This is a genomic window from Paenibacillus sp. Dod16 (assembly GCF_049893405.1).
Taxonomy (GTDB): domain Bacteria; phylum Bacillota; class Bacilli; order Paenibacillales; family Paenibacillaceae; genus Paenibacillus_AQ.
This window is the reverse complement of record NZ_JBNDYG010000037.1, coordinates 57672-114990: the sequence shown is the minus strand read 5'-3', so window position 1 is coordinate 114990 and position 57319 is coordinate 57672. Positions and strand designations below refer to the sequence as shown.

Genomic DNA, 57319 nt, shown 5'->3' with positions numbered 1-57319 from the left:
AAGTCGAGTGGCATTCTCCAAAGCATGTCACGAAAAGGGAATTGTTACGACAATGCCGTCATAGAGAATTTCTTCGGCATTCTCAAGTCGGAGTTTCTGTACTACAAAGAGTTTGAAAGTGTGGAACATTTTAAGGAAGAACTGAAAAAGTATGTTGAATACTACAATACCAAACGGTTAAAGGCAAAATTAAAAATGAGTCCGGTACAGTACCGAACTCATTTTGAGAAAGCTGCCTAATGAAATAACCGTGTCTAACTTTTGGGGGTCACTTCACCTGTTTTTTTTAAGATATCAGGAGTATAAACTCCGAAGCTTAGGCTTTCCTGATATCGCAAGAAAAACATCCCTAACCGCAGTCTGTCTTCTAAAGTAAGTACGTCGATAGACGTTTTTCTGATGATATCCCTGCTATTTACGAAACTGCTGGATCAGAAACAGAATCAACGAGCCCACCACGCTGATGACGAGGCAGGTTACAATCGGGAAATAAATTTTGACATGGGGTTTATCCACCACGATGTCACCTGGCAGCCGGCCGACAAATCGTCCAATGACAGGCCACAGCAGCCCGATCACAATTAGAGCGCCACCTATCCATAATAGAGCCCGAGTTACAGGATGCAAGGGTACGGTCACCTCATTCTTCAAATCAAACACGTAAGCACGCAGGTTTCCTTGTATCATAGCGGATTTGGGGTGCCGCCTGCAAGGTCGGGTTCTTCCTGTCAATCAAGCGATCATCCTTTCACCGCCCCAGCCGTCATTCCGTCGATAAAATACTTCTGGAAGGCCATGAACAAAATAAAGATCGGGATGATCGAGAAAAAGGAGCCGACAATCAATAAATCATAGTTATTCCCGTAAGGGGTCAAGAGCGTCTTCAATCCGATCGGAAGGGTATACTTGCTATCGTCGCTGAGCACCATGAACGGCCATAGAAAGTTGTTCCAGCTGTTCATCCCGTTCAGAATCGCCATAGCAGCGAAGGATGGCTTCATCACAGGCAGGATCAGCCGCATATAGATTCCGTATTCCGTCGCGCCGTCCACCCGTCCTGCCGCAATCATTTCTTTTGGAACCCCTCTTAAATACTGCCTGAAGAAAAAAATCGTGGCCGCGCTTGCGATCCCCGGCAGGACTATCGCCGAGTATGAATTCATTAGGCCCAGGTTGTACGTCAGGGAGTATAGCGGAAGAAGAAGAATTTCAAAAGGAACCATCATAATCAGAAGCACGCAGATAAACAAGAAGTTCTTGCCGATGAAATCGTAGGCTGCAAACCCGTAGGCAACGGTTGCACTGACCAGCAGGGTTAACGTAACCTGCACCACCGTAAGGAGCAAGGAGTTAAAAAACCACATGAAGTAGGAGTGATCGCCCGTAAAAAGGTAGGTGAAATTGTCCAGGCTCATCACCGACAGATCAAATTTCAGATTCAGTCCATACCGGATCAAATCCTCGCCGGGTTTAAACGAGGCAATGGTGACGGCATAGAAAGGGACCAGGATTAGAAAGCACAGTATGGAGAACAAAATGAAGAGGATTATTTTGACCAGCGTTTCTCTTCTCATCCTCAATCCTCCTTCTTGAACATGCCGGAGAGCTTCAGCTGCGTCAGGTTAATGAGCATGGTGATTGCCAGCAGCACAATCCCTACAGCGGCCGCATAACCCAGATTGTTCTTCTCAATGCCTTGTCGGTACAGATAACCGACGATCGTGAGACCGATATTTTTCGGGGAGTTGTTGCCGTTCCAGAGCATCATGCTCTCGATAAACATGGCAAGCCCCGCATAAATGCTGATCGTTAACACATAAATCGTGGTCGGCTTCAACAAAGGCATCGTGATTTTGGTAAACTTCTGAAAGGCCGAAGCCCCATCGATGGATGCCGCCTCGTAATATTCGCCCGTGATGTTTTTAAGCCCAGATAAAAAATAGAGCATATTCACTCCCGTCCACCGCCATGTGGCAAGAGCCACCAGAGCAATAAAACCGGTAACCTGTCCCTTCAGAAACTTCACCGGGTCGATCCCGAACCACCCCAGTATACTGTTAATGAGCGATCCTTCCATCTCGCCGAACATCAGCCGAAAAATGGTGCCTGCTACAACAACCGACGTCAGTGCCGGGAAGAAAAAGGATGACTTAAAAAACTCTCTTCCCCACATAAACTTATTGTTGATCAGCACAGCAAACAGCATGGGGAACGGAATCAGGATAAGGAGCGTCAGGATCATGTATATCGCGCTGTTCGTCACCGCCTTCAGAAAGACGCCGTCCCCCATCAGCTTCCCGTAGTTAGCCAAGCCGATCCAATCCGCCTCCTGCCCGAGCTGCGTCTTCTGAAAGCTCATGCTAAACGAGCTGCCCAGCGGAAACACCCAGAATATGAGGAATACCAGAATAAAGGGCAGGACAAACACGTAAGGAGCAACCTTTTGCGAGTACAGAAATTTTTTAATCATGATTCTACTCCTTTAATGAGAGCAGCTCACCGACGAATCCATGAGCAGCTCTTCGTTTTAGTACCGTATGAGCGAGTGTCATTTCAATTCCTGTTCAATTTGCTTTTGGGCATCATTCAGTGCTTCGGTAATGTCCTTGCCATCCTCAAAAATCTCGTTGAAGGTCGTGGTGCACAGGACGTTGTTGATGGTAGGCGATGCGGAGGTCGATTTGATTAACCGGATTTCATCCCGGATCTCATTCAACACATCAAACGGGTTATTGACAAAATATTTCACGAACTGATTCTCGGCATTGTGCGTAACATCCTTCATGTCCCAAACGTCCATATTAACCGGATCGAATCCAAGCGTGTTCCAGATCTCTTTATTGGCATCCAGGGACAGCTTGGCGAATGCCAGAAAGTCTTTCGCCAGCTGTACGTCTTTTGCGGTCTTGGTAACGACCGTGCCGGTGCCGCCGCCGCCAACCGATCTTGGCATTCCTTCTTCAATGACCGGAATCGGCGCGATGGCTATTTTCCCGGACAAGTCGGACATGTAGTTGGTGTATCTGGACATTTGCCACAGCGGCATAAAGGCCGTAGCGTAATTTCCTGCATTAAACTCCCCATAGGCTTCCTCGGTATCGGGCTGGCCGCCGGCAATGGTCGCTATGACATTGTTATCCTGCAAGTCCTTGAGCAGCGTCATGGCCTTCACCATCGCTTCCGAGTTCACGATCGGATTGCCGGAATCGTCCGTCAGATCCGCGCCTTGCTGCGCCAATAGCATGGAAGCTTGCCAGGCTGCGCTTGTATCGGCTGTTCCCATGTACTTGCCCGTTTTTTCATACACCTGGATACCCGCCTGCTTGAAATCCTCCCAAGTTACGATATCCTCAAAGTTGACCCCGGCCTCCTCCAAAATCTCGGTATTATAGAAGGCTACGGATGCGCCAACATGGGTCGGGATGCCGTAGTTAACATCTTCCTTGCTGTATAAGTCAATTCGGGATTTGACGATGGTATCCCGGTATGGATCAATCACGTCATTGAGCGGTTCCAGCTGCGGCGTACCGGACAGGAAATCTGGAAACTTCCCAAGCTCGATATCCGCAATGTCGGGTGCCCCTGTCCCCGATTGAACCGCAATAGACAATTTGTTATGCATGTCGTCATACGGCATGACCGTCACGTTCAGCTTGATTTGGCGTTCGGGATTCTCAGCGTTCCATTTACCCAGCATTTTCTCGAAATGCTGTCCATGCAGCTCAACAAACGTCCAATAAGACAACTCCGTAGCGCTTTCCCCTGCCCCGCCATCCAGAACCGAGGTTTCGCCGCCGGCATTGTTCGATTTACCGCACCCCCACAGAAACAGCGTCAAACATAACACCATGAATACAACCATCCATTTTTTCATCATCCTACTGGACCTCCCTTAATGTTCGTTCATACAAACCTACACTTCAAAAATCGTACTTCTGCTCTCCTCCAGAAATAAAGCGCTTTCATAATGTGTGTAATTTGATATGAGTAGTTGGGAGATGGGGCAGCCCATGATTCAACTGCCCCGTGAATTTCCTTAAGCTTTTTTCAAGCGAATAACGTTCCATGATGCTTTGCCCAGCCTTGCGGTAACCATGCCATTATCAAGCTTAGCTCCACCCTGATGATGAGGCTTGACTCTTTCCTCGGATGCGGTATTCACCGCTTTCAGATCCTCATGCTCCATCACGATATGCTCCAACAGCCGGTAGCCTTCAAAGCTGCGCACATCACATTCGAGCTCCAATGCTTCCTCCAGATGACGATTCACGGCAAAGATCGTAATTTCTTCATCCTCTTCGTTATGAACAACCGCGCTGTCCAAATACGGAACATCGGTAAAATCCTTGGAATCATACTTCGGTGACTCGACGATTGGCAGCAGCGATACGCCCCGGCCAAATTTGGAAGCATGCAGATACGGATAAAAGATCGTCTGCTTCCAAGAACGGCCGCCGTTCTCGGTCATAATCGGCGCGATTACGTTGACGAGCTGTGCCAGGCAAGCCATCTTCACCCGGTCTGCGTGGCGCAGGAAGGTGATCAGCATGCTGCCGACAAGAATGGCATCCTCGAAATTATACACATCCTCCAGCTGCGGCGGAGCAATGCTCCATGGATCAATCTGCCTGTCGGCGTCATTGGAATGGTACCAGACATTCCACTCGTCGAAGCTGAGATACATTGTCTTTTTGCTGCGTTTCTTAGCCTTGATGTAATCGCAGGTGGATTTGACCGTGTGAATAAAGTGATCCATATCCAGGGAAAGGGCCAGATAGTTGGCGGTATCGTTATCGCGGTTACCGTAATATTGATGCAGCGATATGTAATCAACCGCCTCGTACGTATGATCCAGCGTCACGGCTTCCCATTCAGGGAATGTAGGCATCCCCGTGCTCGAGCTTCCGCATGAAACCAGTTCAATGGTCGGGTCGACAAGCCGCATGGCTTTTGCCGTCTCCAGCGCAAGCCGGCCGTATTCCGTCGAGGTCTTATGTCCGATCTGCCAAGGTCCATCCATCTCGTTGCCAAGACACCAGGTCTTGATCTTGTGCGGCTGTTCATAACCATGACTGCGTCTTAGATCACTCCAATATGTGCCTCCGGGATGGTTGGTGTATTCCAGCAGATTTCTGGCGGCATCGATCCCCCGAGTACCCAGGTTCACGGCCATCATGACATCCGAACCCACTTCCTTGGCCCAGGATATAAACTCGTTCGTGCCGACATCGTTCGGCTCCAGCGTTCTCCAGGCCAGCTCCAGCCGCTTTGGCCGTTCGGCAACAGGACCTACGCCATCTTCCCAGTTATAGCCCGATACAAAATTCCCGCCGGGATATCTTATAATCGGGACATCCAGTTCCTTGATCAGTTCCTTTACGTCGTTACGAAAACCTCCTGCATCCGCGGTTTCATGGCCGGGTTCGTAAATCCCACCATATACAGCGCGGCCTAGATGTTCAATGAACGAACCATAAATACGGTTATCAACTTGCGCGATCCGAAACGACTTATCCACGATCATACGTGCTTTCAATTTCTCAGCTGCCAAGTCCTTCACCTTCCGTTAATATAATTATGAAACAATTCAAATAATATTGAATGAATTCGTTTTCAAGTATAAAATATCATATGAGAGGTCAGCTGTAAATATAGAAATATAAAATGATTTATATAAATTAGAAATGAATTGCTTTTATCCCTAAAAGATCGTTTAATCCTGCTCAAAATCACCATTTTCCCGTGTATTTCGAGTTATTATTTTCATAATAATCTCAAATAAAATGAGTTTTAACTATTCAAATTGTTATTTTTCAATCAAATTCACGAAGAATTAGATGACGTCTTTATTTAGCGCTCATATTGATTTATAATTATTTGAAATAAAAGTCTTTACCTATTTACCATCGTTATATAATCCTTTAATCGGAAGAAGGTTTGAGATAAGATGATCTACATTAAAGATTTAATGAGCGGGCTTGACATCTTTAAAGCGCTCAGCTCGGAAATTCGCATTCAAATTTTGGAACTGCTGGCCAAGAACCAAAGCTTGAACCTGAACGATCTTGCGAACAGGCTGAATCTCAGCAATGGCGCTATTACTATGCATATCAAGAAATTGGAAGATAGCGGCCTGATCGAAATCAATACGACTGGGGGGAAGCATGGCATTCAGAAAATCTGCTACCTGAATAAAGATACCCTCATGGTTGATCTTCGCAGCAAGGACATTGATAACTTGTACGAGGTGGAGATTCAGGTCGGCCATTACAGCGATTATCAAGCTATCCCGACCTGCGGGCTTGCGACCAAGGACAGCATTATCGGAGATTTTGACGATCCGCGTTATTTCGCCGATCCGGAGCGGATCAACTCAGAGATCATCTGGCTTACCGAAGGTTTCCTAGAATACCGGATTCCGAATCATTTGAAGTCCAACCAATCGTTCCGCGAGATCCAATTCTCTCTAGAGCTTGGCTCCGAGGCGCCGGGGTATTGCGACAATTATCCATCGGACATTTTCTTTTACGTTAACGGGATCGAGATTGGCAGCTGGACAAGTCCGGGGGATTTCGGGGACAAACGCGGGACCTTCAACCCTGAATGGTGGCCGCCGCATTTGAACCAATACGGCATGTTGAAGCTGATCCGGATTAACAAGGAAGGCAGCTTTATCGATGGATGCCGCATTTCGGATGTCGGTCTGAACCAGATTCAGCTTGATTACAAGAGCGAGCTCACCTTCAGGATCGCCGTTAACGAGCGATCTGTTAATAAACGCGGTTTAACGATTTACGGCAAGCATTTCGGCAACTACAGCCAGGACCTGTTGGCCCGTGTGCTGTATGATGTGAAGGAAGGCTAGTGAGTCGAATGAATAGGGTAAACAAGATTCACTATAGTAGGTTAACATCTGCATAGGTTCGATACGTTTATCAACTGAAGTATAGAAAACAGCAGGAGCAGGGACACCCTGCTCCTGCTGTTTGTGCGGACATGCTGAAAGCAGGCGCGGGCTTGAACGATCAGAATATCGAATATCTGCTCGCGCTCCCCCCTTTCCCACTACTTCCAAAACAACAAGTCATAAGCAGCATTAAAAAACGCCCTCACCGCGCATTTTCGCGACAAGAGCGTTTATTTCTACAATCACAGAAAATAATTCGTTATCGATTGATCGCTTGCCAATATCCCTTCGCTGTCCAGCTTTTTCTTCAAATACTGCTTATCCGATGAAATGAAAACGCTCATAATGAGATCGACGACAAACAGAAACGTGATATGGTTGGACATAAAAGCGCTGTTATTGACCGAGATTTTATCCGGAGCAATAATATCAACCACCGCATTTTCTGTAATCGCCGATGAGTCATAACAGGTGACTGCCACGGTCTTGGCCTGATTGACCTGCGCGATGTTGACGGCATCGATAATCTCCCGGGTCGAACCTGAACGCGAGAAGGCGATTACGACATCCTCGGGACCGCATTGGGAGGCCGCGATTTTCATTTCCCTGCTGTCATTGATTGCATCGGCATGAACGCCGATAATCGCGAGCCGGTTCTTCAATGCCATGGCCGCGAGGAACGAATCGAACAAGCCGATGAGGAGGATTCGGCGCGCCCCCTTCAGCAGCTTGACCACTTGATGAAGCTGATCTTCCGTAATGAGCGCCGAAGTGTTAACGATCAGTTCGTTATAGTCGAGAGCCAGCGCATCAATGACGTTAATCTCGCGTCTCTCTTTCTTCTTGGCCTGCATATCCCGGTAAAACGCATCCTGCGCGAACGCGATTTTAAAATCGTTGAACCCTTTGAAGCCCACCTTTTTGCAAAAACGGTTGATGCTTGTCTCGGACACGCCGATTTCATTCGCGATAGCCGTAATGGTGTTACGGGTGATGAATTCCGGATTGTGTATAACAAAATTGGCGATCTGATTTTCACCGTATGTTAGTTTTTGAGTTTGCGATACAATTTTTGCGATAACCGCCGGAACCTGTGAAGACATGGTACCTCCTCCTGACTGCCAATGGAAAAAATGCGAATCCGGTAACTTCGCCAGTACACCCCATTATATCATATCAAGGGAAGTAATGATAAAATCAGGCCAACATCATCTTCCAATATTTCACCCGCCGGCTAAGCTCACCTGCATCCATCGCCCTCGTCTCTACAAGAAACGCGTAATCGAGCGCATTCGGCAAGCAGGGTAGGCCCAGTATCGTTTTGCAGAATGCATGCGCCGCGATTTCACTGCATTTCACAATGCTTGATCTCTTTGTATACCAGCTTCCCAGCTTGAACATATCAATCGGCTCCAGCGTCTCATTCGTGAACTGCCCCGCCCGGTATTCCGTATAATGAAAAAATTCATGCGCTAAATGAAGGTCGATCAGCCGCTCCAGCTCCTGTTCCCGATCCTCGCATCCATTCCCCATCACCGTCCGGTACGCCTGCCGCATATCGCGGAGCGACGAGGCATAGATGATAATCGCCGGTGGGCTCTTCGCGAAATCAATCTGCGCGCGGAAGCTGACGTTGTGGAAAGTGCCGGACCGATTCGTAACTTGATACTGTAAGCCTTCCATCTGACACAGCTCCCGGATGGACTTGCCCTTGTTCTTATAGGCAGCCGCCGTCTCTCTGCCCCGTTTCAGCGACATGCTTACATAGTACGCCATTCGATCCTTCGGTATTTTGTGGAACAGGGGGTCCTGCTCCAACTCCGCGCACGCCAGCAACTCATCAGACCCTTCCTCTTCCGTCAATCGGCGGATAACCTCGGCCGGCATACCTTCCCCTCCTTACTGATAGACAACAACGATCAGTTCTTCTTCCTGTGTCAGCATCTCCGTTTCGATCTCGAGAATAGACATCAACTGCTCCTTTGTCTGCATTCCGGTCAAATCAAGCATCTTCTCCCGATAGAAGACGAATACCTTCGGTATCGTCGCGTTTGCATCGGAGTAGATCGTATTGTCATCCAAAAAATCTTGTAACCGGTCCCCGAACTGAGTCTTGGTCACCTTCGCGAAGCGGACGTTCCCCTTTTTGAAACGGACGACGCCTTCCCGATCCAGCACGCTCACATAGGTCGTCTTCTTCTTGATCAGTCCAAAAAATGATTTCTTCGTCTCCTCGCAGGCGAATAGACTCCATCGGCCGCACTTGGACGCCAGCTTCATGCTGGCCGCCGGCTGATCGACCGAGTTGGCGGCGATGGCGGCCATCTCTTCGACAGACAGCGCTTGTTGACCCAGATCTTTGGAGCGAAGCTCTGTCGAGCCGGTAGCGACTGCCCGCAAAATGTTTTTCTGACTATCGATCTCGATCGTTACCTCGACCGTATCCTCACTGGCGCCGGATTTGACGATGCGCTCGACGATCTCGGACCGAATGCGCTTGATATCCTCTTCCGTCGGATTCACGACGGTTCTCTCCAGCTGCTCCTTCACCATCGCAAGGGCGACGCCTATGGTCGATACATAAGGCGCGTTATTCGCGATCCGGAAGCGGAAGCGCTCCCGCTCCGCCATTGCCGGAACGATCACGGCCCCGCTGCCTCCGCCGCCGATCAACGTCACGAACGAGCGATCCAGCTCATAGTCTTCGATCATCTCATTGACGGTCTTCATCGTCTTATCAATCGCGATATTCATAACCTGTCTGGCGGCCTCCTCGACGCTTTGGCCTACATGGGCGGCAAGAGCCTCCCATGCCCGCACGGCCGCTTCCTTGTTCCCCCGCGCGTAATCGCCCTCCGGAATATAGCCGAGAATGTTGGCCGCGCCGGCCAGTGTGTAGGAGAATTCCTTGCCGGTCTCACTCTCCAAAATGATATATTCGGCCGGATCCCCTTCCCGCGGGCTGACGAACTTGACTTTCGGATTAACGATCTGCTCCGCCCCGGCGAACGCCTCGTATTCCTTGCCCGCAATATGGGCGCTTCGCGGGCCGACATCGATGATATTCCCGTTCGCCACCTTAATCATGCTTCCTCCGGCAATGCCAAGCGTCCGTACATCCAAGGACTGCAAATAAGTCCGGTGGCCACCTACCTGGGCATTCTTGATCATGACCTTCCCGTTTTTGATGACGGAAATATCGACGCTTGTGCCGCCGACCTCGAAAAAGATGCCATCCGACACCTTTTCATACATCAGCACACCGGCAACACCGGCGGCAAGTCCCGACAGCATCGTCAATATCGGACGTTTGCGCACCTCGTCGATACTCATAACGCCGCCGTCGCAGCGCATAATCATGAGCTGGGATTGAATATTCGCATTTTTGACGGATTTCTCCGTCATGTTCGCCGTTTCCATCATTTTCGGAATGAGAGATGCATTCACGACCGCCGTTCTTGTCCGTGTCTTGAGTCCATACAATTGGGAAATTTCATGCCCTCCGGTAGCATACATACCTTTGCGGCTCGCTATCTCAACGACACGAAGCTCATTGGCCGGATCATCAACGCTGTACGCTTCGGAGGCGACGATCACTTCCGCCCCCTGTCGCACAAGCTCGTCAATCGCCGCTTCGATAGCCTCATCCCGCAAATTTTTGGAATCGAGGTACGTATGGTACGTCTTCAAATATTTGCCCGGCGCCAGCTCGATATCTCCGGGATTCGACTCCGAGCGCGCGCTCATGCCGTCAAGGCCGGAACCCATGCCAATAATGCCGACACGGGCCACATCCCCCTCCAGCAAAGCGTTCGTCGCTTGCGTCGTCCCGTGGGCGATAAAGGTCACATCGTCCGGAGCAATGCCCTCGCTCCCCAAAATCCGCTTCAATATTTGTACAATCCCTTTCGCCACACCATCTTCGTCATGATGTGTCGTCAGAATTTTCATCTTCCCGATAACCTCGTACGTCTCATTGTCAATGACGGCCGCATCCGTAAAGGTGCCTCCGACATCAATCCCAACCCTTACTTTTCTTCTCTCCATCGTTCTCCTCCTGCGACAACGGGCAGACACTCGTAAGTCTCCGCCCGGATTCTATCTGCTTCTAAAAGACCATGAATGAACCCAACACCATCGAAATTAGCACCGCAACCATCATCCAAGGAAGCGTCTTTTTCAAAATATCGTTAATGTCGCTCTTCGTAAAATCCGCGACCCACACATTATGCGAGTTCGTCGGGTCGGATACGGCCTGCACATTGCTGACGACGCGCAGCGCCAGCATCGCCGCGACCGGGGTCATGCCCGCCGAGACGAACAGAGCGGCAATGCCGCTGCCCAGGCCCCATACGTTCAGCGGCCCGCGATAGATGGCGAGCGGAGACAGCAACGTGAAGAACAGAATATACATCAACGGGTTGGTCGGCAGCACAGCTTCAATCAACGGGCTGATCAGCGCCGATACCTGCGGCGCCATAACGGAATTCAACAGAATGCCGATGCCGATCATGAGCGCCATCGCGCCGGCAACGTCCTGAATCCCTTCCACCAGCGCACTGGACAGGACATGAATCGGCCGCTTCGGCCAGGTCAGCAGTATCGCGCCGATGACCACCGCCGGGACAATATCGAGCTTGAATGCAAAGACGAGAATGACCGGCACAAGCGGACTAATGAGGGCAAAGGCAGGCACTTTTTTCCCTTCTCCTCCGGAAGCCGTCGGCATCGCCCACGCTTTGCGGCCTTTGCCGTCCCGCTGGATGTAGAATATAATCATCGCCAACGACACAAGAATGAGCGGCAGCGCGGCGACCAGCGTATAATCCGCAATCGTCTGAACCGAGAGGCCCAGCACATCGACATAAACGGCCCAGTTGGAGACGTTGAACAGCGCGCCGACGCCGACGGCGGAAATAACAACGATGGATGCGACAAACTGGGAGATGCCCGCCGTCAGCATAATCGGAATGACGATCGTACCGACCAGGATGACCATGCCCAGTCCGCCGGCCGCCGAGAAGATAATGGATGCGGTTGCGAAAAACAGGACCGCAATCAGCATCGGCTTGTCACCTGCAAGCTCGGCCGCCTTTCGAATAATCGACTTGGTAATGCCGACTTTATTCAAAATTTGTCCGAACCAGGCCCCGAACACCAAGCCCGCAATGGCGCCCGATAACCTCATCGAACCGGATGACAGAATCGTCTTGGCAATCGTGGTCGCCTCGGGATCATTCGACATCCACGGCACGCCGCCAATGACGGCAAAAAGAATCGCCATCAAGGGCAGGGCCAGAATGGTCGGAAGTTTCCGGGTCATCATTAACCCGACAAACACAAGAAAGACAAGTAAAATGCCGATGGCTTGAACCCACATGAAAGATGTCACGTTGTATTCTCCTCTCGAATCAAGTTCTCAATAAGCTTATCTTCATCTATATTTCTAAATAAGCGCCCTGTGCTTTCAGCACGGACTGCACTTCCTTGATGTCCACATCCCGGACGCAAATGCCTTTCTTCGCGGCCAACGCAGATGCTACCCCGCCGGCATGGCCGATCGCCCCCGTCGTCGGCGTCGTCCGCATCGCTGCCTGCGCTTCGAAGGTGGCCGAAATGCATCTGCCGATGACGATCAGGTTCTGCACAGAATCCGTGATCATACAGGAGTAAGGAATGCTGTACATACCGCCCCATTCCAGCTTCTGATGCTTCGTACCTTCGCCGTCCGGACTATGGATATCAATCGGGTAGCCAGAATGCGCGATCGTATCTTCGAACAGCCGCTGTTCCAGCAAATCATCGGCCGTCAGCGTGTACACGCCCTTAATCTGGCGGGATCCCCGAACGCCAATATTCGGGCCGGTCGATTCCACGACCGCATGCTCAAAGCCCGGAATATACTTGCGCATGAACAGCTCTAGCTCGCGGCACTGCTTCCGCCCTTCCATCTCCGCCTTGCTCAGACTGAATGCATCCGTCGGATCATGACCGAGGATCCGGGTTGTATTCAGGATGACCTCGCCCGGGTTATTCGTCTCGAAAAATAGCACATTCTCCCGCGGAATGGAGATCTCGCCCCTTTCCTTCGCCAGGTTGAACAGACTGTCGAACCCGCCTACCGACAAGCGAGGCGCCTTCTCGATGATGGATGTGTCGCCCTGATACAATGGAAAGTCTTCCGGATGGGCGTGAATATATTGTTTTACATTCGGAATGTTGACGTTATACATCTTCATCTTCAACGTCATCGGCTGCATGGCCCCATCGGATTCCCTGCCCTTGGTGAACTCGGCCCCTGCCCCGACGGATAAATCGCCGTCTCCCGTCCCGTCGATGAACACGGACGCCTCGATATCGCTCAAACCTGCTTTATTGCATACTGTTATGCTGACGATTCGTCCGCCCTCGGTCTTCACGCCAGCCAGCATCGTATGATACAGAATCTCCCCTCCGTTCTCGGTGACCATCAGCTCCAGCTCATGCTTCATTGCTTCGGCATCGAACGGGGTAACCGAATACGTAAAGCCAACCGTATCGAAAATATGCCCCGGCGACTTGCCCTGCCTCTTCAGCCGTTCAATTAGCTGATCTGTAAACCCTTGAATGGCAAGCTTCTCTCCCGCATGGAATGTCATCATCGGCCCTACCCCATTCGCGGTAAGTGTCCCGCCAAGAAACCCATGGGACTCTACGATCAGCGTCTTCACCCCTAAACTGGATGCCGCAACAGCTGCCATTGCTCCCGATATGCCGCCGCCCATGACCACCACATCATACTTCAGCCTGTTTCCCATATCATCCTCGCTCCTTCTGATTTAGTGATGTATGATTTGCTACTTTATCCATAGCCTATCAAACAAAAAGTTAAATGTAAATGCTTACAAGAAAATTATTTTCTATATATCCGTAAATTATGTTTATAATTTTCTAAGCGTTCTAAATCTATCTCTTACAGCATATATGTACAAAAAAATCACCGAAGCTTGCTCCGGCGATCTGCTCCGCGCGTCCAAAATATTATACTGAATTTCAAAACACAAAAAAGGGACTTTCAATGATCATTGAAAGTCCCTTTCTTCTTTGACAAAATTAAATCTCTACTATAAGAATGCGAATAGCAAAACAGAATCGAGCACTGTGGAATCTTTAGTCCACATCCTACTGCCCAACTCTCCCTATTGCCTTACTCCAACCTTGGCCTCGTTCAATGCCCTCAAAATGGTATGGCGGTCGCGCAGCGTGTGCGCCTCCTGAAGACTCTCCCGGAACAGCTCGTCATCAATGCCAAGCTCCTGCAGGGTTGACGGACCTCCGGCTTGCCGCAGCAGCTCGGCGATCTCCTCCTTCGAAGGGACCTTACGCAGCCACTCCCGAACCTGCTCTCTATATGTCGCCCAGTGTGTAGGCTCGGCATGAGGATACATGCCCTTATCGGCCGCGTCGTGATAAAGGCTCGATATTTCGCTGCAGGCCACCCCCACTTTGGCACCATGCAGCAGGGCCCGGTTGCCGCGGCGCAAGTACTCCATCTCCCAATAATGCGACAGATGATGTTCCGCCCCGGAGGCAGGGTGGGACTGACCGAACAGCAGCATCGCGATACCCGACTCGATCAAAGCCGTCATCAGAATGCGGATCCCTTCCTCCGTGCGCTGGCCAATCGCCTCCACATGCTGAATGCAAGCCTCAAGCGCCTTCTCCGTAATGGCCGCCACCTGTTCATCATAGGGCTCGCCGGCCGTGGTCGAAGAGAATTTCCAATCCAGCAGCGATGTATATTTGCCTAGCATATCGCCAAAGCCTGCCGCTACCAGCGGCTGCGGTGCCTTCACAAGAATGTCCGGATCGGCGAATATCGCGATCGGAGCCGTGGCCGCAAAGGTTTGCTTGACTCCCCGGATCACGATCGGCGCTCCCGCCGAAGTAAAGCCGTCGACCGAAGGTGCCGTAGGCACCGAGATGAAGGGTTTGCCGCTCCGATGACTCACAAAGCGCGTAATGTCATGAATGGTCCCGGACCCCACAGCGATCAGGCATCCTGTCCCTTCAGGCTCCACATCGATAAACAGCTGCATCAAGGAGCGTTCATCCGCGACAACGTCGCCTTGCTCATCTGGCTGAATCAGACACAGCCGGGGCTTCTGACCATCGGCTTCCAGGCTCTGCACCAGCTTTTTACCCGCCGCTTCATACGTATTCGCATCTGCAACAACGATTGGTGAACTGAGGCCCTGCCGTTTAAGATACGAAGGCACGTCTTGCACAGCGCCGGGCTCAAGCACCATGGTTTCTAGCCCGCGGAACGTCGGCTGCTGCTCCCTAATCCGGTTCATTAAACCTTTTGATTCGTTCAAGTAATCCGTCACGTTCGTTCCTCTCCTTCATCCCATCCTGCCGTATTTATTCAGGCTTCTAGTCTGACAAGGCCTATTCAGCCGTTTGCTTAATTCGTTTCAGCCGCTTCATCACGTCGTTTTCGCCCCGGCCAAAATAGTCATGCAGCTTGCTGTATTCCTGATACAGCTGCTCATACACTTCCACATGCTCCGGAATCGGCTTGAAGGTCTCTTCCTTCACCCGTGCCATCTTCTCGGCGGCATCGATAATCGAATCATACCCGCCCTGCGCCTCGCCCGCAGCGACTGCAGCGAACATCGCGGCGCCAAGCGCCGGCGTCTGTTTGGAATCAGCCACCATAATTTCGCGATTCGTAACATCCGCATAAATCTGCATCAAGAGACGGTTCTTTTGAGGCAGTCCGCCGCAAGCATACAGGACGTCCACCGCGACACCGTTCTCGTGAAAAGCGTCCACGATTTTGCGCGTACCGAATGCGGTCGCCTCAAGCAAGGCGCGGTAGATTTCCTGCGGCTTCGTCAACAGGGTCATCCCTAACATCAGCCCGGTCAGATCCGTATCCACCAGCACGGAACGGTTGCCGTTCCACCAATCCAGTGCAAGCAATCCGGTTTGACCCGGCTTATAGGCAGCCGCTTCTCGCTCAAGCCATTGATGCACGCCGATTCCTTCCTCGGACGCAGCTTCTTTTACATACGCGGGAAGCGCTTCCTCGACGTACCATTCAAAAATATCGCCTACTGCCGATTGCCCGGCTTCATAACCGTATAATCCGGGAATGATGCCATCCTCGACGACACCGCACATCCCTTCAACCTGCTTCTCTTCGGTACCGAGCAGCATATGGCAGATCGATGTGCCCATCGCCATTACCAGCTTGCCCGGTGTGACGACACCGACTGCAGGCACCGCGGCATGAGCGTCAACGTTGCCGACGGCCACGGCAATCCCTGGAGTTAAGCCCATCATCTCCGCCATCTTCTCAGTAAGACCGCCTGCGCTGCTGCCGAGGGGACGGACCTCTCCGCGCAGCTTCGTATCGGTCAGATCCTCCAGCCGGGGATCCAGCGCCTTAAAATATTCCTTGCTTGGATATCCGTCTTGTTTATGCCATATCGCTTTGTAACCAGCCGTACAGCTGTTGCGGACAATCTGGCCGGTCATTTGGGAAATGACCCAATCGGTCGCTTCCAGGAATCGGTCCGCACGTTCATAGATCGCCGGTGCCTCATCAAGAATTTGCCAGACCTTGGCAATCATCCATTCGGAAGAAATCTTCCCGCCATAGCGGGGCAAGAAGGCTTCTCCGCGCTCAGCGGCAATCGCGTTGATCTTGTCTGCTTCAGGCTGGGCGGCATGATGCTTCCACAGCTTAACCCAGCTGTGCGGCTGGTCGGCCAGCTCCGGTTGGAAGCAGAGCGGCTCCCCAAGCTCGTCAACGGGCAGCATGGTGCAAGCCGTAAAATCAATGCCGATTCCGATCACATCCGCCGGATCAATGCCGGATTGCTGAATAACGGCAGGCACGGATACCTTCAGAACCTCCAGATAATCCCCCGGATGCTGCAGCGCCCAATCGTGCTCCAGCTTCTTACCGGAACCTGGCAAAAATTCATCGATGACATGATGCCGGTAAGGCGTAACATGATCCGCTACTTCCTGCCCGTCAGCCAAATTCACCAACACCGCTCGCCCGGACTGTGTTCCGTAATCAACACCAATGGTGTATTTATTCCCCATCTTATTTCCTCCTACAGATGAAATCATGAATGATGAATACAAGTTACTTTTGACCGTAATAGGCATTAACTCCATGCTTCCGCAAAAAATGGCGATCCAGCAGCGTCTGATCCATCGGTTCGGTTTCCGGATTAATTTGCTGCATCCGGGCTGCAATTTTAGCGCATTCCTCTAACACTACCGCGTTATGCACCGCATTATGCGGATCCTTGCCCCACACGAATGGCGCATGCGAATGGACAAGCACCCCGGGCACCATGTTCGGATCCAGGTCCGCGAATCGCTCGACAATAACGTTGCCCGTCTCCAACTCATAGGCTCCCTCAATTTCTTCGCGGGTCATGGGCCGCGTAACCGGAATCTCTCCGTAAAAATAGTCGGCGTGCGTCGTTCCGTAGGCAGGAAGCGCACGTCCGGCTTGAGCCCAACTCGTTCCCCACGGAGAGTGGGTATGCACAATTCCGCCAATCTCTTTAAAGTTCTGATATAGGACCAGATGAGTCGGGGTATCGGAGGAGGGGCGCATATCCCCTTCAACGACATTTCCCTTCAAATCCAGAACGACCATGTCGGCCGCTTTCAAATCCTCATAAGGCACACCGCTTGGCTTAATGACAAACAGTCCACGTTCACGGTCGATGCCGCTGACATTTCCCCATGTAAAGGTAACGAGTCCGTGCTTCGGAAGCTCCAGATTCGCCTCCAGCACCTGCTGCTTTAAATCCTCCAACATGAACAACCGCTCCTCTCTATATTTGAAAAATATAGTTGTACGTACAAGTTGGCAAACAAGAGTCCGAAACTCGGACCTTGCACTCCCTTATCTCTACCGTTTCTTCACCGATTCTCTCTCCACCAGCTCCGGCTGAAACACCGTATCCTCTATAACGGTATGAAACTCAATCATACTAATTAATTGTCTGGCCGCCATGATTCCCATCTCTGTCTTCGGGTGGGTCATCGTCGTCAGCTTCACGCCGGAAGCAACGGCAAGCGTCGAATCATCGAAGCCGACCATGGACACATCCTGCGGAATATGCAGCCCGCATTGCCCGGCAGCCTCCGCTAAAGATACAGCCAGCTCGTCGTTATAACATACAAACCCCGTCGGTCGCTGCTCCTCCGGCTGCTTCAGCAACTGGATGGCCTGATCATACGGAAGACTTCCCTTCTGTTCCGTTGTATACGTAACCACCCGCTCCGGTGAAACGGGAATTCCAGCCTCGCGATGTGCACGTAAGAAGCCTTTCAGCCGGTTCACGCCTTGAAGATCATCCCGCTTGAAGAATCCGGCTATCGCCTGGTGTCCGTTCTCGATCAAATGACGTGTGGCCTTGTAACCGCCAAGCTCATCATCAAGCTTCAGACAAGGACATTCCAGCTCCCGATACTTCTCATTGATCATCAAAAACGGAATTCCCTTCTCCTGCAGGGACAGGAAATACGTCAAATTCGGGTTGCCCTCCGCACTCTTGGTCGGCTCGATAATGAGCCCGCTGAGCGGCTGACTGGTCATGAGCTGAAGACTCTCCATCTCCTTCACCTTGTTGTTATCGGTACTGGAGAGCAACAGGCGATATCCCTTGCTGCGCAGCTCCGCCTCCGCTCCCCGAACGATATGCGGGAAGATATAATCCGAGATGTAGGTTGTAATGATGCCGATCGTCTTAACCTGCTCACTCTCCCGCCGGTCGGGATTTCTGGCGAACGTCCCTTTTCCCTGAATCCGTTCCAGCCAGCCCTCCTTCTCCAGCTCGCCGAAGGTTTGGCGGACCGTCTGGCGGCTTACGCCGAACTGGTCGGCGATTTCATGCTCCGAAGGAACCTGTTTGCCTGCTTGAAGCCTTCCGGATTCAAACCAGGAGAGCAGTTCGTTTTTTAATACAATATATTTGGGTATCCGTCTATTATTCATCATTCACCTCTAGCCTCACGCACTCATTATGTTAGGATCACCTGCAATCCTAAGTTATCTCGCTATTGTAACACAGGCCAAGGGAATGCCGACAGAACCAGTTACCGCAGACGGTATGCGGCTTCACTCCAACGCAGCTCGTTCTTGAAGCGAGGTATCGTTGTATCCTTATCAATAATGACCGCTTCAATGCCGACCATCTCCGCCCAATCGCTCAAATGCTCTGCCGTCATGGCATAAGATAGAACGGTATGGTGCGCTCCGCCAGCCAAAATCCACGCTTCCGCAGACTCGCGAAGGGATGGCTGCGGTTTCCACAGCACACGGGCAACCGGCAGCTTCGGCATCGGCTGTTCAACCTTGACGCCATCCACCACATTCACCAGCAGTCTGAAACGGTGTCCGAGATCAACCAGGGAAGCATTCACAGCTGGGCCGTCCTGGCCGTTAAACACGAGACGTGCCGGATCTCCCTTGCCCCCGATCCCGAGCGGATGAACCTCCAGCGTCGGTTTATCCAATGCGATGGTCGGACATACCTCCAGCATGTGCGATCCAAGAATCATATGATTCCCCGGCTCGAAGTGATAGGTGTAGTCCTCCATGAAGGAAGTGCTTTTATTGCCGGCAAGCACCTTCAATACACGGGTCAAGGCAGCTGTTTTCCAATCCCCTTCCCCGCCGAAGCCGTAACCCGACTCCATCAGACGCTGTACGGCGAGTCCCGGAAGCTGCTTCATTCCATGCAGATCCTCAAAGGTCGTCGTGAATGCGCCAAAGCCGCCTTCCTCGAGGAAACGACGAAGCGCAATCTCGATCCGGGCTTGGTACGCAATGGAATCGCGTACAGGGCCATCGCTAAGCCCTTCCTTGGTTATCGAATACAAGTCGGCATATTCATTCAAGAGGGCTTTTACCTCATCATCGCCGACTTCATTCATGGACTGCACAAGATCGCCGATGCCATAACCGTTCACGGACCAGCCAAGCTTGATTTGCGCTTCTACTTTATCTCCTTCGGTTACCGCCACCTGGCGCATATTATCGCCGAAGCGGGCCACCTTCAGCCTGCGGCTTTCGGCATAGGCCGCGGCGGTCCGCATCCAGCCGGCGATGCTGTCGCGAACCTCCCCGTCTTCCCAATGGCCCACAACCACCTTGCGGGCAATGCCGAGACGGGCACCGATATGACCATACTCGCGATCACCGTGCGCGGATTGGTTCAAATTCATAAAATCCATATCAATCGTTTCCCAAGGGATATCCCGGTTGAATTGGGTATGGAAATGAAGAAGCGGCTTCTGCAATTGGGATAGCCCCGCAATCCACATTTTGGCCGGGGAGAAGGTGTGCATCCAGGTCATAATGCCTGCGCAGGACTCATCGTTGTTAGCCTCAAGAATCAAGTTGTATATTTCATCGGGTGTCGTTACGATCGGCTTGAACACAATGGGGTAGGAAAATACAGGATCTTTATCAAACTCCGTTGCCACGATGCGGGAATGCTCAGCTACCTGCTCCAGCGTTTCGGGACCATACAAGTGCTGGCTTCCGGTGACGAACCAAAAAGAATGCGGTTTCAATTTCATAATAATAACGCCTCCTGTATGAATGCTTGCTCACTAACTTGTACATACCTATATACAATAATTATCAATCTAATTATAAATGTACGTACAAGTTGAATCACTCACATTCTAACCCCGCATCTCAAAAATAGCAAGATCTAAATAAAAAAAAGAGCTGCCCCTGCAGGTGGAAAAAACGAACCCTTACAGAGACAACCTTCTATTTATTCAAATGATGATGATAATTTACCTCCAAACGCCAATGAACTTGAATGAACACTCTTCCTTAGACCGTCAAATAATGCTCGAACTGCTCCATATCGATAGTATCCTGTACCCCTTCGGCAACAATTGTGCCTTTATCCATGACATAGATATAGTCGGCTACGCTTCGGACAAACTCGATGCTCTGCTCCACCAGAATGACCGACGTTTCCCCTTTAGCTTTGATCCCCCTGATCACGTCTTGAATTTCCTCCACGATGGAAGGCTGGATTCCCTCGGTCGGCTCGTCGAGCAGCAGCACCTTGGGTCTGGAGGCGAGCGCCCTCGCAAAGGCTAGCTGCTGCTGCTGACCACCGCTTAAATCACCGCCTTGACGGTGGTACATTTGGGGCAGGACTGGGAACAGGGCTAACACATCCTCCGGGAATGCCTTCCTCCTCGGCACGATTGGCTCAAGTCCGAGCAGCAGATTTTCCTTCACGGTAAGCTGCGGAAAAATCTCGCGCCCTTGCGGAACATACCCGATGCCGCCTCTCGCTCTTTTTACGGAATCCCAGCCGGTAACCTCCTGCTCGCCAAGAGTCATCCGTCCCTGCCGGATTTTCAGCTGCCCGATCAGGGTCCGCATGAGCGTGGTTTTGCCGACGCCGTTGCGCCCTACCAGACACACGACCTTCGCCGGGTCGACAACCATAGATACGCCGCGGAGGACGGGGCTCTCCCCGTAGCCCGATTCAATGCCCTGCAGCTTGAGCATTCGCCTCCCTCCTTTTTCCCAGATAAACCTCGGCTACCAGCGGATCGCGTTGAATCTCCTGCATGGAGCCTTCCTTCAGCAGTTTCCCTTCATGCATCACGGTAACCTTAGCAGCAAAAGAGCGCACAAACTCCATGTCATGCTCAACGACAACGACGGAGCATTCCATGGCGATGCGCTGGAGGAGCGCGCCGGTCTTCATCGTCTCCTCGTCCGTCATCCCCGCTACCGGCTCATCGAGCAGCAGAAGCCGCGGCTTCTGAAGCAGCAGCATGCCGATCTCCAGCCATTGCTTCTCTCCATGCGACAGAGAGCCTGCCCGAACGTGTATCCGATCGGGCAGCCCGATCAACTCCAGAACCTTCTTCATTTCGAACGTGGTGCATCGATTTCTCCTGGCCTTCAGCGCACGGAACACGCTTCGATCGGGATCGACTGTCAGCTCCAGGTTTTCTTTGACGCTCAGGTTAGGAAATACCGACGGCGCTTGAAATTTTCGCCCCACGCCGAGACGGGCGATTTCATACTCCCGCTTTCTGGTGATTTCCAGTCCGTCCCCCAGCAGCACCTTTCCTGCGGCAGGCTTTGTTTTCCCGCAGATCACGTCCAGCATCGTGGTTTTTCCCGCGCCGTTCGGGCCGATCAGAAAATGCAGCTCATGCTGACGCAGTGCCAGATTCATGCCGTTTACCGCCACAAACCCGCCAAAAGTGACCGTAATGTTCTCCGCGGACAACACGATGGGGGAAATACCGATATCCCTGACTTCTCCATGGACAGCTAGCGGCAAATCAACTCTCTTCGCGTACGGCTGCATGCACAGTCCCTCCTCTTCGAGATAATGACGAAACCACCTTGCTCCACAATCCGGTCAATCCTTTTGGCATCAACACAACAACGATGACAAATAATGCACCCAATACAAGCAGCCATCCTTCCGGATAAGCCTCGCTGATCCCGGTCTTGGCTGCGTTCAGCAGCACGGCGCCAATAATAGCGCCGATCAGCGTTCCCCTGCCGCCGAGAGCGACCCAGAGCACCATTTCAATGGATGGAACGATGCCCATCATTGACGGCGAAATAATGCCGACCTGAAGGACAAACAGCATGCCTGCAAGCCCGGCCAGACCGCCCGATACGGCAAAGGCAAAGGTCTTGTAACGGGAAGGGTCAAAACCCAGAAACCGCACCCGGTTCTCCCCATCTCTTGAGGCTTCCAGTACCTGGCCCACCCTGCTGTTCACAATTCTTCGGCACAGAATATAGGCTCCTGCCAAAGCGGCAAGCGTAATAAAATACAACCCGATTTTCGTTGACGGCGCATTCAGATTAAAACCCAAAATGGAATTGTATCCCGTAAGCCCGTTCGTGCCCCCTGTCCACTCCTGCTTGCCTACAAACAGCGTAACCACAATCATAACCAGAGCCTGCGTCAGAATCGTAAAATATACGCCGACGATCCGGTTGCGAAACGTAAAGAATCCAAGTATCAACGCAAGCAGGGCCGGAAGCAGCATCCCGAGTAGCAAGGCCGCGGGGAACGATCGGAACGGCTCCCAGAACCATGGGAGCGCCGTCACCCCACTCCATCCCATGAAATCAGGCAGGGAAGCGCCGCTGGCATCCAGCTTCAAATACATGGCCATGGCATAAGCGCCTAATCCAAAGAACACGCCGTGCCCAAGGCTTAAAATGCCGCCATAGCCCCAGATCAGATCAAGCCCGACCGCCAGGATCGCCAAAGCCAGAAATTTCGTTAACAAACCGAGGCGAAAAGGGGTCGTGAACAAAGGTGCCATACACATCAGGAGCAGTACCACGCTCCACATCATCCGTTTCGATCGGCTGCCGGGGTTTCCTGTCAACCATTTCAGCACCATACCATCCCCTCCTCTCTAATCCAGGCTGCGTGTTCGTAGTGCAACGAGCCCGCGTGGCTTCCACTGCAGGAATGCCACGATGCAGGCGAATACCAGCACTTTGCCGATGGATGCCGAAGTATAGGTCTCAAACAGCGTATTGAACACGCCAATGCCCAGCGCCCCGGCAACCGTGCCGATCAATTTCCCAACGCCGCCAAGGACCACCACCATGAAAGCATCGACAATATAGTAGGTTCCGATCGAAGGACCGATCGGGCCAAGCAATGTTAACGCGCAGCCGGCAATGCCGGCAATGCCCGAGCCGATCGCAAACGTCAGGCCGTCCACGCGTCGGGTTGAAATACCGAGACACCCGGCCATGCTTCGATTTTGCATCACCGCCCGCATTCTTCGGCCTTGGACCGTTCTATAAATATAGAGATACATGGCTGTCAGCACGACGGCCACCAATACGATGATGAACAGCCGCTTGTATGGAAGGACGATGCTTGAAGTGATCGCCAGCCCGCCGTTTAGCCAGGACGGGCTGGTAACAGCCACATTCGGCGCGCCGAAGATGAATCTTGCGATTTGCTGGAGCATCATCCCGACGCCCCATGTAGCGAGCAGACTATCCAGCGGCCTGCCGTACAGATGGCGGATGAGCACCATTTCAAGCAGCCATCCGACGGCGGCTGCAACCAAGAACGATACAAGCAAAGCTGCGATGAAATAGGTGTCGAACCAGGATTTCGGCATATACGCGGTAAACAAACCTTGCGTGACGTACGTTGAGTAAGCACCGATCATGATCAGCTCGCCATGGGCCATATTAATGACATTCATCAAGCCGAACGTCACCGCTAAGCCAAGAGCAATCAATAATAGGATCGAGCTGACGCTGAGTCCGTTAAACACTTGCAGGATCGTCATTTCCATCCGGGTGAACCTCCTTTCACGAAATAGCCTGAAGGCCATCCATGCATGAGATGAAGCTTTATTCTCCGCTTAATCCCTTCGCCCAATCATAGGTTTTCAGATAGGGATCCGGTTTAACGGGTTCTCCCGAATTCCAGAGCTCCTTAAATTGTCCGTCAGCCTGCACCTCGCCGATGCGCACCGTTTTATGAATGTGCTGATTCTCCCCATCAATGGTTACTTTCCCTTCCGGAGCGGCGAACTCAATGCCTTTTGCCGCTTCCTTCACCTTGGCCACCTCCGTTGTTCCTGCCTTCTCTACCGCGGCCTTCCATAAGTACACCGCCGTGTATCCCGCTTCGATCGGGTCAGCCGTCACGCGGTCAGCGCCGTATTTTGCTTTGTATTTGTCGACAAAAGCCTTGTTCTCCGGAGTATCGGTAGATTGATAATAGTTCCAGGCTGCCAGATGACCCTCCAGTATATCTGCGCCGATGCCTCGGATCTCCTCCTCCGCCACGCTGACGGACAGCGTGGTCATATCCTTGGAGGTAATGCCCGCATCCTTCAGCTGCTTGAAGAAGGCCACATTGCTGTCGCCGTTCAGCGTGTTATAGACGATATCGGGCTTCGCCTCCTTGATCTTGGCTATAATCGTGCTGAAATCGGTATGACCCAGCGGCGTGTATTCCTCCCCAGCCAGTTCGCCGCCCTCTGCCGTCAACTGTGCCTTGATGATCTTGTTGGCCGTTCTCGGAAACACGTAATCGGAGCCGAGGAGGAACATTTTTTTGCCGCGGTTCTCCAGCAACCAGGACACTGAGGGTACGATCTGCTGATTGGTTGTTGCGCCCGTATAAAAAATGTTAGGTGAGGATTCCAGCCCTTCATATTGGACCGGATAGAATAAAAGGCCGTTGTTCTGTTCGAAAACAGGGAGCATGGCTTTCCGGCTGGCAGAGGTCCAGCCTCCGAATACGGCGGCAACCTTATCCTGCTGCAGCAATTTGCCCGCTTTCTCCGCGAAGGTCGGCCAATCCGAGGCACCGTCCTCGATTACGGGTTCGATCTGCTTGCCAAGCACGCCGCCAGCTGCATTGATTTCTTCGATGGCAAGCATCTCTGCATCCTTAACGGATACCTCGCTTATGGCCATCGTTCCGCTGAGTGAGTGAAGAATGCCAACCTTAATTGAATCGCCAGCGGCTTCTACCGCCGGACTCCCGTTATCCGCTCCGGCGGTTGGAGCGGCTTCCTTTTCCGTCACGCAGCCTGACATCAAGATTGCACATAAAACAAATGAGGCCCAGCCTTTAACGATCACGCTTTGTTTCTTCATTCGCTCCCAACTCCCTTTTTTACGTTTCCGAACATTCTATCTGCAAACTGACTTCTCTGTTCGTTATCCCACATTATAGTTGCCTTATATTTCCTATGTCAATAATCATGACATTATTTTATTTATTTTTTCGAAAATAACTAAGAATTCTTTTTTTTTCGCACTTTAAGTGATGTTATATTACATTAACGATAGATAAACCATGCAATTCACTCTTAATTTTTATTTATATGTTATATTTACTTACACATTAAAAAAGACAACCCTTGATTTCTCAAAAGGTTGTCAACACCGTTACGCCATTTATCTGATCATTTTCCTGTTCGAAATTGAAATCGGTACCCGATCCGGGTAATCCGTAATAATCCCATCCACGTTAATTTGAAGCACATAAGGAATCTGCAGCATATCCCGAATGGTCCATACCATCGTTTTCAGCCCGGATTGATGTATCTTTTGAACCAGCCCTTTGGATACCAGCCTCATCGATACATTCACATACTCCGCATAGGTCTTCATATCTTCCAGCTGCTGCTTGGATAAGTCGCCCGCACTGGTGATAACAACGCCCAGCGGGATATCGGGCATCAGCTGCCGGAATCGAAGGAGAGAGTCCTTATCTGCTGACTGCACGATGATCAGGTCCTTATACCTCTCACCACCATCAGCGCCGATGATATACCTTTTCAACTCGTCTGCAACCCTTTGCTCGATACCCGGATACCGGGAGGGAGATTTCAATTCGATCAACAGCCCGATACGCCCCGCGAAATGCTCAAGCACCTCCGCCAAAGCGGGAATGACTTCTCCTTTAAACGCCGAATCGTACCATGAACCTGCATCCAGCATACGCAGCTCCTCAAAGGTTAAATCGCCTACTTCTCCCTGCCCATCGGTGGTTCGCTCAACCGTGGAATCATGAATTACAACGACCTGTCCATCCTTGCTCAATTGGACATCCAATTCCAGCATATCCGCTCCCATATCAAATGCTTTAACAAAAGAAGCCATCGTATTTTCCGGGGCATAACCCGACGCCCCCCGATGGGCAATATTAACCCAGGACTGATCGCGCTCATTCTCCGACCTCATCCATACTTCCCGTTCCCCAGTTTGATGATAAGGATAATACGGGACATCAGCGTTATTTTGAGAACCGGCCACTGCGAGCACAGCTGTTAGAATAACAATCATTCTTTTCATCGGGTTATCAATCTCCTAGTCGTACCTTGTTCACTTCATAGCTAGCCTTGCTGAAGAGCATTTCAGGGCAGCCTGCCCATCCCCATTGATGCTAGTTCTTCCCTTTCTGCTCCAAGTTCAGTCAGATATATATGAAGTCGGCTCGATGTTCACCAGGTGTTAATTATGGTTCATTTTGTATTTAGCTCTTGTAATATGAACATAAATGGAGTAATTTGTACTTATATGAACATTATGAATTCATTATAATAGAATGATGAGGAGATGAACGAACATGGAAAGACGTTATGCATCACACCCTAATGAAGTGAAACAATATGACACAGAAAGACTCCGCAAGGAATTCCATATCCCCGTCCTGTTTACGCCTGACAAGCTGGAGCTTGTCCTGACGCACGAAGATCGTATGATTATCGGTGGCGCCGCTCCCGTTCAAGAACAAGTCAAATTGGAAACCGACCTTAAAGAGCTGGGTGTTTCCTCTTTCCTGGAACGCCGTGAGCTTGGCATTATCAATATTGGCGGACATGGTACCGTACTGGTGGACGGTGCGGAGCATGAACTGAACAACAAAGAATGCTTGTACGTTGGCATGGGCACGGAAGAGGTTATTTTTAAAAGCACGGATCCATCCAACCCAGCCAAATTCTATTTGAATTCTGCGCCAGCGCACCAAACATTCCCGACAGCCAAGGCCACTCTGGAGGAAGCCGATTCCAGCGCTTTGGGCGATATCAAAAATTCCAATGATCGCGTGATCTATCGTTTCATCCATCAAAAAGGCATTGAGAGCGCCCAGCTTGTCATGGGTATGACCCTGCTGAAAGAAGGAAACATGTGGAACACGATGCCTGCCCATACCCACCCAAGACGGATGGAGGCTTATCTCTATTTTGATTTACCGGAAGAAGCGGTTGTCATCCATCTGATGGGTGAACCCAATGAAACGCGGCACATCGTCATGCGCAATGAGCAGGCCGTGATTTCGCCAAGCTGGTCGATCCACAGCGGGGTAGGCACAAGCAACTATACCTTCATCTGGGGCATGGCCGGAGATAATAAACGTTATGATGATATGGACCCGGTGTCCATAAAAGATTTAAAATAGAGGGGAATATCCATTAACCCACGGAAGAGTTGAGATTCATATGAACCCGTTACGACGCTATGAAAAAATAATGGAGTACCTTCTAACCCATAAAGAAGTGACTGTCGCCGACCTAAGCCAGCAGCTTCAAGTAACCGGAAAAACCATACGCGAGGATCTGACCAAGCTGGAGGAACAGGGTCTAATCGTTCGTGTGCATGGCGGAGCTGTCCTTGCGCACAGCGATCAATTCGGCATCCTGCCGTCCAAAGAACCGCTTGCCAAGCATCCGACTGAAAAGACCGAAATCGCGCTGAAAGCGCTGAAGCATATCAATACCGATGACATCATCGCCTTAGACGGAGGCAGCACCACGCTGGAGATTGCCCGCAGGCTGGAGGATGTGCCTCTGACGGTCATTACGAACGATGTGTATATCATCAGCGAATTGGCGACCAAGAATCATATCCGATTGGTCGTTCCGGGGGGCTACCGGGTCCGAAATATGCTCGCAGGCCCTGAAGGCGTATCGTATGTATCACAGCTGAACATTCAAAAAGCCTTCATATCCGCCACGGGCGTCCATCTTGATCATGGATTGTCCATATATACCGGGGACTTGATCCCTTTCAAACGGGCATTAATCGAAACTTCGCTGGAGGTATATGCCGTTGTCGATCATCACAAATTTGGTCAAACGGCATTAAGGACATTTTCATCCCTGCAGGAGATCAACGGCATCATTACCGATGCGGGACTGCCACCCGAGACGATCAAACAATATGAAGGTGCCGGCGTTACCATGCTGTAAGCGCCGCATCAAAACTCAAAACCGGCCTAACTTCATAATTACTAAATAGAGAGCATATGAGAGGGGATACTGGAGCATGAACAGGTTTGACTTATCAGGCAAAACCGCAATCGTCACCGGCTCCGCCAGAGGACTAGGGCAAGGCATAGCGATAGCTCTAGCCGAAGCCGGCGCGGATATCGTTGCCGTGTCCATGAATACAAGCGCCGAAACGATAGAAGCCATCACTTCACTCGGCAGAAAAGCTTCCGAAATTCAGGTCGATCTAAGCGACCAGAGCAAACTCCAGCAAACTTTTGACCAAGCGCTGGAGCTGACGGGGCATGTGGACATTCTCGTAAACAATGCCGGCATTATCCGCCGGACGCCCGCCAAGGATCATGGTACTCAAGATTGGCTTGACGTGATTGACTTGAATCTGAATACCGTATTTTTGCTGTCCCAACTTGCCGGAAGACATATGATTGAACGCGGCAGCGGCAAAATCATTAACATTTGCTCCATGCTGTCCTACCAAGGCGGAATCAACGTGCCCGGATATACGGCAAGCAAGCATGGTGTTGCCGGCCTTACGAAAGCTTTGGCCAATGAATGGGCAGCCAGCGGCATCCAAGTGAACGGAATTGCTCCCGGTTATATCGAAACCGATAATACGGCAGCCATCCGTCAGGATGAGGAACGACGGACTTCCATTACGGAACGTATTCCTGCCGGACGCTGGGGGAAACCCGAGGATATTGGCGGACCCGCCGTATTCCTCGCTTCCGCCGCTTCGGATTATATGAACGGACATGTGCTTTGTGTTGATGGCGGATGGATGGCCCGTTAAGAAGCATAAAGCGCTGTATCAAGAGCATGTCAACGTTAACATCAATTCTATCTAGCAAAAATAGGCTGTGCTTTTCCGCTGCTGCTGCAGGCGGAGATAGCACAGCCTATTTCATTCTCCTCTCCAATCCGATTAGAGACCCTAAGTTCTTACCGTGTACCGACATTTCACGAATATACGAACCATCCTTTGGGACATCCTAACTTTACGAAATGGGCCTCGAAGGACCGTGAATAAAGAAAGGATGGTTTCTGGAATCATGCGCGGAACAAAATCGATACGTTGGATCAGTCTTGCCTGTTTATTCACACTGATCGGTTCAATTGTACTTACCGGATGCACGCCTAACAGCAATGACCGGGTGCCGACCCCCAACATGGGCGTAAATCCTTACCGGGTGAACACGGGCTTCCTGCTTCGGAATGCCGTGGAGCGCGGGACCCTGCGAATTGCAACGGAACGGGATTATCCCCCTTTCAGTTACCATGGAACGGGCGGAAGACTTACAGGTTTTGATGTGGAAATCGCTGAAGAGGTTGCCCGTCATATGGAGCTAAGAGCAGAATTCGTTGAAACCGAGTGGGAGAATCTGCTGCCAGGATTGACGGAAGGCAAATACGACGCCGTCTTCAACCAGATTGAAGACAAGCCGGACCGGCGGGCCCTCTATGATTTTTCCGTCGCTTATCTATCCTCAACCCCGGTTCTGCTTGTGCGTTCCTCGGGTGAAGATCAGATTCGCACCTTCTCGGACATCAAGGATAAGCGTGTCGGCCTGAACCCAACCGGAATTTATAAGGATATGGCCAAGAAGCATGGAGCGGAAATTGTCCCGATCAAATATATATCAGACGCAGCTAACAAGCTCGCAAACGGAGAGCTGGATGCCGTCATTTCGGACCAGTTATCCGTAACCAACCTGAAGCAGCAGTTCCCGAATCTGCCGGTCGCTGCCGCCGAATCCGCCGATCAGGTGTCCGAGATTTCCGCAGCCTTTGTAAAAGGGAATCCGGATCTCGTGGCCGCCGTTGATAATGCACTGGCTACCATGCAGCAGGACGGAACGTATTTGACCATTTGGAACAAATACTTTGGAGACGCACCGATGAGTTATAAAGGAATCCATGATCGAAAAGTTAAATAAACTTTAAAAATTCGTGACAAAAAGGCGCCTGCTCCGCTGGATTCCCAGCATAGCAAGCGCCTTTTTAAATGTGCATATTATGATTCTTCGGTTGTCTCTCCCGCATCCGCTTCCTCAGCGTCCGCTTCATCCACCGTCTCAGCAGCCTCAACGGCGCGTGGCACGATGACGGTTGCGAGAACCTCCTCATCCGAAGCGTGCAATGTAATACCTTCCGGTACTTTAATATCTACAACCGTAAGCTTGTCGCCAATCTCCAGAGCGGATACGTCCGCTTCGAGGGTAGTAGGCAGCTCGCCTGGCAATCCCTCTACTTCGATTTCGGTCACCTGGGTTTGCAGAATACCGCCAGATTTCGTTCCGGCAGCAGTACCTTGATAATCCACCGGTATGCTGACACGAACCGGCTTGTTCATGGAGATCCGCAGAAAGTCCACATGGGATACAGTGCCGCGTCTCTTTTGAATGTCCTTAATCAAAACCGGAATTTTACCGGAGCCTGGAATATCAAGCTGGAATACCTCTGAACGTCCGGTGTGGAACAGCTTGGCCGTATCCTTGAAATTAACAGCTACGGGGATGCTTTCCTCGCCCGCGCCGTATACAACGCCGGGGATTCCGCCATTTTCGCGAAGCACTCGGCGAGAAGCCCGGGTAAATTCATCACGAACATCTGCTTGGAGTTGAACTGTGTTTCCTTTTGACATGAGTGACATCCTCCTTTATCGAAAACAAAGTCTATCTCATTATTACCCTATTTACCTGCTAACTAATCATGAGTTTCAGATGTTTTAAATTTCAATCCTGTGGGTAATGAATGGTACCCCTTTTGAAATATAAATAATAGGAGCCCCCTTTTCAGTACAATAGGAGGGCTCCTGATTTTTTAAATATACAATCCTTATATACAATCCTCAACTCGCCATATCCCGCTGCTCTTGGCCCTTGGAGCCGTCGCCTTTGACACTTAGCAGCGAGATCCGTACTTTGGCTTCGTCTGGCGGAATATCGATAAACCAGTCGTTCTCGCCTTCCCGATCCTCCCAATCGTTCAACCTGACGATACAGCCGACCCGCTTGGTTCCGGGAGCTGCATAGAAGACCGCTCGAGCTTTGCCGCCGTCCACTCTTGAGAATGGCACGCTGCCATCCTCCACGCCTGTTCCCCACACCCATACGTTCCAGCCATCATATGCTTGATCACGTCTTTCATATTCAATCTCAACGGTAGTCAAGCCTTGCTTCTTCTGGGTCTGGTCTTCGTACAACACCATCAGCGAAAGCCCTGGGACCGCTATAGCTCCTTGGTCCAACGTCTCGATCGTATCCGTACCTGCCTGACGATCATTCACCACGATGCTCCAGCGGTAAGGTGTAGGCGGCAAATCAACCGTCATTTCATGCTCATTCCCGTTCACGATCACTACAATCTGGCCCCAGCTATCTTGTGGATGATGCGTTAATCGGTAGGCGATAATCCGATCGCTGCTGCGCAGCACTTCCATATGTTCCTCGATCTCTTCTCTTGCTGCCATACGAAATGCCGGATGAGCTTTGCGCAAGGCAATAAGGCCTTTGTAATAGTCAAACACGGGTTTGAATCGTTTCTTGTTCGACCAGCGGATCGCATTAACGGCATCGCCGCTGCGGTAGCTGTTATGATCGCCAAATTTCGTGCGAAGCAGCTCATCGCCGGCATGGAGCAGCGGAATCCCTTGAGACAGCAGGACAATCCCGTTAGCCAGCAAGCTGCGGCGCACAGCCGCTGCCGACATTACATCTTCATCAGGAATACCGGCATAGGGTGTGGAAGCAGCCGTTGCCTGCCATGCATCGCCGCCGTTAACCAGCTTCCCGTCCGTCATGCGAAGCAGACCCGCCTGTTCTTCCATCCCGCTCGCCACTAAAATTTTGTCCCACAGATTCAAATTATCATGCACGGTGACATAATTGACCGTCTCATCCGGATGAAGCGCAAAATCATGGATCGAGCCCATCATCCCTTCAACGACAGCGCCCTCGTACCACGCTTCGCCCGTAGCAAAGCCTCGGCCGCGCCCGTCATTGTCACCCTTGATGGCATGCCGGAAATGATCATTGAATACAGCGAAGCCTTGACCCTTCTGGCTTCCTTTGACGGTTTGCTCCGTCAGCGGACTCATTCCTCCCGTCCAGGGCTCACCGTAGAACAAGAGAGAGCTATCGACCTCACGACGCAGCTCGCTTACAATCTCTTTCATCGTTGTTGTATCGATCAGAGCCATCAGATCAAATCGAAAGCCGTCGATATGATACTCCTCGGCCCAGTACCTTAAGGAATCCTTGATATATTTGCGTACCATCGGCTTCTCCGTAGCCAGCTCGTTGCCTACACCTGAACCGTTCGATAAATGTCCATATTCATCCTTGCGATAGAAATACCCTGGCGCCAATCGTTCAAACGGACCGTCATCCACCATATACGTATGGTTGTAAACCACGTCCATGACGACACGGATTCCCTTGGCATGCAGAGCCAGAATCAGCTCCTTCAGCTCCCGGATGCGCAGGATCGGATCCATAGGATCTGTCGAGTATGAACCTTCAGGAACATTGTAATTCTGCGGATCATACCCCCAGTTATACTCGCGGCTTAAGCTCCCGGCATTATATCCGTCCAGCTCATTGACCGTTCGAAAATCAAATATCGGCAGCAGATGCACATGGGTCACACCTAATTCTTCGAGATGATCCAGTCCAATGGTATTCCCTTCGGAATCCCGCAGGCCACCTTCTGTGAATGCCTTATATTTACCTCTATATTTCATTCCCGAATCGGTATGAATCGAGAAATCGCGTACATGAAGCTCATAGAGCACCGCATCCGTAGGCTTCAGCAGCTTGGGTCTAACATCCTGCTCCCACTCCGGCGGATTGCTCTTCGCCAGATCGACAACCACTCCGCGGCAGCCGTTGGCTGACACCGCTGTTGCATAGGGGTCTACGGCATAATGCACGTCACCGTCCGCTGACTCGATTTGGTACATATAATAGGTTCCGTGAAGATCCCTGTTTACGACAGCCGACCATATGCCGTCGCCATTACGTTCCATCAAATATAATGTGCCACACTCGTGATCCGTTACGACACCTTGCTCGTTATACTCTCCCGGGCTTTCATACAAAGCCAGTTTCACATGAACCGCATCCGGAGCCCACACCTGAAAGGTCGTTCCCTCTCTTCGGCAGGTTGCCCCCAGCTTAACACTTGTGCAGCTCTTGATCATGTCCATAGTCATCATCACCGTCACTTATAAGTAGATTTACTTCCTAGTATGGGCGCCTGAATCATAAGACAGACCTCTAGCACATGAATGTAGAACGCTTTCATATATCATGATATGCCAAAAGCCCTGATTTGGTTTGGGTTTGATGCCAAATAACTATATATTTAGGCTATTATACTAGCAAATATGCCAGCTGTCTTTCTGTTGACAAAAAAAACATCTGTCCGAATGGACAGATGTTGTCAATGTAAAGCTATCGTGGAAAAAGATTGGTAGAGTCCCCAAAAAACAAACGAAATACGAGACTACATGGATCGATCAAGTTGTTAAGTTGTCTTCCTTCTTACTCCGCTGCAGTTTCTATGGATTCCACCAGAGCCACAACTTCCTCTGCAGTACCCATTTCAAGCGCCTTGGCAGCGAGTGCCTGCATATCACTGCGGGACAGCTTCCCGATCTGACTGCGCGCCGGAAGAATGGATGTAGCGCTCATGCTAAACTCATCCAGCCCCAGACCGAGGAGAATTGGAATCGCCGTGGCGTCACCCGCCATTTCACCGCACATGCCAACCCAGCGGCCTTCGCGATGAGCGGCATCGATGACCATTTTAACCAGTCGCAGAATCGCCGGATTATAAGGTTGATACAAATAAGCAACCCGTTCATTCATGCGGTCAGCGGCCATCGTATACTGGATAAGGTCATTCGTTCCGATACTGAAGAAATCAACCTCTTTGGCAAACTGATCCGCCAGGACCGCGGTAGATGGAATCTCCACCATGATCCCGAGTTGGATGTCCTCGGATACCGGAATGCCTTCGCTTACAAGCTTGGATTTCTCTTCCTCCAGAAGAGCTTTGGCTTCACGGAATTCACCGAGCGTCGCGATCATGGGAAACATGATTCGCAGATTGCCATGGACGCTTGCGCGCAGCAGTGCCCGAAGCTGGGTTCTGAAAATATCCTGACGATCCAGGCACAGCCTAACGGCCCGGAAGCCCAGGAACGGATTCATTTCCTTTGGCAGATCCAGATAAGGCAGCTCCTTGTCCCCGCCGATATCGAGCGTGCGGACAACAACCGGCTTGCCTTCCATTTTCTCCAGTACCGATTTATAGGCGACATACTGGATCTCTTCGGAAGGAAGTTTATCTCTGCCCATGTACAGGAATTCCGTACGATACAGTCCTACCGCTTCTCCGCCATTCTCCAGCACGCCGGTTACATCGTTCGGTGTCCCGATATTGGCGGCCAGCTCCACATGGATCCCGTCCTTGGATACCGTTGGTTCGGAGCGGAGTTTCTTCCATTCCTCGACCTGTTTGGCGTAGGCATCCTGCTTCGCACGGTATTGTGCCACGATGGCTTCCGTAGGATTAATGATGACATCCCCTTCCAGTCCGTCAACGATGATCAAATCCCCGTTTTGGACCGAAGAGAGCACGTTTTTCGTTCCGACGACAGCCGGAATTTCAAGCGAACGGGCCATGATGGCAGAATGCGAGGTGCGCCCGCCAATATTCGTCGTGAATCCTTTAACGTAGTTGCGGTTCAACTGCGCTGTATCCGAAGGAGTCAAGTCCTCTGCAACCACGATTACTTCTTCGCTGATTTCTGAAGGACTGACATAATTCAGGCCGAGCAGATGCTTGAGAATACGTTTGGTGACGTCGCGCATATCCGCTGCCCGCTCCTGCAAGTAAGCACTCTTCATGTTCTCGAACATTTGAATGAATTGGGTTGCCGTTTCATTTAAGGCATACTCCGCATTAACCGAATCCGAAACGATTTTCGCTTTGACTGGTTCAATCAATTCCGGATCATTCAGGATGAGAAGGTGAGATTCGAAAATCTCAGCCTTCTTCTCCCCGAGTTCCTGAAGCGTGCGGGCTTTGATCGCTTCAAGCTCAGCCTGGGACTGAGCCAGCGCCGCATCCAGCTTCGAAAGCTCGGCATCCGTGTCTGCCACTTGCTTTTCCGTAACAGAATAATCAGGATGCTCCAGTGTAAAAGCACGTGCAATCGCGATGCCCGCGGAAGCCGCGATTCCTTTCAAATTATTCATGAAGCTCGCCTAACCCTTCGTTCACCATCACTTCTTGCAGTGCTGTCAGCGCTTCGCTCTCATTGCCGCCTTCCGTGATCAGTGTCAATGTATCACCTTGCTCCAATCCGAGGGACAGAACGCCCAGGATCGATTTCAGCGTTACTTTTTTGCCGTTAGCTTCGGCAAATGAATTGGTGTCCTGGAATTTGTTAGCCGTATTTACCAATGCTGTTGCCGGACGTGCGTGAATTCCATCTTCGTCAATAATTTTGAATGTTTGTTGCATGTTCATCATCCTACTTTCGTATATTTTAATTTATATTGAATCCTTGAGATCATCGTGAGTTTAAGGCTTTGATATGGTGATGATCCCTTTTTCACCGCTTTTTACTTCCCCGGTCTTGTTCAGCTTCACGGAAGCTCCCTCCGGCAAATTCGAGAAGATCACAGGAGAAATAATCGATTTGGCATTCTCCTTCACATAATCCAGATCCACCTGCATGATCGGTTGGCCAGTGGATACCAGATCCCCCTCTTGTACAAGAACTTCAAAACCCTGCCCCTTCAGCTTAACGGTATTGACGCCGATATGGACAAGCACTTCCTTACCGCCATCGGACATAATGCCGACCGCATGCTTGCTGGGGAATACGTTAAATACGGTTCCGTTAACAGGAGAAGCGATCGTTCCGTTATGAGGTAATACCGCAAATCCATCTCCCGTCATTCGTTCTGCAAACACAGGATCAGGCACATGGGAAATATCCATTAGCTCTCCATCGACTGGCGATACGATTTCCTCCATGACAAGCGTTTCCCCGTCCTGACCAGCTTGCTGCTCCTCTTGAGCAGTCGGCATCATCTTCGGATCCGCTGTTTCAGGCGCAGTTGTCGGCGTTATTCCCGACATAATGTCCTGGATTTGAGATTTGATGGTATCGGAACGTGTTCCGAATATCGCCTGGATATTATTCCCCACCTCCAGCACACCTGACGCACCCAGCTGTTTCAGCCTTGCCTTATCGACATGACCCTTGTCTTTCACCTCTACCCGAAGCCGAGTAATGCAGGCATCCAGATGCGCAATGTTAGGCTGGCCGCCAAGCGCAGTCAGAATGTTAAGCGGCAGATCATTTTTACTGTTACCGCCTGATCCCTGGGAAACTGATTCCGGCTCCGTTGCGGAAGCTTCTTCCCGGCCCGGCGTCTTCAGATTGAATTTCCGAATGACAAACCGGAATCCGAAATAATAGATTACTGCCATGATAGCACCAACAATGAGTACATTCCACCATGGCGTCCGGTTCGGAATGACACCGAATATCATGTAATCGATCAGACCGCCCGAGAAGGTCATGCCAATCTTGGTACCCAGAATATGCATGATCATGAAGGACAGACCTGCGAACAGTGCATGTACGGCGAACAAGATCGGTGCGACGAACAGGAAGGAGAACTCAAGCGGTTCCGTAATCCCTGTCAAGAAGGAGGTCAGCGCTGCCGAACCCATAATACCGGCGACAAACTTTTTGTTCTCCGGTCTCGCTTCATGATAGATGGCAAGCGCAGCCGCAGGAAGACCAAACATCATAAAGGGATACTTACCCGTCATGAAGGTGCCTGCCGTGAACTCGACACCATCCCGAAGCTGAGCCATGAATATATTTTGATCACCGCGCACCATTTGACCTGCCTGATTCAAATATTCCCCGAACTCAAACCAGAAGGGAGAATAGAAAATGTGGTGCAGACCGAACGGAATCAATCCGCGTTCCACAACGCCGAACACAAAAGCGGACAGCGTCAGGTTTTGTTCCAGCATGAAATGGGATGCAGTGTTAAGCGCAGACTGGATCGGAGGCCATATAAAGACCATCAACAGACCAAGCAAAACGGAAGTTGCAGCCGTCATAATCGGAACAAACCGTTTTCCTGCAAAAAAGCCCAGATAGGACGGAAGCTCTATTTTGAAAAATCTCCGGTACATGCTTGCCGCTAATATACCTACAATAATCCCGCCGAATACCCCAGTGGCTAAGGTCGGAATGCCTAGCACGCTGGCATATTCGTAATTCGTGCCAATCATCGATGGCGTCACGCCGATCACGCTGCCCATGGTAACGTTCATGACGAGGTAACCGATGATAGCCGCAAGCCCGGCAACACCTTCACCTCCGGCCAAGCCGACGGCAACCCCTACTGCAAACAGCAAGGATAAATTCGTGAACACGATTTGTCCCGCATTCATCATGACGGTGGCAGCTGACTGAACCCAAGCCGCATCGAGCCATGGTGCGTACTGCAGGAAATCGGGGTTGACCAGCATATTGCCAAGGCCGAGCAAAAGTCCGGCCGCCGGCAATATGGCCACGGGCAGCATCAGAGCTTTACCGACCCTTTGCAGTACGCCAAAAAGCCGCTTAAACATGAAAATTTTCACCCTCTATCTAGTTGTGGTCACAAGCTGAATGTGGAGCATCATAAAACAACCAAATCAAAAAAAGGCATGAGTAACCACGGGAAAATGGATGGCTAATCTCATGGATTAGATTACCCAGAAATGGGTAATAACAACCAAATTCCTGCAATACTCATGCCTGATCGAATCAGTTACACGTTTGATTTGAAGTTTTATGCTTCATAACTGTTCGTATTGTAACACCGTTCATTTTTCGTTGCAACCACATGGTAAGGGACTTAATAAAATCTTCACATTTGCTCGCCCTGCTCTTTGCGCTGGACCAGCCGCTCCAGATGAATGGTCAAATAACCGGCCTCGGCGGGATATACGGGCTTTTTCAGCCGCTGCTCCATCATCTTCGTCAGTTTCCATGCCAAGGAATACGTTTCGGGATATTCGCGCTTCAGCAGACCATCCAATGAACTCGTCTCGTTCACCGCTTCTCCCCGCCGAATCCGCTCCAAGGCAAACCGGAGATGAGTCAGCAGACGGGAATAATCCAAGGAATCCCTCGGGATGGCATAATCCAGCTGCTGTTCAACGGTACGTACTAAATCCGCAATCAGTTCCGAATGCTTGCGAACCTCCGAAATGTGCTGGTTTGTGAGAGCACCGTGAAAATGAAGGGCAATGAATCCGATTTCTTCTTGGCCCAAGTCGACCCCAAGCTTCTCCCGGATGGTACGGACGGCGTATTCCGCCATCTCGTACTCTTCAGGATACATCTCTTTGGTTTCGTATAAAAAAGGATTATGGATATAGAGACCTTGGGCATGACGTTTAATGGCAAATGCAATATGATCAGTCAACGCTATGTGGATATGCTCATTCAGAGGAGCGTCGCTGGATTTGGCAGCATTCAGAATAATGTCATTCATCGCCTCAATCAGCTTCTCATCGATATGAGGCACCAGCTGCTTATACTGCTCCTGCTCCTCCGGTTTGGTCAAAATGAACATCTTCTCGGCAGCGGAGGCCGGGATAAGGTCTTTATTCTTCCGGTTAAAGCCTATTCCCTTGCCAATAACAACAACCTCGCCATGTTGAGGATGCTTCGCTATGATTACATTATTGTTCAACACTTTAGCCACTTGTAAGCTGCTCACGTTTGCACCTCTTTTTGATTCATACGCGTATACTCGGATATCTTATCAGAAATATAAGTGCGCGGCAAAATCATATGTGGTTGCCAAAGTCACCAAAGTGCCGTACCGCTGCCTGTGACCGCTATCCCAATCCTACTTGCCGCTCCCTCTACTCTTCCTTAGCAGCACTTGTCTCAACAGGTACCGGTACAAGTTCCTGTTCCACAGCTACTGGCTTTTGAGCCGAGGCAGGCTTCTTGGTCAATCCCTTTATCAGTTCTTCCACATCAATCCCGGACACACTCTTCAGCATTTCAGGCGCCGTAGACATCAGCTCAGTCACATAATTGCTCACGCGAGCCGCACCTTCGCCTTTGCCTGTATCTACAACCGTCAGCTTGTCGATGGACGAAATTGGCTGAGCAATTTTACCGGCAAGCTCAGGCAGCATTTTTACGATGATATCGAGTACAGCAGCTTCTCCGAACTTCTGGAACGCTTCGGCAAGTTTCTCCTTAGCATCGGCTTCGGCAATACCGCGCAGGCGGATGACTTCGGCTTCGGCCGTACCTTTGGCACGCTCGGCATCCGCAACGGCCAGACCATCCAGGCGCTTCTGTTCGGCAGACGCTTTGGCCTGGGTTTCGATGGAGTACTGCACGGCATCTGCTTCGCGCATCTTCCGGGCTTTATCCGCTTCCGCGGCCTGCTCAACGGCATAACGATCCGCTTCGGCTTTCTTCTTCACGTCCGCGTCATACTGCTTCTCGCGAACCATGATTTCTTTCTCCTGCAGGTCGATTTCGCGTTCCTTTCGAACGAGCTCAACCTTCATCTGCTCCTCGACCACCGTTTGTCTAGCACGGGCTTCCTGGATATGATAAGCTTGGTCCGCTTCAGCTTTCGCCGTATCCTGCTCCTTCTTAAAGGACGCAACCTTCAGCTCCCGTTCCTTCTCGGCTTCCGCGATATTGGTATCGCGTACGACCTCGGCCTTCTGTCCTTCTTCTTCCGCACGCGCTTTTTGAATCCGCGCGTCGCGCATCGCTTCGGCTTCGGCAATCTCCGCATCCCGCTTTACCGTAGCGATCCGCGGTTTACCCAGCGCTTCCAGATATCCATGCTTGTCGCGAACGTCCTTAATGGTAAAGGATACGATCTGCAGACCCATCTTCTTGAGGTCTCTTGCAGCGACACCTTGAACTTCCTGCGCGAACTTGTCGCGGTTACGGTATACTTCCTCTACCGTCATGGAACCGAGAATGGCACGAAGATGGCCTTCCAGCACTTCCTGGGCTTCGCCCTTCAGCGCTTCAATCGGCTTGCCCATGAATTGCTCGGCTGCCGTTGCCACGTCTTCGATCGAGCTTCCCACTTTTATGATGGCTACCCCATCAGCCATAACCGGAACGCCTTGCTCCGTGTACACTTCAGGCGTCATAACATCCAGTTTATGAGATAAAAGCGATACAAATTCGGAGCGCTGAAATACGGGGAGTATAAAAGCGCCGCCGCCGCGAACGATTTTGATTTTGCGGCCGGATTCATCCTCCGATAAATTTTTGCTTCCCAAAAAAGAACCGGTTACGATCATCGCTTCATCCGGACTCACCGTTTTGTAACGGGCCCAGAACGCAAGTCCTAACACAACAATGACACCTACAACAATTGACGGAATTACTAAGTATTCTGGCATTGAATCAATCCTCTCCTTTTCGTTCTTCCAGTTCGGAGACTCTCAGGACACCCTCAACAACGTCAATAACCACCACGCGGACTCCTGCGGGAAGATTTTGGCGATCAAAGCTTGACGCGATGTGCGTTGTGTTGCCTGCGCCAATCTTGACCATCACTTCACCGAATCCTTCTGCAGGAAGCGGTACGGTGACAACGCCGATCATCCCAGCCAGCTCCTTGATGGAGAAGCCCGTCGAGTTCTCGCTGTTCTCCATCGGTTTCACGTACCCGAAATAGACGAGAATCGAAATGACGATAGCCGCTAAGATAGACAGCGTTACATGGGCACCTGCCGCCAACTCCGTGTATTTCGTCAGCATGATTCCGGTACCGCCAAATACGGTGATTCCTCCAGCGATCACAACCGGATTGAAAAAATCCACTGACAAAAAATCCAACAATCCGTCAAGCGCCGAGCTAAGTATGTCGCCAAGCACCACGGTTACGATGGCAAATATCACGCCTCCGATCAGACAGCCCCAATATAACGCTTCCATGTTGATTGCCCCCTCTGAAATCCCTTACTGTGTATAACAAGTAATACGGCAAAATGTTTGCTAAAGTTTCAATTATTTCCCTCAAACGTATGGAAATCTCTTCATATCTATATTCGACACACCCACAAAAAAGCCTGCACGGCATGAACCGGCAGGCTATAAAACCATTTCAATTCCTTGTCATATAACGACAGGACAACCCTTATAGCGACATCCGATAAATCTCCACGACGTCTTCACGCTGCAGCTTGCGGAAGTTGCCAAAAGGACCAAATCGCATCGCCTTATCGGCCATTGCCTCGATCTGGCTGTCGTCAATATCGTACGCCCCCAACGTGCTTGGCGCACCGATGGAAGTCCAGAATCTGCGAAGCGCTTCGATCCCTTCCAATCCGATGGCTTCATCGGTTTTTCCTGCCGGGTCAACTCCGAATACGTTCACGGCAAGAGACTTGAAGCGCTGAGGATCCGCACTCCGATTATATTTCATCCAATTCGGGAACAGGATCGCCAAGCCGCCGCCGTGCGGAATGTCGTATACGGCAGATACCGCATGCTCGATATTATGGGTTCCCCAGTCGCCGGCCATCCCCATATTGATCATGCCGTTCAGCGCCATCGTACCGCAGTACATGATCGTCTCGCGGAGCTCATAGTTCTCCAGGTCCTCAACCAGCTTCGGCGCCGTATCGATAACGGTCCGAAGAATCGTTTCGCAGAAGCCGTCCTGCACTGGCGTATTGGTATCCTGGTGGAAATAGTGCTCCAGTACGTGAGACATGATATCCACGATACCGTACACCGTTTGATCCCGCGGAAGGGAGAACGTATGTACAGGGTCAAGAATGGAAAATGCAGGGTAAGCATAAGGGCTACCCCAGCCCATCTTCTCTTGGGTTACTTCATTGGTGATAACGGATCCGCCGTTCATCTCGGATCCGGTTGCAGCCATCGTAAGCACGGTTCCAAGTGGGAGACCCGCTTGCGGAACGGCTTTGCGTTCGACGAAATCCCACATATCTCCGTCATATTTAGCACCAACGGCGATGGCCTTGGAGCAGTCAAGGACGCTTCCGCCGCCAACGGCCAGTATAAGATCAATGTTATGCTCCCGGCACAATGCCACGCCTTTGTGGACCGTCGACAGGCGCGGATTGGGTTCCACACCGGCAAGCTCCGTTACCACCGCATTCGCTTCCTTCAGTAACGCGATAACCTGATCGTACAGCCCGCTGCGCTTGATGCTGCCGCCACCATATACAAGCAATACGTTCCGGCCGTATTTAGCCACTTCACCACTTAAAGCGCTCAGCTTGCCCTTACCAAAAATCAACTGAGTCGGATTATGAAAGACAAAAGGTCTCATGTACATTACCTCCATCGCATCTGGTTCGCATCTATATTTTATCTTGCATGCTTTTTCATTCTATACCATTCCCCTTATGCAAAACAAACAGCCGTCCTTCTCCAGAAAGATCGGCTGTTTGCATAATGATCAGAGATATCGTTAACTTCAATACACCGTTTATCCATAAATGAATGTCTATTTGCTCCCTGGGACGTATCCCATATGGCTCAGGAATCGCTGAAATGCCTGTCGTCCTTCTGCCGTCTGTTTATATACCCCGGCATGCTCCAAAATCGTCGTGAATTTGAGGCCGACCTCCCGGCGAATCAGCTCGATCGCCCCGGCTTTATCCAGCGCTGCTGTTTCCTGTCCACGCAGCTCCTCGATCCAGTCCCCGTGGACGGCAAGCGGATGGTCCGCAGCCTTGCTGTCCGCGTACAGCTCCTCGTTCCCCGCAAGGATGTCGGCGATTTGATCGAGCTCTTCCTTAAGCCTGCCCGGCAGGATCGCCAGCCCCATCACTTCGATCAGGCCGATGTTTTCCTTCTTGATGTGGAACATCTCCCGATGAGGATGGAAAATCCCTTCCGGATATTGCTCATTCGTGCGATTGTTCCGCAGAACCAGGTCCATCTCGTAGATGCCCTCGTCATTTCGGCGGGCAATCGGAGTAACCGTATTGTGGCGGACGCGCTCTCCGTCCACTTCGCTGAACGCTTCAATGTCCGCTGAAGGATCACTGTAGATTTTCCATGACTCGTAAATGCCGTTTGCGCATTCAAGAAGCGAATTCCGATCGCTTGAGGATAGCCGAATCACCGACATCGGCCACTTCACGATGGCCACGGATACGTCTGGATAATCCGCGTGCGTAAACCCGGCCACCTTCGGTGCTTTCTGGATCGGGAAGGTATGCCGTCCTCCCTGGAAATGATCATGCGTAAGAATCGAGCCCCCGACAATGGGGAGATCCGCGTTCGATCCGAGAAAATAATGCGGATAAGCATCAACAAAACTCAAAAGGCGGGCAAGGGTCGCTTTGGTCAGCTTCATCGGCACATGGTCATGATGGAATACAATGCAGTGCTCATTATAGTAAACATACGGCGAGTATTGGAAGAACCACGGCTCCCCGTTTAGCTCCAACGGAATAATGCGCAGGTTTTGCCGTGCCGGGTGGTTGACTCTGCCTGCATAACCGACATTCTCGCGGCAGAGCTGGCATTTCGGATAAACCGGCGGAGGCAGCAGTTTAGCCATGGCGATTTCCTTCGGACTTTTCTCCGGCTTGGAGAGATTGATGGTAATCTCAATATCGCCATACGGGCTGGCGTGCCGCCAGTATTCATTTTTGGCTACCCGATCCATGCGAATGTAGTTGGAGTCGATGCATAGATTGTAAAATTGGCGGGTTGCCGCAATGATCCCCTGCTCCTGCTGGACCGTCCGGAACTGAGCCGTTACGTCCGAAGGTCTCGCCATGAGCCGACCCATGATTTTGGCGTCCAGCAGATCCCGGTACGTATCGGTATTCTCGGGAATCATTCCATGCGCTGCACCGTAATCGATCATTACGTCGAGCATGGCCTGCGGTCCATCCGGTACAGGGCCGTTCACTTCGTCTCCGTACGGCTCGCTGAACCCGAAATCCTCCAGCAGCAGATTGCGGCTGTAATCCGCGTCCGCTGCCTGGATAAGACCTTTATGAAGTGCAAAACGCACGAGCATTTCAATTGCATGAAGAACCTGCTTGGATTCGGGAGTTCCTGATGTTGCTACATTCATGGTCATCGTCCCCCTTGGATTAATTGTCACCGTAACCGTCCGGGTGACTGCTGTGCCATTTCCATGCGCTCTCGATAATCTCTTCCAGCGTCGTTCTGGATGGGGTCCATCCGAGAACGGTACGTGCTTTATCCGAAGATGCTACCAACACGGCAGGGTCACCGGCACGCCGTGCCTCCATGACAACCGGAATGTCAGCACCCGTCACCTGCTTTGAGGTCTCGATAACCTCCTTAACCGAGAACCCGAGTCCATTGCCGAGGTTAAACACATTGCTGGACTCTCCGCGGCGGAGGTAATCAACCGCCCGCAGATGAGCGTTCGCAAGATCGCTGACGTGAATGTAGTCACGGACACAAGTGCCGTCAGGTGTTGAATAATCGTCGCCAAACACCGAGATGCTTGGGCGCTGTTTCAAAGCGGTTTGCAGGACAAGCGGGATCAGATGGCTCTCCGGACGGTGATCCTCACCGATTTTTCCGCTGGCATGCGATCCGGCTGCATTGAAGTAACGAAGGGACACATACTTCACGCCAAGCACGGTATCAAACCAGGACATCATCCGTTCCATCATCAGCTTGGTTTCTCCGTACACGTTCGTCGGCTGCGTACGGTCCGTTTCCTCGATTGGCACCTTCTCAGGCTCGCCGTAGGTTGCTGCCGTTGACGAGAAGACGATCTTCCGGACACCCGCTTCATTCATGGCTTCCAGCAGGCACAGCGTTCCGTATACGTTGTTATCGTAATATTTCACCGGATCCTTCATGCTCTCGCCAACCAGTGAATTCGCGGCAAAGTGGATAACGGCATCAATATCGTTTTCCGAGAACAACTGCTTCAGCAGCGCCTTGTCGCGCAGATCGCCGACATACAGCTTTCCGCCCAGCAGCGCTTCGCGATGTCCCGTCTCCAGACTGTCGATCACAACAACTTCTTCCCCTTGCTCCAACAGCTCCGCTACGGTATGAGAACCGATATAACCCGCACCGCCAGTCACTAAAATAGCCATATTATTCGCCCTCCTTCAATTCATGCACACCTTGACCTACGCCGCATACATAGAAGTCCGGCTTCAGTCCCGTTCTGGCTTCGTACTGCTGCCCCACCTCCGCAATGAAACGCTCCACCGCATCCTCGTGTACGAGAGATACCGTACAGCCTCCAAAGCCGGCTCCTGTCATTCTGGAACCCAGCGTGCCCGGAATCCGCTGTGCTTCTTCCACCAGCGCATCCAGCTCGTCGCCCGTTACTTCGTACAGATAACGCAAGGAGTCGTGGGACTGATTCATAAATTGTCCGAATGCTTCCAGATCTCCGTTCCTCAAGGCCTTCACGGAATCATGCACACGTTGGTTTTCCTCAACGACATGCTGGGCACGTCTACGGACGGTTTCATCCCGGATGCTGTCCTGTAGGCTGGCGAATTGATCCGGATTCAGCTGAGCGAGATACGATAACGCCGGCAGCTCCTTCTGCAAAATTTCCAATGCGCGGTCACACTCGCTGCGGCGTTCATTGTATTTGGAATCCACGAGTCCGCGCCGTTTGTTGGTATTTGAAATCACGATTTTGTAAGCTCCGGTCCGGAACGGCACCAGTTCATATTCGAGCGTATCGCACATCAACAGAATGGCATGATCCTGCTTGCCGTTGGCTACGGCGAATTGATCCATAATGCCGGAGTTGACGCCGACGAACAGGTTCTCCACCCGCTGCGAGAGCTTCGCAATCTCCACCGTATCCGTCTCCTTGCCTTCCATCTTCAAGAAGGCGTAAGCCGTGACCACTTCGATGGAAGCCGAGGAAGAGAGACCCGCGCCGTTCGGGATATCCCCATGGTAGAGCAGGTCGTAACCGCTGCTAAGGTTACAGCCGATTTTATTCAGCTCCGTTATGACGCCAACCGGATAATCTGTCCATTGATCGCTTTTGTAGCCATAATCCTCATCCAGGCTGATCGTTAACTCATAAGGGATATTGGTGGATGAAAAGCTCACCTTGTTATCGTCGCGAGGCCTTATAATCAAGGTCGTGCCAAACTCCAAGGCAGCCGGGAGCACGTAGCCTCCGTTATAATCCAAATGCTCCCCGATCAGATTCACGCGGCCGGGCGCGTTAAATATGCGAACCTTATGCTGGCTCTCACCGTGCTTGTCCATAAATCTTTCCATAAGCTGTTCCGTCGTCACTGCCCATCACTCCATCCTGTACATATGGTAGTTTTACTGTCTTCAGTATAATGGAAATCTCGTTAACCGATAATGAAATCTTGTGCGTTACATATGGATTTATGTGACTTCTGGAGGTACAATTAATTCATGAAATCAACGATGTCTTCACAGTTCCTCTTTTTCCCAAACTTATTGTAAAGGAAAATGAATAATGAAACCAACCTATTCTGTTGCTTCCAATCCTGCGCAGCAAGGCAGCGATTCGCTTCACGTCCGATTCGCCGGCGAGAGCCAGACCCTGCCGGAGCATGAATTGGGTCCGAAAATATACGATCATTACTTATTGCATATTATCGAGTCGGGACATGGCATATTTCGAACCGAAACCGACAGTTATCAGCTCGGCCCCGGCGACTGTTTCCTGATCCATCCCGGTCAAATTGTCAGTTATGTATCTGATGCGAGCCATCCCTGGCGTTACCGATGGGTCGCCTTTGATGGAGAACACGCCGGCGAAGGTGTACACCGTTCGGGACTCACCCCCGAAAAGCCTGTCCTCCATCTCATGGAGAACAACCCGATTCCGGGCTACGTGTCCCTCATTCAGAGCCATTTTCAATCCAGGGAGGAGAGCTCCCATATCGCCGCTATCGGTTATCTGCATTTAATCTGGGCCGAGATCATGAATCGGAGTGACCGACCGTCCCGTTTAACGCTGGCTGAGCCGCAGGTTCAGCGCACGGTGAAGCAGATGATCAGTTATATGGCTTCTCAATACGCCCATCCCGTATCGATTGAACAAATGTGCGCAAGCCTGGGCTACAACCGCGCGTACCTGTCGCGCATCTTCAAGCAGGAAACGGGCATGACTCCGATTACGTATCTGCTTAAATTAAGAATCGACCAATCCAAGCGGCTGCTGCGCGAACGTCCCGATTTGTCCATCGAGCAGGTTTCCGCATCCGTTGGACTCACCGATCCGCTCTATTTCTCGCGTCAGTTCAAGCGTCTCGTCGGTCGATCCCCTACAAGGTACCGCAAGGATATCCTCTCATCATCGACACTTTCTTAACGATATCGTTTGCCCGATATATCTGAACGAAAAAAGGAGCGCCTGTCAGGTCTGTCATCCATCCTGAGGCGCTCCATTCATGTAGCTTGGTATCTATGTTATGTGTTCAGCATGCAATCCTTAGTGGTAATCATTATCCCTCTGCAGAAGAGGCGTTCTCCGTTTTCAGAATCGCTTCAATGCGATCCAGTTCTTCCTTCGAGAACTCCAGGTTGTTCAAGGCAGCCACATTGTCTTCGATCTGGCTCACCTTGCTTGCCCCAATCAGGGCAGATGTCACCCGGCCGCCGCGGAGGACCCAAGCGAGAGCGAATTGGGCAAGAGTCTGGTTCCGCGCTTGAGCGATTTGGTTCAAAGCTCTGATCTTGCGCAGCACTTCTGGCGTGATATTGCTTTCGTTCAAGAATACGGATGCGCTTGCGGCGCGTGAATCGCCGGGCACGCCATTCAAATATTTGTTGGTCAATAGTCCTTGAGCCAGCGGAGTGAAGGCGATGCTTCCGACCCCGTTCTCTTCCAGGACATCGAGCAGCCCGTTCTCCACCCAGCGGTCCAGCATGGAGTAGCTTGGTTGATGGATGAGCAGCGGAGTTCCCAGGCTTTTCAGAATCGAGATCGCTTCCCGCGTCTTCTCCGGCGAATAATTGGAGACTCCGACATATTGCGCCTTGCCTGAACGAACAAGATGGTCCAGCGCTACCATGGTTTCCTCAAGCGGCGTTTCCGGATCCATCCGATGATGATAGAAAATATCGACATAGTCCAGGCCCATACGTTTCAAGCTCTGATCGAGACTTGCAACCAAATATTTACGCGAACCGAAGTCGCCGTAAGGTCCCGGCCACATATGATAGCCCGCTTTGGACGAAATGACGAGCTCATCACGGTATGCCTTAAGATCCCTTGAGAGAACCTTACCGAACGTCTCTTCGGCAGAGCCTGCAGGCGGTCCGTAATTGTTCGCCAGATCGAAGTGGGTAATGCCCAAATCGAAGGAGCGCGTTATCATATTACGCCCGTTTTCATACGTGTCGACACCACCGAAATTATGCCATAATCCAAGGGAGATCGCCGGAAGTTTCAATCCGGATCGCCCCACGCGGTTATACTTCATTCCTTCATAGCGGTCTTCGCTAGCCACATAGGTCACTTGCAATCCCTGCCTCTCTAGTGATAGGTCCATTGCTAAATTCCATCTTATCGTGTTTGGTCGTCCTTTGACAAGAAAACGATTACAGTCATAGGTGCAGCAGCGCCCCAGCCGCCGTCGCAGCCTACGTGCTGATCAGCTTATCCACCTGCGTCATGACCTGACCGATCCGATCCGCAATCAAAAGGCCTGCACGGTGATCGTAAGGGGTTGGATCCGCATTCAACAAAGCTACCTTGCTCCCATTAAAATAGGATATCAAACTCGCAGCGGGATGTACCGTCAGGGAAGTCCCGCCAATAATCAACAAATCTGCCGTCGATATTTCCTGGATCGAGCGCATGATGATGTTCTGATCCAATTCCTCTTCATACAGCACGACATCCGGACGCACCAGTCCACCGCAATCCTTGCAGCGCGGGACGGTTTCCTTGATGTCCAGAATATCCTGTAGGCTGTAGAACCGGGAGCAATCCATGCAATAATTGCGGTGCACAGAGCCATGAAGCTCCAGCACCTCGGAGCATCCGGCGGTCTGATGCAAACCGTCAATGTTTTGCGTGATTACCGCCTTCAGCTTACCGTCATGCTCCAGTCTCGACAACAAGCGGTGACAGCCGTTCGGCTGCGCTTGCGGGTGAAGCATCTTGCTTCGGTAAAAGTCGTAAAACACTTCCGGATGGTTCATGAAAAAAGTGTGGCTGAGCATGACCTCCGGCGGATACGGAGATTGGTGCTCGCTCTGGTATAATCCGGCTGCCGAACGGAAGTCAGGAATCCCGCTCTCCGTGGAGGTACCGGCTCCCCCGAAAAAAACAATGTAGTCGCTCGCTTCGATCCATGTTGCCAACTGCTCGATCTTTTCCCTGTTCTCCACTCTTTTACACCTCCGTACAGCCCTTAAAATAACACGTCTACCTGTACACGTCTAATTCATTATAATCGGATATGACGACATCGGCATCTGTCAGATGTACAGGTTCCCCTTCATCTGTCATTAAACCCACAGCCAGAGCGGCGCCTGCTTGCTTCGCCATTTGCATATCCGCGTTGCTGTCACCGATCACCACCGCTTCCTCGGGCATAATCCCAAGCAGGCGGCAAGCGGTCTCCGTCATTTCCGGGTGCGGCTTGCCGTTTCGAACCTGATCTCTTCCCAAAATGGCTGTAAAGGAAGTGTGTAGCCCCATCCACTCCAGCTGTTCCTTGGCATTAGAGGTGTCGTCCGAAGTAACCACGGCCATCTTCACGGACGCCAAGCTGCATTTCTTCAGAAAATTCTCCAGCCCGGGCATCGGGAATGCCGGCTTCTGCTGACGAACCTCATACATGGCGTTTTTCGTAATCTGATGGACCTGCATAATCGCTTCGTTCCAGGGCATTCCTGCAGCGTACAGCTGCCAAGCCAGCAGCCCGTTCGTCTCCTCCACGGTACCCATGGCGAGAGGACCCTGAATGTCGTACCCCGTCACACGACTGTTGGCATCATGCTTAGTGCCCAGCACGTGCTCTTTCGGCACCGTGAAGCCGGCTCCCATTAATCCCAGCCGTTCCTCCATGAACTTGAGCACATAATCGGCCCATCCTCCCCACAGCGCCATGAAATGGAGCAGCGTTCCGTCTTTATCAAACAAAATCCCTTTGCAGGGAACGGTTCGTCCCTTCACTTGAACAAACGGCAATGTTAAAAAACCTCCCTATCCTATTCTTGATCATACTCTTATTAAACCATGAAATAAACTCTGATTTAAGCGGAAATAACGCCGGACTCTGAAATCGATCCAAAATGGAAATTTACCAATCTTTAGTCGAATGTTGTGATTCATGACAAATAAGCCGTGGTAAGTAACATATACGCATAGCAAATACGACGGTAAAGGAGTGATTTGTGATGGCAACAAGCAGCAATCGAAAGATGACCCGCGAAGAAGCAGGACGTCTTGGCGGCGAAGCGACCGCGAAAAAACACAGCCGAGAATTCTACCAGGAAATCGGTAAAAAAGGCGGCAAAGCGACGTCCAAGAACCATAGCCGCGAGTTTTACCAGGAAATCGGTCAAAAGGGCGGCGAAGCCACCTCGCGGAATCATAATCGTGAATTCTATCAGGAAATTGGCCGCAAAGGCGGCAAGAAATAGCATCACCACTCAAAAAGGAGCCTGATCCCACCCTAGGGAAACAGGCTCTTTGCATGCCATCACAGCTGGCGTCTTTCCATCGCTTCCTATTAATATCATGTAGAAAAACCTACCTTTTTGTGATAGACTCATTTAAAACCTATTCGCTGATTACAGGTACCCGGCTGCTTTGCCGGAAGACCGCGCTAAAGCGTAACAATTTTATAATAGATCTGGGGGGAAATCGACATCATGACAACCAAAAAAATGCGTTCAGACATGATCAAAAAAGGCTTTGACCGCGCGCCGCACCGCAGCCTTCTGCGTGCAGCAGGCGTTAAGGAAGAGGATTTCGGCAAACCGTTCATCGCCGTATGTAACTCTTACATCGACATCGTTCCGGGTCATGTGCATCTTCAGGAATTCGGTAAAATCGTGAAGGAAGCGATCCGTGAAGCTGGCGGCGTTCCGTTCGAGTTCAACACCATCGGCGTGGATGACGGAATTGCCATGGGTCATATCGGCATGCGCTACTCGCTGCCAAGCCGCGAGATCATAGCGGATTCCCTAGAAACCGTCGTATCGGCTCACTGGTTCGATGGCATGGTGTGTATCCCGAACTGTGACAAAATCACGCCCGGCATGCTGATGGGTGCCCTGCGCGTCAATATCCCTACGGTGTTTGTCAGCGGCGGGCCGATGAAAGCCGGCGTGGACAGCAAAGGCCGCAAATTGTCCCTGACCTCCGTATTTGAAGGCGTCGGCGCTCACCAGGTCGGCAAAATCAATGATGATGAGCTCCTGGAACTGGAACAATTCGGTTGTCCAACCTGCGGTTCCTGCTCCGGCATGTTCACCGCTAACTCCATGAACTGTCTAGCCGAAGCGCTGGGTCTTGCTCTCCCGGGTAATGGTACCATTCTTGCCATCGCCGAAGAGCGTAAAGAATTCGTCAAGCAATCCGCCAAACAATTGATGGAACTCGTCAAAATGGACCTCAAGCCGCGTGATATCGTAACCGTTGAAGCAATCGACAACGCGTTTGCGCTGGATATGGCGATGGGCGGGTCTACCAACACCGTGCTCCATACGCTGGCTCTCGCACAAGAAGCCGGTCTCGATTACCCGCTGGAGCGGATCAACGAAGTTGCTGACCGCGTTCCTCACATCTCCAAGCTGGCTCCAGCTTCGGATTACTTTATTGAAGATGTACACTTGGCAGGCGGTGTGAGCGCGGTTCTGCATGAGCTTCTCAAGAAGCCGGGCGCACTACACGGGGATTGCATCACCGTAACGGGCAAGACGCTGGCCGAGAATGTAGCGGGCTGTGAAATCCAGGATGAGAACGTCATCCATCCGATCGATTCCCCGTATTCCGAACGCGGCGGTCTCGCGGTACTGTATGGCAATCTGGCTCCTGAAGGTTCTATCATCAAAGTCGGTGCCGTTGATCCATCGGTTGGCGGATACCATAAAGGGCCTGCTATCTGCTTTAACTCTCAGGACGAGGCGCTTAGCGGAATTGCCAACGGCAAGGTCAAGGAAGGTCATGTGGTTGTCATTCGTTATGAAGGGCCTAAGGGCGGACCGGGTATGCCGGAAATGCTGGCGCCGACCTCACAGATCGCAGGTATGGGGCTTGGAGCCAAAGTCGGTCTGATCACAGACGGACGCTTCTCCGGTGCTTCCCGTGGTATCAGCATCGGTCATATCTCGCCGGAAGCGGCGGAAGGCGGACCTATCGCTTTCGTTGAAGACGGTGATATCATCGAGCTTGACCTGAATAACCGGACCATTCAATTGCTGGACGTTTCCGATGAGGAAATGGCTGTACGCCGCAGCAAATGGGTTGACTTCGAACCGAAGGTGAAGACCGGTTATCTTGCTCGCTACTCGAAGCTTGTTACGAACGCCAGCTCAGGCGGCGTATTGAAAATCTAATTCATCATTCGTACAAAGCAAAGGGGTTATCCCTCGCAGGCATTAAAGCCTGCGGGGATAACCCCTTTTTTATATCCACGTTACATCTATGAGATAATCCATACATAATGACAGTAAACCATCGATTCGATGAACTACATGCCCTGCGATGCACCGGCAACCGCCAGGTCAGCCACATGTTCCTGCTCTATTTCCTGCTGCTCCTCGGATGGAGGCTGAACCTGACCCCTCTTCTCAGCATAACGCCCGATCAGAACATCCACCGGCATCATCAGCATTTTTGGCTCCATGATCTGACTGCCCTCTTTAAGACGGGCCTGCCCTTTCGGATGAATAACGCTAAGCAGCAGCTTCAGATACAGTCTGGACGAGCTTGCAAACAGTCCCCGCGGTAAATCCATAACATGAAATCCGAATTGCTCCGGTCCCCGTGAAATCATGGTTACAGCATACAATCCCCTGATATCCTTGTACTCAGGCCGTTCCAATACCATATTAGCCAGAGAAGGCAGATCTTTCTGCACGGCACGAATCATTTTGATGGCGAGCTGCACTTCCGAACGGGAGCGGCTGCCGATCTCAAACAATTTTTTGTTATCAAAATGGAGCTCCAGCACCTGGTCTCCCTTTTCAAGCTGGCTGCCATCTTCCATCACGACCGTTTTGCCGGTAAAAGCGCGCTTTCGGAAATGCAGCATCGGATCTGCCGGCGAGACCGTTTTGAGCGCAAATACCGCATGAAATCCTTTTTCCCACAGAAGCCACAACGAGACGATCATACGCTTCAGAGGAGACAGCTTCTTCGCTTTCGCTTTGCTTTCCTTCGCCATCATATCGTCGATTCGGATGCTTCTCATTCCCTTCTGCTCTGCGACTTTCAGAACACGTTCCAGCGCGATCAGCATTTGCTCCGGTGCATCGGGATTCGCCCCCATCGTCGTACCGCAGTCATGTAAGAGCATAACCTCACCACCGTTAAGCTTGGAAAGCATTCGCTGGGTCAGCTTGTCGGCGCCGATCTTGCTCCGCCAATCATTAAACATTGAGGACCATAGGATGATCCGGCAGCCGGTATTCTTGGCAAAATCGAATAAATTCACGATTCCCCAGGGCGGTCTGTAATAACTCGATCGCTCACCGGTGATAGAGTAAATAATATCATCCGTGCGCTTGACTTGTTTACGGACGGTGACCGGCCGCATGAACCAATTGCTCTTGTGAACATAGTTGTGAATCCCGATCAGATGACCTTCACTATGAATGCGTTTTACAACTTCTGGATGCTTCTCGGCATGGGAACCCACCAGGAAAAACGTCGCCTTCATATTATACTGCTTCAAAAGATCCAGAAGTCTTGGTGTATAGATCGGATCAGGACCATCATCAAAGGTTAAGGCAAAGTCGTTGAAAGGTAAAACAACCATAGCAGTAATGTTTGCATGCTAACTCCCCGCTTTTTATTTCTTTTTCTAATGAACCCACTATTATTATTTTAGCATAGCACTTAAAGAAATAGGCTTTTTTTTCACAAATCGTGTACAATGATATCAATTAATAAAGTATAAAGGAGCCGATATCCCACTATGCTTCCCTTGTATAAAAAATATTGGAGAACCGCCTTTGATATAGGTTTAATCGTGCTTACGGTTTACCTCATCATGTTCATATTCAGCAAGCTGTACCAAATTGCGGCTCCGGTGTTTTTATCTTTCCTCGTTTTCCTGATTATCGAGCCTTTCTCCAAATTTTTGCACCGCAGGGGGCTCCCGAAACCATTTGCCGCGGCTATATCCGTTCTGCTCTTCCTGCTCGTCATCCTGGGCGTCCTGTTCGGAGCAGGGGCTCTCATCGTGTCGCAGTTCATGAACCTGCAGGATAATTTGCCGGCTTACACCCAAACGATCCAAAAACATTTCTCGGAAACCCTCATATTCCTGCAGACCAGGCTCGACGCCCTGCCACCGGATCTGACAGAACGTCTGAACGGTTATTTCCAGGACATCACTACCTTTGCCCAAGGTGCTGCAGAATCATTTTTCCATTATGTCGTCGGATTTATGGGGTCATTCTCCTCGTTCATCGCGAATTTCGGGGTTGCGATTATCCTTGCCTTCTTCCTGAGCACTGAGATCGGCAGCTGGCGGAGAATCGCCAAAGACAAGACGCCGAGAACCCTCAAGACGGCTTTTGTTTTCCTCAAAGATAATGTATTCAAGGCAATTGGCTCCTATTTAAAAGCTCAGATGAAGCTGGTCAGCATTACCTTTGTTATTGTATATATAGGACTTCTGATATTAGGTACGGGGAATTCGCTGTCCGTTGCGCTCATCTGCGCCGTGTTCGATGTATTGCCGCTGCTGGGTGTTCCCGTTATTCTTATTCCGTGGATTACCTATTTGTTCATCGTCGGGAACACGGGACTCGCCATTGGCTTGATCGTGCTGCTTGCCGTGGTTGTCATTTCCAGACAGCTGCTCGAGCCTAAAATTACAGGAAACTCGATCGGCGTATCCTCTGCATTTCTGATGTTGTCCTTTATGATGATCTCGCTGTCCATTTTTGGAGTTGCCGGTTTGATCCTGGCGCCCATCCTGCTGATTCTCATCAAGGAACTGCTTACGCAGGGATATCTGAAGCAGTGGATCCGGCTGCCGAGTGAAGAATTCGATGTGTCTCCATGGGACATGTCCCGCTCTTACGCAGAGCCGGAGGCCGATTCAACCGAAGCCAAGAAATCGGAAACCTGACCGAATATGTCGGTTGCCTGATTGCTGCTGTTCGGGTTCCGATTCTCAACCAATACAGCCACGGCATAACGTGGCTTCTCCACTGGGCCGTACCCGACAAACCACTGGTTGTTTCGGGCACGGCCTTTCATTGTTACCTGGGCCGTACCGGATTTACCTGCAAGAGTCCATATGCGATTTTTTAATGAGCTGCCTGTTCCCTCTTCGACAACATTCTCCATCCACTCGAGCAGAATGGAAGAGGTTTCCCGGGAAATACCTTTTCCAGATGTTCGTTCCTTTAAAGGATCCGTATCTTGCAGCAATTGCCCGTTAGCATACCGGATCTGCTGTAAAATACGGGGCTGGGTCTTCACCCCGCCATGTAGCAGCGTTACCATCGCATTGGCGGCTTGCAGCGGGGATACGGCAGTGTCCCTTTGACCTATGCCAGTCTGGACTCTAACACCCGCATCAGAGGCGTCCGCCAAGCTGGAAAATACCGTACCCTTCTCTTCATGATCCAATGGCGCAAAAGAACGAAGCCCTAGAAACTGCTGGGATTTCCAGCCTACCGTTTGCCCGAATCCCAGTGCAGAGGCCGCCTCTGCCATTTGCTGAGCGGACAGTCTCTCTGCAAGTGTAGCAAATACGACGTTGCATGATTCCGCGAAGCCTTCACGAAGATCAATCGTTCCATGCCCCCCTTTTTTCCAGCAGGACATTCCGAACTTACCGTATTCGCCATCACAATGGAAATGTTCTCCTTCAGAGCTTAAACCATGCTCAAGTACGGCTGCAGCCGTGACCAGCTTGAAGATGGACCCTGGCGTGGCTGCCTTCAACCCGCGATTCTCCCACTGACCATCCTTCGGGTGAATCTGCTCCGGATTGTAGAATGGTCTTGAAACCATGGCCACGATATCCGCATTGCGGGCATCCAGCACAACAACCGCCCCTTCTTTCATGCCCGCTTTCTCCGTTATAGCCTCAATCCCTTGTTGAATATCGATATCAATCGTGGTGGATATCCGTAATGGATAGTACCGATTGTCAGGCGCCTTCACCATGGGCTTGATATCCTGAATGACTTCATTGGTGCTGTTAACCGGAAAATAGACAATGGTCGGCCCTTCCCCCCGTATCAACGAATCCATCGTTTTCTCCAATCCACTGGTTCCGGTAACCACTGGATAATCGTCAAAGAACAGGCTTTCCTTACGCTGACCGGACACAAAACCAAGCCACTGC

General features: G+C 51.2%; 47 protein-coding genes and 1 pseudogene (1 of these 48 running past the window's edge). 10 read left to right on the top strand and 38 right to left on the bottom strand.

What is annotated here, in order from left to right; translation table 11 throughout:
* Positions 1-240, top strand: a 240-nt coding sequence (locus ACPV3A_RS25335) for a transposase (RefSeq protein WP_426201968.1), incomplete at its 5' end; no start/stop codon positions are given.
* Positions 241-411: 171 nt separating this feature from the next.
* On the opposite strand, the gene ACPV3A_RS25330 is transcribed toward ACPV3A_RS25335, so the two are convergent.
* The 5 genes from ACPV3A_RS25330 to ACPV3A_RS25310 form a co-directional block, all read right to left on the bottom strand.
* Entirely contained in the window at positions 412-627 is a 216-nt protein-coding gene (locus ACPV3A_RS25330) for a DUF2905 domain-containing protein (protein WP_071223055.1), read from the bottom strand.
* Between the two features lie 113 nt (positions 628-740).
* The gene (locus ACPV3A_RS25325; RefSeq protein WP_071222826.1) at positions 741-1574 is read right to left on the bottom strand and encodes a carbohydrate ABC transporter permease; all 834 of its coding nucleotides are present in this window, start codon (positions 1572-1574) and stop codon (positions 741-743) included.
* Between the two features lie 2 nt (positions 1575-1576).
* A complete protein-coding gene (locus ACPV3A_RS25320) occupies positions 1577-2470 on the bottom strand; it encodes a carbohydrate ABC transporter permease (RefSeq protein WP_426201966.1) in 894 nt (297 codons plus the stop codon).
* A gap of 78 nt (positions 2471-2548) precedes the next feature.
* A complete protein-coding gene (locus ACPV3A_RS25315) occupies positions 2549-3877 on the bottom strand; it encodes an ABC transporter substrate-binding protein (protein ID WP_194541557.1) in 1329 nt (442 codons plus the stop codon).
* A gap of 159 nt (positions 3878-4036) precedes the next feature.
* Positions 4037-5524 (bottom strand): alpha-N-arabinofuranosidase, encoded by a 1488-nt coding sequence (locus ACPV3A_RS25310; protein ID WP_181469944.1) that lies wholly within the window; start codon positions 5522-5524, stop codon positions 4037-4039.
* A gap of 423 nt (positions 5525-5947) precedes the next feature.
* On the opposite strand from ACPV3A_RS25310, the gene ACPV3A_RS25305 reads away from it, so the two are divergent.
* Entirely contained in the window at positions 5948-6865 is a 918-nt protein-coding gene (locus ACPV3A_RS25305; RefSeq protein WP_426201963.1) for an ArsR/SmtB family transcription factor, read from the top strand.
* 284 nt (positions 6866-7149) lie between these two features.
* On the opposite strand, the gene ACPV3A_RS25300 is transcribed toward ACPV3A_RS25305, so the two are convergent.
* From ACPV3A_RS25300 to ACPV3A_RS25225, 16 genes are all read right to left on the bottom strand, one after another.
* On the bottom strand, positions 7150-8010 hold the full coding sequence (locus ACPV3A_RS25300; RefSeq protein WP_076320497.1) for a MurR/RpiR family transcriptional regulator: 861 nt from the start codon (positions 8008-8010) through the stop codon (positions 7150-7152).
* A gap of 94 nt (positions 8011-8104) precedes the next feature.
* A complete protein-coding gene (locus ACPV3A_RS25295; RefSeq protein ID WP_426201961.1) occupies positions 8105-8794 on the bottom strand; it encodes a hypothetical protein in 690 nt (229 codons plus the stop codon).
* Positions 8795-8806: 12 nt separating this feature from the next.
* Positions 8807-10954 carry a hydantoinase/oxoprolinase family protein gene (locus tag ACPV3A_RS25290; protein WP_426201959.1) on the bottom strand — a complete coding sequence of 716 codons (2148 nt, stop codon included), beginning with the start codon at positions 10952-10954 and terminating at the stop codon, positions 8807-8809.
* A 61-nt stretch (positions 10955-11015) separates the two neighbouring features.
* Positions 11016-12299, bottom strand: coding sequence for a citrate transporter (locus ACPV3A_RS25285; RefSeq protein ID WP_426201957.1), 1284 nt, complete (start codon positions 12297-12299; stop codon positions 11016-11018).
* Positions 12300-12345: 46 nt separating this feature from the next.
* Positions 12346-13704: an FAD-dependent oxidoreductase gene (locus tag ACPV3A_RS25280; protein ID WP_426201955.1), complete on the bottom strand. Its 1359-nt coding sequence runs from the start codon at positions 13702-13704 to the stop codon at positions 12346-12348.
* Positions 13705-14085: 381 nt separating this feature from the next.
* Positions 14086-15276 carry a sn-glycerol-1-phosphate dehydrogenase gene (locus tag ACPV3A_RS25275; protein WP_426201953.1) on the bottom strand — a complete coding sequence of 397 codons (1191 nt, stop codon included), beginning with the start codon at positions 15274-15276 and terminating at the stop codon, positions 14086-14088.
* Positions 15277-15337: 61 nt separating this feature from the next.
* Positions 15338-17008 carry a ribulokinase gene (locus ACPV3A_RS25270; RefSeq protein ID WP_339295959.1) on the bottom strand — a complete coding sequence of 557 codons (1671 nt, stop codon included), beginning with the start codon at positions 17006-17008 and terminating at the stop codon, positions 15338-15340.
* A 43-nt stretch (positions 17009-17051) separates the two neighbouring features.
* Positions 17052-17741: an L-ribulose-5-phosphate 4-epimerase gene (gene araD, locus ACPV3A_RS25265; RefSeq protein ID WP_071222819.1), complete on the bottom strand. Its 690-nt coding sequence runs from the start codon at positions 17739-17741 to the stop codon at positions 17052-17054.
* Between the two features lie 93 nt (positions 17742-17834).
* Positions 17835-18923: a GntR family transcriptional regulator gene (locus tag ACPV3A_RS25260; protein WP_220686104.1), complete on the bottom strand. Its 1089-nt coding sequence runs from the start codon at positions 18921-18923 to the stop codon at positions 17835-17837.
* 101 nt (positions 18924-19024) lie between these two features.
* Positions 19025-20512: an L-arabinose isomerase gene (gene araA, locus ACPV3A_RS25255; RefSeq protein ID WP_426201950.1), complete on the bottom strand. Its 1488-nt coding sequence runs from the start codon at positions 20510-20512 to the stop codon at positions 19025-19027.
* 265 nt (positions 20513-20777) lie between these two features.
* The gene (gene urtE, locus ACPV3A_RS25250) at positions 20778-21473 is read right to left on the bottom strand and encodes an urea ABC transporter ATP-binding subunit UrtE (protein ID WP_426201949.1); all 696 of its coding nucleotides are present in this window, start codon (positions 21471-21473) and stop codon (positions 20778-20780) included.
* Entirely contained in the window at positions 21451-22290 is an 840-nt protein-coding gene (gene urtD, locus ACPV3A_RS25245; RefSeq protein ID WP_426201946.1) for an urea ABC transporter ATP-binding protein UrtD, read from the bottom strand. The genes urtE and urtD overlap by 23 nt, the downstream gene beginning before the upstream one ends.
* A complete protein-coding gene (gene urtC / locus ACPV3A_RS25240; RefSeq protein WP_426201944.1) occupies positions 22265-23353 on the bottom strand; it encodes an urea ABC transporter permease subunit UrtC in 1089 nt (362 codons plus the stop codon). Before urtC ends, urtD begins: the two co-directional genes overlap by 26 nt.
* A 15-nt stretch (positions 23354-23368) precedes the next feature.
* Positions 23369-24274 carry an urea ABC transporter permease subunit UrtB gene (gene urtB, locus ACPV3A_RS25235; RefSeq protein WP_220686106.1) on the bottom strand — a complete coding sequence of 302 codons (906 nt, stop codon included), beginning with the start codon at positions 24272-24274 and terminating at the stop codon, positions 23369-23371.
* Between the two features lie 58 nt (positions 24275-24332).
* Entirely contained in the window at positions 24333-25592 is a 1260-nt protein-coding gene (gene urtA / locus ACPV3A_RS25230) for an urea ABC transporter substrate-binding protein (RefSeq protein WP_194541548.1), read from the bottom strand.
* Positions 25593-25895: 303 nt separating this feature from the next.
* Positions 25896-26795: a glycerophosphodiester phosphodiesterase gene (locus ACPV3A_RS25225; protein ID WP_339222653.1), complete on the bottom strand. Its 900-nt coding sequence runs from the start codon at positions 26793-26795 to the stop codon at positions 25896-25898.
* 274 nt (positions 26796-27069) lie between these two features.
* On the opposite strand from ACPV3A_RS25225, the gene kduI reads away from it, so the two are divergent.
* The 4 genes from kduI to ACPV3A_RS25205 all read left to right on the top strand — a co-directional run bounded on the left by kduI (position 27070) and on the right by ACPV3A_RS25205 (position 30666).
* A complete protein-coding gene (gene kduI, locus ACPV3A_RS25220; protein ID WP_194541546.1) occupies positions 27070-27903 on the top strand; it encodes a 5-dehydro-4-deoxy-D-glucuronate isomerase in 834 nt (277 codons plus the stop codon).
* Between the two features lie 40 nt (positions 27904-27943).
* Positions 27944-28693, top strand: coding sequence for a DeoR/GlpR family DNA-binding transcription regulator (locus ACPV3A_RS25215; RefSeq protein WP_194541545.1), 750 nt, complete (start codon positions 27944-27946; stop codon positions 28691-28693).
* Between the two features lie 76 nt (positions 28694-28769).
* Positions 28770-29522, top strand: a complete 753-nt coding sequence (kduD, locus tag ACPV3A_RS25210; protein ID WP_194541544.1) for a 2-dehydro-3-deoxy-D-gluconate 5-dehydrogenase KduD — start codon at positions 28770-28772, stop codon at positions 29520-29522.
* A 259-nt stretch (positions 29523-29781) separates the two neighbouring features.
* Positions 29782-30666, top strand: a complete 885-nt coding sequence (locus ACPV3A_RS25205) for a transporter substrate-binding domain-containing protein (RefSeq protein WP_216535470.1) — start codon at positions 29782-29784, stop codon at positions 30664-30666.
* A 77-nt stretch (positions 30667-30743) separates the two neighbouring features.
* On the opposite strand, the gene ACPV3A_RS25200 is transcribed toward ACPV3A_RS25205, so the two are convergent.
* From ACPV3A_RS25200 to ACPV3A_RS25145, 12 genes are all read right to left on the bottom strand, one after another.
* On the bottom strand, positions 30744-31373 hold the full coding sequence (locus ACPV3A_RS25200) for a 50S ribosomal protein L25 (protein WP_426201939.1): 630 nt from the start codon (positions 31371-31373) through the stop codon (positions 30744-30746).
* Between the two features lie 207 nt (positions 31374-31580).
* On the bottom strand, positions 31581-33932 hold the full coding sequence (gene pulA, locus ACPV3A_RS25195; protein ID WP_426201972.1) for a type I pullulanase: 2352 nt from the start codon (positions 33930-33932) through the stop codon (positions 31581-31583).
* A 343-nt stretch (positions 33933-34275) separates the two neighbouring features.
* Positions 34276-35997 (bottom strand): phosphoenolpyruvate--protein phosphotransferase, encoded by a 1722-nt coding sequence (gene ptsP, locus ACPV3A_RS25190; RefSeq protein ID WP_426201936.1) that lies wholly within the window; start codon positions 35995-35997, stop codon positions 34276-34278.
* Positions 35990-36265, bottom strand: coding sequence for an HPr family phosphocarrier protein (locus tag ACPV3A_RS25185; RefSeq protein ID WP_071222804.1), 276 nt, complete (start codon positions 36263-36265; stop codon positions 35990-35992). Before ACPV3A_RS25185 ends, ptsP begins: the two co-directional genes overlap by 8 nt.
* Positions 36266-36325: 60 nt before the next feature.
* Positions 36326-38407, bottom strand: a complete 2082-nt coding sequence (gene ptsG / locus ACPV3A_RS25180) for a glucose-specific PTS transporter subunit IIBC (protein ID WP_220686112.1) — start codon at positions 38405-38407, stop codon at positions 36326-36328.
* Between the two features lie 281 nt (positions 38408-38688).
* Positions 38689-39546: a glucose PTS transporter transcription antiterminator GlcT gene (glcT, locus tag ACPV3A_RS25175; protein WP_339222640.1), complete on the bottom strand. Its 858-nt coding sequence runs from the start codon at positions 39544-39546 to the stop codon at positions 38689-38691.
* Positions 39547-39694: 148 nt separating this feature from the next.
* Positions 39695-41221, bottom strand: coding sequence for a flotillin family protein (locus ACPV3A_RS25170; protein WP_194541538.1), 1527 nt, complete (start codon positions 41219-41221; stop codon positions 39695-39697).
* A 4-nt stretch (positions 41222-41225) separates the two neighbouring features.
* The gene (locus ACPV3A_RS25165; protein WP_426201932.1) at positions 41226-41759 is read right to left on the bottom strand and encodes a protease; all 534 of its coding nucleotides are present in this window, start codon (positions 41757-41759) and stop codon (positions 41226-41228) included.
* A gap of 202 nt (positions 41760-41961) precedes the next feature.
* Positions 41962-43125 (bottom strand): iron-containing alcohol dehydrogenase, encoded by a 1164-nt coding sequence (locus tag ACPV3A_RS25160; RefSeq protein ID WP_194541536.1) that lies wholly within the window; start codon positions 43123-43125, stop codon positions 41962-41964.
* Between the two features lie 177 nt (positions 43126-43302).
* On the bottom strand, positions 43303-44892 hold the full coding sequence (locus tag ACPV3A_RS25155) for a UDP-glucose--hexose-1-phosphate uridylyltransferase (protein WP_426201930.1): 1590 nt from the start codon (positions 44890-44892) through the stop codon (positions 43303-43305).
* 19 nt (positions 44893-44911) lie between these two features.
* The gene (gene galE / locus ACPV3A_RS25150; RefSeq protein WP_071222797.1) at positions 44912-45901 is read right to left on the bottom strand and encodes a UDP-glucose 4-epimerase GalE; all 990 of its coding nucleotides are present in this window, start codon (positions 45899-45901) and stop codon (positions 44912-44914) included.
* Position 45902: 1 nt separating this feature from the next.
* The gene (locus tag ACPV3A_RS25145) at positions 45903-47081 is read right to left on the bottom strand and encodes a galactokinase (protein WP_339222630.1); all 1179 of its coding nucleotides are present in this window, start codon (positions 47079-47081) and stop codon (positions 45903-45905) included.
* Between the two features lie 193 nt (positions 47082-47274).
* Between ACPV3A_RS25145 and ACPV3A_RS25140 the strand changes: the two genes are divergently transcribed.
* Positions 47275-48135, top strand: coding sequence for an AraC family transcriptional regulator (locus ACPV3A_RS25140; RefSeq protein WP_426201927.1), 861 nt, complete (start codon positions 47275-47277; stop codon positions 48133-48135).
* Between the two features lie 133 nt (positions 48136-48268).
* On the opposite strand, the gene mgrA is transcribed toward ACPV3A_RS25140, so the two are convergent.
* From mgrA to ACPV3A_RS25125, 3 genes are all read right to left on the bottom strand, one after another.
* On the bottom strand, positions 48269-49285 hold the full coding sequence (mgrA, locus tag ACPV3A_RS25135; protein ID WP_194545089.1) for an L-glyceraldehyde 3-phosphate reductase: 1017 nt from the start codon (positions 49283-49285) through the stop codon (positions 48269-48271).
* Positions 49286-49409: 124 nt separating this feature from the next.
* Positions 49410-50162: an NAD-dependent protein deacylase gene (locus tag ACPV3A_RS25130; RefSeq protein ID WP_426201925.1), complete on the bottom strand. Its 753-nt coding sequence runs from the start codon at positions 50160-50162 to the stop codon at positions 49410-49412.
* Between the two features lie 37 nt (positions 50163-50199).
* On the bottom strand, positions 50200-50967 hold the full coding sequence (locus ACPV3A_RS25125; protein ID WP_339295950.1) for an HAD family hydrolase: 768 nt from the start codon (positions 50965-50967) through the stop codon (positions 50200-50202).
* Positions 50968-51176: 209 nt separating this feature from the next.
* Between ACPV3A_RS25125 and ACPV3A_RS25120 the strand changes: the two are divergent.
* Both ACPV3A_RS25120 and ilvD read left to right on the top strand, forming a co-directional pair.
* A pseudogene (locus ACPV3A_RS25120) lies at positions 51177-51416 on the top strand (KGG domain-containing protein); the annotation flags it as partial.
* A gap of 237 nt (positions 51417-51653) precedes the next feature.
* Entirely contained in the window at positions 51654-53342 is a 1689-nt protein-coding gene (gene ilvD / locus ACPV3A_RS25115) for a dihydroxy-acid dehydratase (protein ID WP_194541529.1), read from the top strand.
* A gap of 134 nt (positions 53343-53476) precedes the next feature.
* Here the strand turns inward: ilvD and ACPV3A_RS25110 are convergent, their stop codons facing one another.
* Positions 53477-54766, bottom strand: coding sequence for a polysaccharide deacetylase family protein (locus tag ACPV3A_RS25110; RefSeq protein ID WP_426201923.1), 1290 nt, complete (start codon positions 54764-54766; stop codon positions 53477-53479).
* Between the two features lie 159 nt (positions 54767-54925).
* Here ACPV3A_RS25110 and ACPV3A_RS25105 point away from each other — a divergent pair, with 159 nt between their 5' ends.
* The gene (locus ACPV3A_RS25105; RefSeq protein ID WP_194541527.1) at positions 54926-56089 is read left to right on the top strand and encodes an AI-2E family transporter; all 1164 of its coding nucleotides are present in this window, start codon (positions 54926-54928) and stop codon (positions 56087-56089) included.
* Here ACPV3A_RS25105 and ACPV3A_RS25100 read toward each other — a convergent pair.
* Positions 56038-57319: the 3' portion of a peptidoglycan D,D-transpeptidase FtsI family protein gene (locus ACPV3A_RS25100; RefSeq protein ID WP_194541526.1), read on the bottom strand. Its footprint extends 509 nt past the window's final position; only the last 1282 of its 1791 coding nucleotides appear in the window; its start codon lies beyond the right edge, outside the window; the stop codon is at positions 56038-56040. The two genes, ACPV3A_RS25105 and ACPV3A_RS25100, sit on opposite strands and share 52 nt — an antisense overlap.

Bases quoted from the DNA above. Each gene is read 5' to 3' on its own strand.
- ptsP (WP_426201936.1), bottom strand. From the start codon at position 35,997: ATGAATAATTTGAAAGGAATCGCGGCTTCCGCGGGCATCGCGATTGCA.
- ACPV3A_RS25205 (WP_216535470.1), top strand. From the start codon at position 29,782: ATGCGCGGAACAAAATCGATACGTTGGATCAGTCTTGCCTGTTTATTC.
- ACPV3A_RS25225 (WP_339222653.1), bottom strand. From the start codon at position 26,795: ATGAAAAGAATGATTGTTATTCTAACAGCTGTGCTCGCAGTGGCCGGT.
- ACPV3A_RS25315 (WP_194541557.1), bottom strand. From the start codon at position 3,877: ATGATGAAAAAATGGATGGTTGTATTCATGGTGTTATGTTTGACGCTG.
- ACPV3A_RS25140 (WP_426201927.1), top strand. From the start codon at position 47,275: ATGAAACCAACCTATTCTGTTGCTTCCAATCCTGCGCAGCAAGGCAGC.
- ACPV3A_RS25295 (WP_426201961.1), bottom strand. From the start codon at position 8,794: ATGCCGGCCGAGGTTATCCGCCGATTGACGGAAGAGGAAGGGTCTGAT.
- urtD (WP_426201946.1), bottom strand. From the start codon at position 22,290: ATGCAGCCGTACGCGAAGAGAGTTGATTTGCCGCTAGCTGTCCATGGA.
- ACPV3A_RS25290 (WP_426201959.1), bottom strand. From the start codon at position 10,954: ATGGAGAGAAGAAAAGTAAGGGTTGGGATTGATGTCGGAGGCACCTTT.
- ACPV3A_RS25280 (WP_426201955.1), bottom strand. From the start codon at position 13,704: ATGGGAAACAGGCTGAAGTATGATGTGGTGGTCATGGGCGGCGGCATA.
- ACPV3A_RS25320 (WP_426201966.1), bottom strand. From the start codon at position 2,470: ATGATTAAAAAATTTCTGTACTCGCAAAAGGTTGCTCCTTACGTGTTT.
- urtA (WP_194541548.1), bottom strand. From the start codon at position 25,592: ATGAAGAAACAAAGCGTGATCGTTAAAGGCTGGGCCTCATTTGTTTTA.
- ACPV3A_RS25325 (WP_071222826.1), bottom strand. From the start codon at position 1,574: ATGAGAAGAGAAACGCTGGTCAAAATAATCCTCTTCATTTTGTTCTCC.
- ACPV3A_RS25260 (WP_220686104.1), bottom strand. From the start codon at position 18,923: ATGAATAATAGACGGATACCCAAATATATTGTATTAAAAAACGAACTG.
- urtE (WP_426201949.1), bottom strand. From the start codon at position 21,473: ATGCTCAAGCTGCAGGGCATTGAATCGGGCTACGGGGAGAGCCCCGTC.
- ACPV3A_RS25170 (WP_194541538.1), bottom strand. From the start codon at position 41,221: ATGCCAGAATACTTAGTAATTCCGTCAATTGTTGTAGGTGTCATTGTT.
- urtC (WP_426201944.1), bottom strand. From the start codon at position 23,353: ATGGTGCTGAAATGGTTGACAGGAAACCCCGGCAGCCGATCGAAACGG.
- ACPV3A_RS25105 (WP_194541527.1), top strand. From the start codon at position 54,926: ATGCTTCCCTTGTATAAAAAATATTGGAGAACCGCCTTTGATATAGGT.
- ptsG (WP_220686112.1), bottom strand. From the start codon at position 38,407: ATGTTTAAGCGGCTTTTTGGCGTACTGCAAAGGGTCGGTAAAGCTCTG.
- ACPV3A_RS25185 (WP_071222804.1), bottom strand. From the start codon at position 36,265: ATGCAACAAACATTCAAAATTATTGACGAAGATGGAATTCACGCACGT.
- kduD (WP_194541544.1), top strand. From the start codon at position 28,770: ATGAACAGGTTTGACTTATCAGGCAAAACCGCAATCGTCACCGGCTCC.
- ACPV3A_RS25305 (WP_426201963.1), top strand. From the start codon at position 5,948: ATGATCTACATTAAAGATTTAATGAGCGGGCTTGACATCTTTAAAGCG.
- ACPV3A_RS25200 (WP_426201939.1), bottom strand. From the start codon at position 31,373: ATGTCAAAAGGAAACACAGTTCAACTCCAAGCAGATGTTCGTGATGAA.
- urtB (WP_220686106.1), bottom strand. From the start codon at position 24,274: ATGGAAATGACGATCCTGCAAGTGTTTAACGGACTCAGCGTCAGCTCG.
- ACPV3A_RS25160 (WP_194541536.1), bottom strand. From the start codon at position 43,125: ATGAGACCTTTTGTCTTTCATAATCCGACTCAGTTGATTTTTGGTAAG.
- araA (WP_426201950.1), bottom strand. From the start codon at position 20,512: ATGAAATTGAAACCGCATTCTTTTTGGTTCGTCACCGGAAGCCAGCAC.
- galE (WP_071222797.1), bottom strand. From the start codon at position 45,901: ATGGCTATTTTAGTGACTGGCGGTGCGGGTTATATCGGTTCTCATACC.
- ACPV3A_RS25310 (WP_181469944.1), bottom strand. From the start codon at position 5,524: ATGATCGTGGATAAGTCGTTTCGGATCGCGCAAGTTGATAACCGTATT.
- ACPV3A_RS25165 (WP_426201932.1), bottom strand. From the start codon at position 41,759: ATGGAAGCGTTATATTGGGGCTGTCTGATCGGAGGCGTGATATTTGCC.
- pulA (WP_426201972.1), bottom strand. From the start codon at position 33,932: ATGATCAAGAGCTGCACAAGTGTTAAGCTGGGGGCAACCTGCCGAAGA.
- kduI (WP_194541546.1), top strand. From the start codon at position 27,070: ATGGAAAGACGTTATGCATCACACCCTAATGAAGTGAAACAATATGAC.
- ACPV3A_RS25155 (WP_426201930.1), bottom strand. From the start codon at position 44,892: ATGAATGTAGCAACATCAGGAACTCCCGAATCCAAGCAGGTTCTTCAT.
- araD (WP_071222819.1), bottom strand. From the start codon at position 17,741: ATGTTGGAGGATTTAAAGCAGCAGGTGCTGGAGGCGAATCTGGAGCTT.
- ACPV3A_RS25270 (WP_339295959.1), bottom strand. From the start codon at position 17,008: ATGGGGAATAAATACACCATTGGTGTTGATTACGGAACACAGTCCGGG.
- ACPV3A_RS25300 (WP_076320497.1), bottom strand. From the start codon at position 8,010: ATGTCTTCACAGGTTCCGGCGGTTATCGCAAAAATTGTATCGCAAACT.
- ilvD (WP_194541529.1), top strand. From the start codon at position 51,654: ATGACAACCAAAAAAATGCGTTCAGACATGATCAAAAAAGGCTTTGAC.
- ACPV3A_RS25110 (WP_426201923.1), bottom strand. From the start codon at position 54,766: ATGGTTGTTTTACCTTTCAACGACTTTGCCTTAACCTTTGATGATGGT.
- ACPV3A_RS25215 (WP_194541545.1), top strand. From the start codon at position 27,944: ATGAACCCGTTACGACGCTATGAAAAAATAATGGAGTACCTTCTAACC.